Genomic DNA, 57,671 nt, shown 5'->3' with positions numbered 1-57,671 from the left:
TCCAGCAGGATCACGGCGCGGGCCTCGAGCCGCAGCCAGCCGCGCTGCGCGAAGTCGGCCAGCGCCTTGTTCACCGTCTCGCGGGAGGCGCCGACCAGCTGGGCCAGCTCTTCCTGGGTCAGGTCGTGGACGACGTGGATTCCCTCCTCCGACTGCACACCGAAGCGGCGCGACAGATCGAGGAGCGCGCGGGCGACTCGGCCCGGCACGTCGGAGAAGACGAGGTCGGACATCTGGTCGTTGGTCTTGCGCAGCCTGCGGGCCACGGCGCGCAGCAGCGCGGTGGCCACCTCGGGCCGGACGTTCAGCCAGGGCTGGAGATCGCCGTGGCCGAGGCCGAGGAGCTTCACCTCGGTCAGCGCGCTGGCGGTCGCGGTGCGCGGTCCCGGGTCGAACAGCGACAGTTCGCCGATGAGCTCGCCCGGGCCGAGGACGGCGAGCATGTTCTCGCGGCCGTCGGGGGATGTGCGGTGGAGCTTGACCTTCCCCTCGGTGACCACGTAGAGGCGGTCGCCGGGGTCGCCCTCGTGGAAGAGGGCGTCGCTCCGGGCGAGCGTCACCTCACTCATCGAGGCGCGGAGCTCCGCGGCCTGCTCGTCATCGAGCGCCGCGAAGAGCGGGGCGCGCCGCAGAACGTCGTCCACGAGTTCTCTCCTTGTCGACCTGCTCAGGGACCGTGGCCCCCATGATGCCGGACCGCACCGTGCCTACCCGGGGGACACCCGCGTACGACGGCGTCGTCGCGACCGGCCCCTGGCAAGTAAATATTCGTGCGATCAGTCACAACAAGTTTGACGCACTGGAGCGTCTGTTCGTGCGGCAGGGGCCCGATTGGGTCTGATTACCGGGGAGCGGGGCGGATGTCAGTGGTGGCCCGTAGGCTGACCGGGTGTCCAATTCGCCGTGAGAGCGCAGGCCAAGGGGGCTTGAAGAGTGTCCGGAAAGCAAAATTCCGCTGTGGGCGAACAGCCGCCGAGTGGCGCCCGGAAAGCCGCAAAGCCACCCAAACCGGAATCCCGGCTGGCGATGGTCCGCCGTGCGCGCCGGATCAATCGCGAGCTCGCCGACGTCTATCCGTACGCCCATCCGGAGCTGGACTTCCGCAATCCTTTCGAACTGCTGGTCGCCACGGTCCTGTCCGCGCAGACGACGGACCTGAGGGTGAACCAGACGACGCCCGCGCTGTTCGCGAAGTACCCGACCCCCGAGGACGTGGCGGCGGCCGAGCCGGAGACGCTGGAGGAGATCCTCCGGCCCACCGGCTTCTTCCGGGCCAAGACCAAGGCACTGATCGGCCTGTCCGTGGCGCTGAGGGACAACTTCGGGGGAGAGGTCCCGGGCAACCTCAAGGATCTGGTCAGCCTCCCCGGCGTGGGCCGCAAGACCGCGTTCGTGGTCCTCGGCAATGCCTTCGGCGTCCCCGGCCTCACCGTCGACACCCACTTCGGCCGGCTGGCGCGCCGCTGGAAGTGGACCGAGCAGGAGGATCCCGAGAAGGTCGAGGCGGAGATCGCCGAGATCTTCCCGAAGTCCGAGTGGACCATGCTCTCGCACCGGGTGATCTTCCACGGCCGCCGTATCTGCCACTCCCGCAAGCCGGCCTGCGGTGCCTGCCCGATCGCCCATCTGTGCCCGTCGTACGGGGAGGGCGAGACCGACCCGGAGAAGGCGAAGAAGCTCCTGAAGTACGAGATGGGCGGTCAGCCCGGCCAGCGGCTGAGTCCGCCGCCCGACTATCCGGGCAAGCCGGCCCCGCCGCTGGGGGCGAGCGAGTGACGCCACCCCCCGTCCGCTCCGCCGGGCACCCGGCGGAACGATCCGAGCGCCCCGGCGCGTTGTGAGCGAGGGGGTGCCGCGGATGCGCGCAGGAGAAGAGACGTACGACAGAACCCGGGGCCAGGACGTGTACGAGAGCGGTGTGTCCGGCGGCGATGTGACCGTCACCAGCGACGGCCTGCCGGAGTGGCTGGACCCCGTCGTGCGCGCCGCCGAGACCGTCCGGCCCGAGCAGCTCAGCAGGTTCCTGCCGCCCGAGAGCGGCAGCGGGCGGCAGTCCGCCGTCCTCATCCTCTTCGGCGAGGGTCCGGCGGGCCCCGAGCTGTTGCTGATGGAGCGGGCGGGCAGCCTGCGCTCGCACGCGGGACAGCCCTCCTTCCCGGGGGGCGCCCTGGATCCCGCGGACGGCGATCCGGCGACCACCGGCCCCCTGTGGGCGGCCCTGCGCGAAGCCGAGGAGGAGACCGGGCTCGATCCGTCAGGTGTCCAGATCTTCGGCGTGCTGCCGAGGCTCTACATCCCGGTGAGCAGTTTCGTCGTCACACCCGTACTGGGCTGGTGGCGCACCCCGAGCCCCGTCGGCGCGGTCGACCCCGCGGAGACGGCCCGCGTCTTCACCGTGCCCGTGGCGGATCTCACGGATCCGGCGAACCGCGTGACGACGATGCACCCCAGCGGGCACCGAGGTCCGGCATTTCTGGTCGAAGGGGCCCTGGTGTGGGGTTTCACGGCCGGCGTGATCGACCGCATCCTGCACTTCGCCGGCTGGGAACGACCGTGGGACCGCGGCAAGCAGGTCCCTCTGGACTGGCGCTCATGACAGGCTGACCCTGGGACATCAGTGCCGGGACGGACCACCCGGCGACGAAATTGCGAGGCTAATGACGGTGAACGTGCTCGACATCTTGTTGCTGGTCGCCGCCGTATGGTTCGCAATCGTCGGGTATCGCCAGGGCTTCGTCGTCGGCATCCTGTCCGTGATCGGCTTCCTCGGAGGCGGACTCGTGGCGGTGTATCTGCTGCCCGTGCTCTGGGGTGAGCTGACCAACGACTCCGAGGTGTCCACCACCGCCGCGATCGTCGCGATCATCATCGTGATCGTCTGCGCCTCGGTCGGTCAGGCCTTCACCACGCACCTCGGCAACAAACTGCGCCGGTACATCACCTGGTCACCCGCCCGGGCCCTGGACGCCACCGGCGGCGCGCTGGTCAACGTGGTGGCGATGCTGCTGGTCGCCTGGCTGATCGGCTCGGCCCTCGCCGGGACCTCCCTGCCCACACTCGGCAAGGAAGTCCGCAGCTCCAAGGTGCTGCTCGGCGTGTCCCGCGTGATGCCGCCGCAGGCGTCCACCTGGTTCACGGACTTCTCCTCCATCCTCGCGCAGAACGGCTTCCCGCAGGTCTTCAGCCCGTTCGCCAACGAGCCCATCACCGAGGTCCGTCCGCCGGACCCGGCGCTCGCGGGCAGCCCGGTCGCCGCCCGCGCCCAGCAGTCCATCGTCAAGGTCGTCGGTACGGCGCAGAGCTGCGGCAAGGTGCTCGAAGGCACGGGCTTCGTCTTCGGCCAGCGGCGGGTCATGACCAACGCGCACGTCGTCGGCGGCGTGGACGAGCCGACCGTCCAGATAGGCGGCGAGGGCCGGCTCTACGACGCGCGCGTCGTGCTCTACGACTGGGAGCGCGACATCGCGGTCCTGGACGTGCCCGATCTGAAGGCCAGGCCGCTGCAGTTCGCCGACGCGGACGCGCGCAGCGGGGAGAGCGCGATCGTCGCCGGCTTCCCCGAGAACGGTGCGTACGACGTCCGCTCGGCCCGCGTCCGCGGCCGGATCAACGCCAACGGCCCCGACATCTACCGGCGCGGCACAGTGCAACGCGACGTGTACTCGCTGTTCACCACCGTCCGCCAGGGCAACTCGGGCGGACCGCTGCTCACGCCCGAGGGCACGGTGTCCGGCGTCATCTTCGCCAGGTCGCTGGACGACCCGAACACCGGTTACGCCCTGACCGTGGACGAGATCGCCGCGGACATCAGGGCCGGCCTGGCCGCCAACCAGCAGGTCGACAGCCAGAACTGCGCGCTGTAGCGGCGAGCGGTGTGGCCGCGAGCCCCGCGCACCTGGGAAAGCGGCGGGGCGCCGTGGCTGCGAGCCGCAGGCGCCTGTAGCCGCAGACGGTGCAGGCACAGCGGTGTCGGTGGAGCGATGTCGGCAAAGCGGTGTCGGTGGAGCCGGCGTCAGCCGCGGGTATGCCGCAGCCGGGCGGACATCCAGCGTGCGCGGCGCCGGAGGATGCGGGGAATCCCGATCCCTTGTACCGCGTGATCATGGCCCTGCGCTTGCAGGCCACCCCTGTCATGAATGTTCGGCCCATTGGCCGAGCGACGGTTGCGTGCTGCGTCACCGTAGTCGTGCGTCCAGCCCATACCGGGACGTCTGCCCGTGCCCCATGGTCGGTAACCGTGTCAGGAGCGGCCAATTGGCCTATGCGCCAGGCATTTGGCTGTTCGTCAGACAAGTGTTCCGGCCGGCGTTCAGGCAAGCGTTCCGGCGAGCGCGATGCCGGCCGCCGGCAGGGTCTACCGGTCGGGCTCGGGATCCTTCAGCCAGTTGATGAGTTCGGAGGAGAAGGCCACCGGGTCCTCCTCGTGCGGAAAGTGGCCGAGGCCGTCGAACAGCCGCCAGCGGTACGGGGCTTCGACGTACTGACCCGAGCCCGCCGCGCTGCGAGTGCGCATCACCGGGTCCAGGGAGCCGTGCAGATGCAGGGTCGGCACCCGGACCGGCCGCTTCATCCGGCGGTTGAACTGGATCCCGTCGGGCCGCGCGAGCGAGCGCACCATCCACCGGTACGGCTCGACCGCGCAGTGCGCCGTCGAGGGAATGCTCATCGCCCGGCGGTACACGTCGAGCGTGTCCGCGTCGGGAGGCTGCGGGCCGGACCACTCCTGGATCAGCTTGCCCACCAAGGCCGCGTCGTCCGCGACGAGCTGACGCTCCGGCAGCCACGGCCGCTGGAAGCCCCAGACGTAGGACCCGGCCCGGCTCTGCGCGAAGTCGGAGAGCATCGCCGAACGCCACCGGCGCGGATGCGGCATCGAGGAGACGGCCAGCCTGCGCACCAGCTTCGGCCGCATCACCGCGGCGGTCCATGCGAGGTATCCGCCGAGATCGTGCCCGACCAGTGCCGCGTCCGGCTCGCCGAGGGAGCGCACCACCCCGGTGATGTCGAGCGCGAGGTTCGCGGGGTCGTAACCCCGCGGCGTACGGTCGCTGCCTCCCACGCCTCGCAGATCCATGGCCACCGCCCGGTACCCCGCGTCAGCGAGCGCCGTCATCTGGTGCCGCCACGTCCACCAGAACTGCGGAAAACCGTGGAGGAACATCACCAGCGGCCCGTCGCCGACCTCGGCGATGTGGAAGCGCGCACCATTGGCCGCCACGTCGCGATGGGTCCAGGGACCGTCGATGCGTACGGGGCTGCCCGTACCGGTGTCAGGGGCCGTCATGCAGACGAGCGTCCCATACCCGAGTACGGCACGTTCGCCATGCCCTCCCCGGGAGCGGCGCCCACGACGGCCCGCTCCGCCGCGGGACCCGTGCTGAGCGGTCCCGCGGCGGCCCGGGTCAGGCGGAGATCTGGTCCTGAGACACGCGCGGATGCGGCTTGACGCTCTGGAGTACGGCCGCCGTCTGTTTGGCCGAGGCGATCGACTTCTCCGGCGGCTTGACCTTCTTGAACTTGGTGACGGCCAGGAGCGCCAGAATTCCCGCGAGCAGCAGGAACGCTCCGCCCACGATCAGGAAGCACCAGGCAAGGCCGAGCCCCCAGTTGTGGATTCCGTACGCGGCCGCGAAGCTGAAGACCGGAAGCGAGAAGAGCGCGAAGACGCCCGCCACGCTGATGGCCGCGCCGCCGACCGCACCTCGCTTGACGTCCTGCCTCAGTTCCGCCTTGGCCAGGGCGATCTCGTCGTGCACCAGCGCGGACATCTCGGCGGTCGCCGAGGCGACCAGCTGGCCGAGACTGCGCTCGGCACTGCTGCCGGGGTCGCTCATCGCTGCTCCCTCTCTCCTGTGGTCCGACTCAGATCATGCCGGACTGTCGCCGTTACCGCGCGACACCCCCGCCGCTTCGGCGTGACGACGGTGTTCGGCGGCCTTCTTCTCGTAGATCTCGGCCATGCGCAAGTGGTAGGCCGGATTGTCCTGTTCGTAGATGTCGGGGATGCCGTCCTGGTCCTCGTCACGCTCCTCCTCGTCGCACAGCGCCCGGTATCTGCGTACCCGCAGTTTGAGCAGTACTCCTGCCAGGACGGCGGCGATCAGGGAGCCGACCAGGACGGCGGCCTTGACCTCGTCGGCGAGCACCGGGTCCTCGGCGAAGGCGAGTTCACCGATCAGCAGCGAGACGGTGAAGCCGATCCCGGCGAGGGAGGCCACCGCGAAGACGTCCGGCCAGGCGAGGTCGTCGTTGAGTTCGGCCCGGGTGAAGCGGGCCGCGAGCCAGGTGCCGCCGAAGATGCCGACCGCCTTGCCGAACACCAGTCCGAGCACGACGCCGAGGGTCTCGGGCCGGGTGAAGACCTCCGTGAGCGAGCCGCCGGAGACCGACACGCCGGCGGCGAACAGTGCGAACAGCGGTACGGCGAGTCCCGCCGACAGCGGGCGCACGATGTGCTCGATCTTCTCGCCGGGGGAGTGCTCCTCCCCGTCGCGCCGGGTGCAGCGGAGCATCAGGCCCATGGCCACACCGGCGATGGTGGCGTGGACGCCGCTGTTGTACATCAGCCCCCAGATGACCAGGGCCAGCGGCACGTACACGTACCAGCCCCGCACACCGTTCCTCAGCAGCAGCCAGAAGACGGCCAGTCCCACCACCGCACCGCCGAGGGCGACGAAGTCGATATCGCTGGTGAAGAAGATCGCGATGATCATGATGGCGAACAGGTCGTCGACGACGGCCAGCGTGAGGAGGAAGGCGCGCAGCGCGGAGGGCAGAGAGGTGCCGATGACCGCGAGGACGGCGAGCGCGAAAGCGATGTCGGTGGCGGTGGGGACGGCCCAGCCGTCGGTGGATCCGCCGGCGGACGTGTTGACGATCAGATACACGGCGGCCGGGGCGGCCATTCCGCACAGCGCGGCGATGACCGGGAGGGCGGCGGCGCGGGGATCACGCAGTTCGCCGGCGACGAGTTCACGCTTGAGTTCGATGCCGGCGACGAAGAAGAAGATCGCGAGAAGGCCGTCGGCGGCCCAGTGCTGGACGGAGAGATCGAGGCCGAGCGAGGCGGGGCCCAGATGGAAGTCCCGTACGGCTTCGTAGCTGTCGCCGAGAGGTGTGTTGGCCCAGATCAGCGCGGTGACGGCGGCGATCAGGAGCAGCACGCCGCCGACGGTCTCGGCTCGCAGCGTGTCCGCCACGTAGGTGCGCTCGGGCAGGGGGAGCAGACCGAGAAATTTACGGGAGCGGGGCGCGGGCACGAGAGGGACCTCCGGTCGGGCGGGCATGGCTCATCACTTGCCGACCAGACTTCCCGGCGCACCTTGGTCTTTCTTGTCGCGTTGTTGACGCGTCCCTCACCTTACCCATATGGCTCCGGGGCGATATGGGGTGAAGTGCACTTCAGGCGCGGAACGGGCACCCGGCGCGCTGTCGCCGGGTGCCCGTCGTGGTGCGGTCCGCGCCGCTCAGTGGTGTGAGGCGCGGTGGTGTGCGCAGAGGTGGCCGGGGGAGAGGTGCGTGATCAGTCCTCGGACGGCGCGCTCGGCAGCTGGGTCTGGATCAGCTCCATGACCGACGAGTCGGTCAGCGTCGTGACATCGCCGAGCTGGCGGTTCTCGGCGACATCACGCAGCAGGCGGCGCATGATCTTGCCCGAACGGGTCTTCGGCAGCTCCGCCACCGGCAGGATCCGCTTCGGCTTGGCGATCGGGCCGAGCACCGAGGCGACGTGGTTGCGCAGCTCGTTGACCAGGCCCTCGTCCACACTCGCCGTACCGCGCAGGATCACGAACGCCGCGATCGCCTGCCCGGTCGTCTCGTCCTTCGCGCCCACGACCGCCGCCTCGGCGACCTTCGGGTGCGAGACCAGAGCCGACTCCACCTCGGTCGTCGAGATGTTGTGGCCGGACACCAGCATCACGTCGTCCACCCGGCCGAGCAGCCAGATATCGCCGTCGTCGTCCTTCTTGGCACCGTCACCGGCGAAGTACTTGCCCTCGAAACGCGACCAGTACGTGTCGATGAACCGCTGGTCGTCGCCCCAGATGGTGCGCAGCATCGACGGCCACGGCTCGGTGAGGACGAGATAGCCGCCACCGCCGTTCGGCACCTCGTTGGCTTCGTCGTCGACGACGGTCGCGGAGATGCCGGGCAGCGCCCGCTGCGCCGATCCGGGCTTGGTCTCGGTGACGCCCGGCAGCGGCGAGATCATCATCGCGCCGGTCTCCGTCTGCCACCAGGTGTCGACGATGGGCGTCTTGCCTGCGCCGATGTTCTCCCGGTACCAGATCCATGCCTCCGGGTTGATCGGCTCGCCGACCGATCCGAGGACACGCAGGCTGGACAGGTCGAACTTGGCGGGGATGTCCTCGCCCCACTTCATGAAGGTGCGGATCGCGGTCGGCGCCGTGTAGAGGATCGTGACGCCGTACTTCTGCACGATCTCCCAGAACCGGCCCTGGTGCGGGGTGTCGGGCGTGCCCTCGTACATCACCTGGGTGGCGCCGTTGGCGAGCGGCCCGTACACGATGTACGAGTGGCCGGTCACCCAGCCGATGTCCGCGGTGCACCAGTAGACGTCCGACTCCGGCTTGAGGTCGAAGACGGCGTTGTGGGTGTACGCGGCCTGGGTCAGGTAGCCGCCGGAGGTGTGCAGGATGCCCTTCGGCTTACCGGTCGTGCCGGAGGTGTAGAGGATGAAGAGCGGGTGCTCCGCGTCGAACGCCTCCGGGATGTGCTCGGCGGACTGGCGGCCGACGATGTCGTGCCACCACACGTCCCGGCCCTCGGTGAAGTCGGTGTCCTGGCCGGTACGCCGCACCACCAGCACATGCTCGACCTGCGGGCACCGGGCGACGGCGTCGTCGATGGCGGGCTTGAGCGCGCTCGGCTTGCCCCGGCGGTAGCCGCCGTCGGAGGTGATGACCAGCTTCGCGTCCGCGTCCTGGATGCGGGAGGCGACGGCGTCGGCGGAGAAACCGCCGAAGACCACCGAGTGCGCGGCACCGATGCGGGCACAGGCCAGCATGGCCACGACGGCCTCGGGGATCATCGGGAGGTAGACGGCGACGCGGTCGCCCTTCTGCACGCCCAGTTCGGTGAGCGCGTTCGCGGCGCGCGAGACCTCGTCCTTGAGCTCCGCGTAGGTGACGGAACGGCTGTCGCCGGGCTCGCCCTCGAAGTGGAGCGCGACACGGTCGCCGTTGCCGGCTTCGACATGACGGTCCACGCAGTTGTACGCGACGTTGAGTTTGCCGTCCGCGAACCACTTCGCGAAGGGCGGGTTGCTCCAGTCGAGGGTCTCGGTCGGCTCGGTGGCCCAAGTCAGCCTCCGTGCCTGCTCGGCCCAGAAGCCAAGCCTGTCCGCCTCGGCCTGCTCGTACGCCTCCGCCGTCACGTTGGCGTGCGCGGCCAGCTCGGTCGGCGGCGCGAACCGCCGCTCTTCCTTGAGCAGGTTGGCCAGGCTTTCGTTGCTCACGACATCTCCCTTTCCCAGGGCGTCCTATGTGCCTATGTGTCCCAGGCCATAGCTCATCAGCCAGATGGCCGGGTGACAAGGGCCTTCCGGAGATTGGTTTAGACCTATGGGCCTGGGGCGCCTGTTGGGCGGCCCCTCCTTCCCGGGCGGCGGGAAGGAGGGGCCATACGTTCTCACGGACGGGGTGGGGGATTGGTTCAGGCGCGCGTCTCGGTCAGCGACGACGGGGTGGGGGCGACCCGGTCGAAGACCGCCTCGACCTCGTGGTCGTCACTGTTGGCGAGGAGATACGCCTGTGCCTCGCCGACATGGAAGTACATGCCGTGCAGCTCCAGCGAACCTTCGGCGATGCGCCGCGCCACGCCCTCGTGGGCCTTCAGATGCTCCAACTGCTGCACCACATTGGTCAGACAGAGCTGCTCCACCGCATCCGCGGGCAGCCGCCCGGAGATCCTCGCCCAGGTGCGATGCCGGCTGCGCATCCGCTCCAGGCTCGGCTGACCGTGCCGCAGCCACCGCCGCAGCGGGGTGCGTCCTCCGTCGTCCGTCGCGCTCAGCAGGGCCTGCATCGCGCCGCAGCCCGAGTGTCCGCAGACCGTGATGGAGCTGACTTTCAGCACGTCCACGGCGTACTCGATGGCGGCCGCTACGGAGTCGTCCCCGCTCTCCTCCCCGGGCAGCGGCACCAGGTTCCCGACATTGCGCACGGTGAACAGATCACCGGGCCCGCTGGCCGTGATCATGCTGGTGACCAGGCGGGAGTCCGCGCAGGTCAGGAAGAGCTGCGAGGGCTGCTGACCCTCGCGGGCCAGCCGGGCCAGTTCATCGCGCACCAGCGGAGCGGTGTTGCGCTGGAAGGAGCTGAGGCCGTGGGCCAGTTGGTGCATCGAGGCGCGCCGGGTGCGGGTGTCGCAGTGGTGATTGCGCCACGGGGTCCAGGGACGGCAACAGCCGTGGGTCTGGGAGGCGGCTTCGCTGATCCGGCCTCCGGCCCGGCCGGTGAACTCCACCGTGCCGCCCTGCGCGACATGGGAGGCCTGCCAGTCGTGCAGCGCCTCGTACGCGGCATGGTCCATGTACGACCCGTCCAGCTCGACCACACAGGGCTCCCCGTGCGGCACCTGGCCCAGCATCCGGCTCAGCCGGGGGACGGCGAGGAAGGTCAACTGCCCGCGTACCCGCACCCGGTGCGAACGCGCATGCTCCTCGCCCTGCTCCTCGACGGTGATACGCGTCCTGGTCAGCCGGTGCAGAGCGACAGCGACCGCCATGGCGATCCCGATCGCGACACCCTCCAGAACTCCGGTGAGGACGACCGCGATCGACGTGGCCGCGTACACCAGCATCTCGCGGTTCTGCCGCACGCTGCGCAGATGGGTGACCTTGACCATCTGGACGCCCACGACCATCACCAGGGCGGCGAGGGCGGCCAGCGGAATCAGATCGAGTACGGGTACGAGCAGCAGCGCCGCGAGCACGATCCACAGACCGTGCAGCATCGTGGAGTTGCGGCTGACGGCGCCGGCGGACACATTCGCCGAACTGCGTACCGCGACTCCGGTGATCGGCAGGCCGCCGAGCGCCCCGGACAGGACGTTGGCAGCGCCCTGACCGGCCAGCTCCCGGTCGAGGTCGGCGCGCGGGATGCGGACGGTGGGCTGTTTGCGGGCGGCCACCAGCTTGTCCACCGCCACGGCGGAGAGCAGTGACTCCACGCTGCCGACGAGGGTGATGGTCAGGACGGCGGCGATGAGGCCCAGCACGGGGCCGTCCGGCAGCGCGGGCAGGGCATGACTGCTCCACGACGGCAGGTCCACCAGCGGCAGGCGCAGCCCGGCGATCACGGCGAGGGTGGTCGCGGCCGCGACGGCGGCGAGGGCAGCAGGGATCTTCCGGACGATCCGGCCCGCAGGCCCGGGGATCCGCGGCCATGCCAGCAGGATGACGACGGTCAGGACGCTCACGGAGAGCGCGGCCGGATGGAGGTCGGCCAACTGTGCGGGCAGCGCACCGACATTGGCGATGGCGGAGCTCTGCGGGGTGCCGCCGAGCACGATGTGCAGTTGTGCCAGGGCGATCGTGACGCCGATGCCTGCGAGCATGCCGTGCACGATCGCGGGGCTGACGGCGAGCGCCGAACGGGCCACGCGCAGAGCGGCAAGGCCGACTTGGGCGAAGCCGGCGACGACGGTGATGGCGCAGGTGACGCGCCAACCGTACTGATGGATCAGATCGGCGGTGACGACGGTCAGGCCGGCGGCGGGCCCGCTGACCTGGAGCGGGGCCCCGCCCAGCCGTCCCGCCACGAGGCCGCCGACGGCGGCCGCCACGAGCCCCGCCTGGAGGGGTGCGCCGGTGGCGAGTGCGATGCCGAGGGAGAGCGGCAGCGCGATCAGGAACACGGCGACCGACGCGGACAGATCGGCACCCGCGATGCGGAAGCGGCGGCCGCCTTCACCGGGCGGGGGCTGGCTGTGCGGACTGTCGGGTCCGGGGGGCGCGGACCCGCCGTCCTGGGCGGATGCGTGGGGCACGGGCTTCTCCCGCGCGGTGCGGGACTTCCTGTTCTTCCGGTACTTCGGCTTCTTGCGAGAAGGGTCGTCGGTGCGAGTGGGGACGCAGGCAGACATGTTTCCCGTCTCCTCCGGGGCAGCGCGGTCGCGGAATGTGGGGACGCGGCCGTGGGTCACGGCGTGCAGTGGCGGGATTCTCAACTCTCGGTAAATGGATCGTAATGGAGAGTAAAGACTGCGGCATTATTTCCGGGGCAAATAGGGCAATCTTTCACCCGTGCCAGTGATTAATCCTTTGAATGCGGCTCGTCGCACCCTCTCCATCGCCACCCCGATGCGACTTTGTCGGCGCCATCGACGCCGGTCGTAAAAACACAAAGTCATACGAAAGAGGGTGGACGGATGAAGGCCGCCACACAGCGGGTCGCCGTCGGCGCAGCCGTCACGGCGCTGATCGCGGGACTCGCGGGCTGCTCCGGCCCCGACGAGAGCGGGCACCAGGGCACGCCCGGTGCCAAGAAGGCTGCCCCTGGCCCCCAGAGCGCGGTGCGCCTGATCGGCGACGGCTCCACGGCCTTCACCGGCGCCCAGCCCGGTCTGCTCGAGCCGGAGCGGATGAAGCCCGGTGAGAAGCCGCCGCAGTTCGTGGTGTTCTCGTGGGACGGGGCGGGGGAGGACAGCCAGAAGCTGTTCTCCCACTTCCGCCGTGTCGCCGAGAAGTACGACGCCACGATGACCTACTTCCTCAGTGGCGTGTACCTCCTGCCGGAGGAGAAGGCGACGATGTACGACCCGCCGCAGCACGCGGCCGGGCGCTCCGACATCGGCTTCAATGACATCGAAGGCATCAAGGACACCGTGCGCGAACTGCGCGGCGCCTGGCTAGAGGGCAACGAGGTGGGCACCCACTTCAACGGCCACTTCTGCGGCAAGGACGGCGGTGTGGGCAACTGGTCCGTCGCCGAGTGGAAGAGCGAACTCAGCCAGGCCAAGTCGTTCGTGAAGAACTGGAAGACCAACGCGGGCCTGAAGAACGAGCCCCCGCTGCCCTTCGACTACGACAAGGAGCTCATCGGCGCCCGCACCCCCTGCCTGGAAGGCCGGAAGAACTTCGTCCGCGCCGCCAGCGAGTTGGGTATGCGCTACGACACCAGCGGGGTCAACGACCAGATCTGGCCCAAGAAGGAGCTCGGTCTGTGGGACCTCTCACTCCAGATGGTCCCGGTCCCCGGCCGTGCCTTCGAGACGCTGGCCATGGACTACAACTTCATGGTCAACCAGTCGGGGACGACCTCGAAGGGCGACCCCTCCAAGCACGAATACTGGGGAAAGCAGATGCGTGACGGCCTGGTCAAGGCCTTCGACCGCGCCTACGAGGGCAACCGTGCCCCATTGATCATCGGCAACCACTTCGAGTCCTGGAACGGCGGCACCTACATGCGCGCCGTCGAGGACACGATCGCCACGGTCTGTGTGAAGAAGGACGTGAGGTGCGTGTCCTTCCGCCAGCTCGCGGACTGGCTGGACGTCCAGGACCCGAAGGTCCTGGAGAAGATGCGCACCCTCAAGGTCGGCCAGAAGCCGAAGAACGGCTGGGCGGCCTTCCTGGCCACCCAGCCCTCCGCCCAGGCCGCACCCGGCGCCAAGGTCAAGCAGGCAGAGCAGCACTGACGTCGGCGGCGTGCTCATGGAGCACGAAGGAGGGGTCGACCTGCGCCGCCAGGTCGGCCCCTGTCTTCGCGTTCCCCCAGCTCTCCGCGTTCTTGAGATGGAAGTGCACCATCTGGCGCGTGTAGCGCTCCCAATCGCGGTTGTCGTACGTGTCCTCCGCGGCGTTCTGCAGTGCCTGGAGGGACATGCGGTTGTCCGCCTCGAGCAGTTCGAAAGGAGACTGCCGGCCCTTCTCCATCCCGCGCACCCAGTCGGAGTGGCCGACGGTGATCAGCAGGTCGTCGCCCACCTCGTCCCGCAGGAAGTCCACATCGTCCGGGCCCTGCACTTTGTTGCCCACGACCTTCAGCTCGATGCCGAAGTCCCGTGCGTACTCCTTGTACTGGCGATAGACGGACACCCCCTTGCGGGTGGGCTCGGCCACCAGGAATGTCATGTCGAAACGGGTGAACATCCCGGACGCGAAGGAATCCGAGCCGGCCGTCATGTCGACCACCACGTAGTCGTCGCGGCCGTCGACGAGGTGATTCAGACAGAGCTCCACCGCGCCGACCTTGGAGTGGTAGCAGGACACCCCGAGGTCCGACTCCGTGAACGGTCCGGTCGCCATCAGCCGGATGTCCCCGTCGTCGAGATGCACGACGCGCGCACAGGCGTCGTAGACGGGGTTGTCCTCGTTCACGCGCAGCAGACGCGAGCCCTCTCCCGGGGGCGTGGTCTTGATCATCGTCTCCGCGGAGGCGATGCGGGGGTTGGAACCCCTCAGGTAGTCCTTGATCAAGGAGAGGTGCGCGCCCATGGCGGGCAGGGCGGCCGCCTCCGCCTCGTCGAGACCGAGCGCGGCCCCCAGATGCTGGTTGATGTCGGCGTCGACGGCCACCACATGGGCCTCATTGGCGGCCAGGTGGCGAATGAACAGCGACGACAGCGTGGTCTTTCCGCTGCCGCCCTTCCCTACGAAAGCGATCTTCATGTTCACCTACCGTAGTGGCTCTATCGCGCGCTGTGGTCGAAGTGCGTGAAGAAGACCACTCCAAGGTGGGGCGTACGCCGATGGCGCGTAGCCTCGCTACTTATGAGTACGAATGCCTCGTCGGTCGACCCCCTTGCCGCCCTCGGCTCCCTGCCGGGTGTCCCCGACGCCGTTGATTCCGTACGCAAGGCGGTCGACCGGGTCTACGGTCACCGGGTCATGCGGCGGCGCAGCACCGAGGTCACCTCGGAGGCGGCGCTGCGCGGCGCGCGTGCTTCGGCGGCGCTCTCCGGCGCCGACTGGGCGCTCGAAGAGGTCCGCAGGCGCACCGACTTCGGCGTCGAGCCGGAGGCGCGAACGGTCGGCGCCGCACTGCGGCTGACCGCCGAGGCGGGGCAACTCCTTTCTGTGTGGCGGCAGTCACCGATCCGAGTGCTGGCCCGGCTGCATCTGGTCGCGGCGAGTGGTGCCGGTGACGACGAGACCGTGGGGCGGCCCCGGCTGGCCGGCGAGCCGGTGGACGAGCCGCTGATCGAGGCGCCGATGCCGGAGGCGGGCGAGGTGAACGGACGGCTGGACGGACTTGCCGAACTGATCATCTCCGGCAGCTCGGCGCCCGCGCTGGTCACCGCCGCCGTCGTGCACGGGGAACTCCTGGCGCTCCGTCCCTTCGGCACCTTCAACGGCCTGGTGGCTCGCACCGCCGAACGGATCGTGCTGATCGGCAGCGGTCTTGATCCCAAGTCGATCTGCCCTGCGGAGGTCGGGCATGCCGAGCAGGGGCGCGCGGCCTATGTCGCGGCCTTCGACGGCTATCGCTCCGGTACCCCCGAGGGCATGGCGGCCTGGATCGCCCATTGCGGGCGGTCCGTGGAGCTGGGTGTCAGGGAGTCCACCGCGGTGTGCGAGGCGCTTCAGCGAGGCGCGGCTTGAGCGCATGAGCGCGGGGCTTGAGCGATCCAGTGCGTGGCTGGAGTGCTTGAGCGGGGCGGGGCTTGAGCGGGGCGGCCTGGGCGGTCCCGGACGCTGCGGCGTCCGTGGGCGCAGGCTCGAAAGGCCCTGAACAGGGTTGCGGCGGTACCGGTATTGGTACCGCCGCTGGCATGTCCACCGAGTTACCAAGCGTCCTCGAGATAGTGCCCATCAGGTCGGGAACTTCTGCCCGTCACCTGGTGCGGCTGGCCCGTAATCGACGGGTCGACGTCGCGTGGGTGCTCAGTTTTCATGCTCGGTCCGTGGGGCCTTCATGCGTTATTGGGTGATCCTCTCGGATGTCCTAGGTCTCGCGGGCCGTTGACTCCTTTTTACTCCTGCCCGCAAGGAAGCGGAAGCCCAAGCTGCGGTTCTTTACTTTTGGGTTCAAATACGGGCGAAGCGTTCTGAGGCGCGGTCGATGACTCGGTCCATCACACCGGCCGCAGCGGCCTGGGCAGCCGCAGCTGCCGCACTCCGGCGTCGGCTGGCGTACCAGACGAGACCGGCGGTGGCGGCCGCCGCACCCACCGCCGCCGCGGCGACGAGGGCGGGGCGCGGCGGCAGGGAGAAAGCGGGGATCCGCTGCTTCAGCCGCACCGGTCGGTTGAAGACAAGAACAGGCCAGCCGCGGCTGACGGCTTCACGCCGCAGCGCCCGGTCGGGGTTCACCGCGTACGGATGGCCGACGGACGACAGCATCGGTACATCGGTGATCGAATCGCTGTAGGCGTAGCAACGGTCGAGGTCGTACCCCTCGGAGGCGGCGAGCTCCTTGACCGCCTCGGCCTTGGTCGGCCCGTAGGCGTAGTACTCCACATCACCGGTGAAGCAGCCGTCGTCACCGACCACCATGCGGGTCGCCACCACCCGGTCCGCACCGAGCAGCTCGCCGATCGGCTCGACCACCTCCGCGCCCGAAGTGGACACGATCACGACGTCGCGGCCGGCGGTGTGGTGTTCCTCGATGAGGGACGCCGCTTCGTCGTAGATGATCGGATCGATCAGGTCGTGGAGGGTCTCCGCGACGATCTCCTTCACCAGCTGCACGTTCCACCCCTTGCAGAGGGCGGACAGGTACTGCCGCATCCGCTCCATCTGGTCGTGGTCGGCGCCGCCGGCGAGAAAAACGAACTGGGCATAGGCGGTCCGCAGTACGGCCCGTCGGTTGATCAGGCCGCCTTGGTAGAAGGACTTGCTGAAGGTCAGCGTCGACGACTTCGCAATGACCGTCTTGTCCAGATCAAAGAAGGCAGCTGCGCGAGGCAAGGAGTGGTTTTCCACGAGCAGAGCATAGGTGCCCGCCATTCGGCGTACGCTCGGGCGTGTGGGTTTGCCTGAGAAGGCTCTCGGGTACACCATGGAAGTCACGGATCGTTCGCGACCGTGCTAACCCGGTCCGGCTCCTCCCCCCCCGAGTCGGCCGGAGAGACGACCCCCGCTCTCCCCCCCGGCGGGGGTCGTCGCATGTCCGGACGCATTTTCGGCTCTCGGACAGAGCTCATGATGATCCTTCTCCCTTCCTGACGGCTTCGTCGGCGGCGGCTTCACACCACTCTGAACCGTCACTGTGCGTAGCGGAAGGGGTGCTCCCGGGAGTCACCGGTATGAGCGACGGGGATATTCACAAGGGGCTAGTTGTCCACAGTTTTTCAGCGAGATCCACACGTTTTTCCAGCGGGCTCCACTGTGATTCCACCCGCGCTCTTCGTGGGTGGCCGGAATCACAGATCTCGTAAGTGAGCGAGATCGAAGTAAGAAGGAGTGGAGATCGTGGCTGGATCCATCACATCGCAGAGGACACCCGGCGCCGAAGGCCGGCGGGACGGGCCCCTGATCGTCACCGAGGACCTCGAACTGCTCGACGATCTGCTGCGGCTGTGCGCGGCCGCCGGGGCCGAACCGGACGTCCACCACTCGGTGCCGGAGCGCGGGGGTGGCTGGGAAGGGGCCCCGCTGGTCCTCGTCGGCGACGACGCGGCGGCTCGCTGCCGGGGCGCCACCCGGCGGCAGGGCGTGCTGCTCGTCGGGCGTGACCAGGACGACCCTGACGTCTGGCGGCGGGCAGTGGAGATCGGCGCCGACTGCGTGTTGCGGCTGCCGGACGCCGAGAGCTGGCTTCTGGACCGGATCGCGGACGTCGTCGAGGGCGTCGGGGAGCAGGCCCTGACCGTCGGCGTCATGGGAGGCCGGGGAGGCGCGGGGGCATCGACGCTCGCTTGTGCGCTGGCCGTGTCCGCCGCCAGGACGGGCCGGCGGACCATGCTCGTCGACGGGGATCCCCTCGGAGGCGGCGTCGATGTGCTGCTCGGCGGGGAGCAGACAGCCGGGAGAAGGTGGCCTGATTTCGCCGCGTCCAAGGGGCGCGTCGCCGGCGGCGCGCTGGAGGAGTCGCTGCCGGAGCTCCACCAGCTCCGGGTTCTGAGCTGGGATCGCGGCGATTCCGTGGTGGTTCCGCCGGAGGCCATGCGCTCCGTTCTTGCCGCGGCCCGCAGGCGGGGCGGTGTGATGGTCGTGGATCTCCCGCGCCGGGTGGACGAAGCCGTGGCGGAGGCGCTGGCCCAGCTGGATCTCGGGCTGTTGGTGGTGCCGGGCGAGCTGCGGGCGGTCGCCGCGGCGAACCGCGTGGCGTCGGCTGTGGGCATGGTGCTCCAGGACCTGCGGGTCGTGGTGCGCGGGCCGTACGCGTCGGGACTGGACGACCAGTGGGTGGCTGACGCGCTGGGCCTGCCTCTCGCCGGTGAACTGCCGCTGGACGCAGGACTGTTCGCAGCCCAGGACCAGGGCGCGCCGCCCGGAGGCGGGCGTGGTCCGCTCTCGCGGTTCTGCGCGGCCTTCTGGGACCGGGCGCTGGCCGGGGGTGCCTCATGAGCACCGGACTGCTGGATGCCGTACGACAGCGGCTCGCGGAGAGCGGAGCCGAGCCCACCCCGGCCAGGGTCGCGGCTGCGCTGCGTGCGCAGGGACGGCTGCTGGGAGACACCGAAGTGCTCGGCGGCACCGAGACATTGCGCTGCGAGCTGGTGGGCACCGGGCCCTTGGAGCCCTTGCTGGCGGATCCGGCCGTGACGGATGTGCTGGTGTCCGCCCCCGACCGGGTGTGGGTGGACCGGGGATGCGGTCTCGAACTCACCGAGGTGACGTTCGCGGACGCCGCATCGGTCCGCAGGCTGGCCCAGCGGCTCGCGGCGGTGGCGGAGCGGCGGCTGGACGACGCCCGGCCGTGGGTCGACGCCCGGCTCCCCGACGGGACGCGGATGCACGCGGTGATCCCGCCGGTGGCGGTCGGTTCGACCTGTCTGGCGCTGCGGGTGGTGCGTCCGCGGGCGTTCTCGGTGGAAGAGCTGGTCGCCGCGAGGACCGTGCCGCCGGGAGGCGACCGGCTGCTGCGGGCCCTGATCGATGCCCGCCTGTCGTTCCTGATCAGCGGAGGCACGGGCACGGGGAAGACCACGCTGCTGTCCAGCCTTCTCGGGCTGGTGGGGGAGCGTGAGCGGATCGTGCTGGCCGAGGACTCGGCCGAGCTGCGGCCCGACCATCCGCACGTGGTGCGGCTCGAATCCCGTACGGCGAACCAGGAGGGCGCGGGCCGGGTCACCTTGCGGGACCTGGTGCGCCAGGCCCTGCGCATGCGACCGGACCGACTGGTGGTGGGGGAGGTCCGTGGGGCGGAGGTCACCGAGTTGCTGGCGGCCTTGAACACCGGACACGAAGGTGGCTGCGGGACTGTCCACGCCAACGCGGCAGCGGATGTGCCGGCCCGGCTGGAGGCGCTCGGCACGGCGGCGGGGCTCGACCGGGCGGCCCTGCACAGCCAGTTGGCCGCAGCGCTCTCAGTGGTGATCCATCTCGTGCGGGACCGCGGCGGGCTGCGGCGGATCGCCGAGGTGCACGTGCTGGAGCGGGACGCCGCGGGTCTGGTGCGGACGGTGCCCGCGTTGCGGTGGGGCGCCGAGGCGTTCGTGTACGACCGGGGCTGGGAGCGGCTGCGGCCGTTGATCGGGGGTGCGGGGTGATCGCGGGCGAGCCGATGTACGCGGCGGCGGTGTGTGTCGGGGCGGCGGCCTGGCTCACGGCCGGCCGGGAGCGGGGGCTGACACGGGCAAAGATGCTCTTCGCCGGCGGAGGGGCGCCGGAGCCGTCGTGGTGGGCGTGGCAACGACTGCTGCCTGTCCTGCGGTTGCGGCGTGAGTGGCTGTGTCTGCCGGTGGCGACGCTGCTGGCCGTGCTGGGGGAGTCGGTGCTGCCGCTGATCGCGGGCGCGGCGGCCGTGCCGCTGGTGAAGAGGCAACTGGCGACCAGGGAGCGGGTGCGGGCGCGGGAGCTACGGGCCGAAGGGGTGATCACTCTGTGCGGCGCGGTGGCAGGGGAACTGCGGGCCGGTATGCAGCCGGGGCAGGCGTTGTTGTTCGGCACGAGGTCCACGGACGCCTTGGGTGCTTCCGAGGGCGCGGTGGTAGCGGCGGCGCGGTTCGGCGGCGATGTACCGCAAGCCCTGCGGGAAGCGGCGTGTGAGCCCGGAGCGGACGGGCTGGCAGGGGTCGCTGCCTGCTGGCGGGTGGCTGTGGACAGCGGCGCGGGCCTGGCGGCGGGCCTCGACCGACTGGAGGCGGCCCTGCGGGCGGAGCGAGACCAACGGGAGGACGTGCGAACTCAGTTGGCGGGTGCTCGGTCGACCATCGGACTGCTGGCACTGCTTCCCGTCGTGGGCCTGGCCATGGGCTCGGCCCTGGGTGCCGATCCGCTGCGGGTGCTGCTCCACACCCCGGCCGGCCTGATGTGTCTGCTCGTCGGCGGGCTGCTGGAGGCGGCCGGACTCTGGTGGGCCGCGCGAATCGTGCGGAAGGGGAAGGGCGCATGACCGCGGACGTTGTCCACAGGCTGGGGGCGGTGATGTGCGTTCTCTCCGCGGCCGCGTTCCTCGGATTCACGGTGGCCGGCCGGCGCCACGAGCGCAGGATGCGCCGACGGATCGAAGAACTGCTGGCTCTGGAACGCGAAAGTAGGCGCCGGTGGCCGAAGGACATGGAGTGGGCGCGACGTTGGGCGGCTCCCCTGAGTGCGCTGCTCACCGGATACGTCCTCGTCGGCGGGTGGGTCGGCGGTGCCGTCGGGCTGGCAGCCGCCTATGGCGTCCGGCGCATCCAACTGAACCGCACATCGGCCCCTGAAGCCGGGGATCAGTGCGATACGCGGCAACTGCCCCTGGCGGCCGACCTGCTGGCCGCGTGCATCTCGGCCGGAGCGGGGCCACGCGAAGCGGCCGAGGCGGTCGGAGAATCACTCGGCGGACCGGTCGGCGAACGGCTCGTACGCGCGGCGGCCGAGCTGCGGCTCGGTTGTGAACCGGCGCGCGCGTGGGGGTCGTTCGCGCAGATACCGGGCGCGGCGGAGCTGGCCCGATGCCTGGAGCGTGCCGACTCCACCGGCGCTCCCGCGGCAGAGCCGGTGTCCCGTCTGGCCGGACGACTGCGGGCCGACCGGTCACGCAAGGCCGCGGCGGAGGGCCACAAGGCACAGGTCATGATCACGGCCCCCGTGGGGCTGTGCTTCCTGCCCGCCTTCCTCGCCGTCGGGGTGGCGCCGGTCGTGATCGGGCTCGCCGACGGACTGCTCAACAGCAACTGACCGAACTGAACGAGATCTCTGGTGGGTCAATCAATGGGGGTTGGCATGTGGAATCCGATGCGGGCTTGGCTGCGCGGAATGGCGCGCAGGATGCGCAAGGACTCGGGAATGACGACATCCGAGTACGCGATGGGGACGATCGCCGCGTGTGCGTTTGCGGCGGTGCTCTACAAGGTCGTCACGAGCGGGACTGTCTCGGGCGCGCTCGAAGCAGTGATCGGAAAAGCGCTCAATGCGCAGTTCTGAGGCCCGGCACGGGAAGTGTGACGGGGGCGACCGCGGATCGGTGACGGCGGAGGCCGCCGTTGCCGTACCGGCCCTGGTGGTGTTCGCGATGGCCTTGGTCTGGGCGCTGATGGCGGCCTCAGCGCAGATCCAGTGCGTGGACGCCGCACGGGCCGGGGCACGGGCGGCGGCCCGGTCCGAACCGCCAGCGGCAGCGATGGCCGCGGCCCGCTCGGCGGCTCCGGGCGGCGCGCGGGTCACGGTGGGACGGGCCGGCGATCTGTGGCGGGTGCGCGTGGAGGCCGCGGCACCGGGACCGGGAGCGCTCGGGTTGACGCTCAGCGCGGAGGCGACGGCGTTCGCGGAGGACGCGGTGGGTGGTGGTCCCGGCTCTGATCCGGCACCGGGTGAGGCCGCGGAGCCGGCTGCCGGTTCGGGCGCGGGTGGTGACTCGGCCTCCAACCCGGCGGCGGCTGACGCGTCGGACGCGGCTCCGGAGCCGGACTGGGCCGTTCGCGCGGGTCCAGCCGCTGCATCGGGCGGGGGCTTCGCTCCGGCCGCAGCGGTGGTCTTCGGCTCGAACGCCCATGCCCCCGCCCGCGCCGGCTCGGGCGGGCCTGCGGCTCGGGCCCCGGTCCCGGCCCCAGCCCCGCAACAGGTCGCTCGCCAGGCGCCAGCCCCAGCCCCGCAACAGGTCGCTCGTGAGGGCCCGGGCATCAGTTCCGCCCCCGGCGGGCCTCCGGCCCCCGCCGCGGTCGCTCGCGCGGGCCCGGCCTTCGTTTCGGTGGCACCGGTCCCGGCCCCGCTCGGCGTTCCCGAGGAGGACGTCCCATGAGCGCGGCTCGCGGCTGGCGGTCCCGAGGAGGACGTCCCATGAGCGCGGCTCGCGACCGAGGTTCTGCCACCGTCTGGGTCGCCATGGCCGCCACCGTGCTGTGCGTCGTGTTCGCCGCCGTGCTGGCCATGGGGCAGGCCGTCGTGGCCCGGCATCGGGCGGGCTCGGCGGCAGATCTGGCGGCGCTGGCCGCGGCGGACCATGCCCTACAAGGAGCCGGCCCCGCCTGCGACAAGGCCGCCACGGTGGCCCGGGCGCAGGGCGCGGGCGTGGTGCGATGCGCCGTTCAGGGGGAGATCGCGGAGGTGACCGCGCAGGTCCGCTTCGGACCGTACGGCCCGACGGTCAGGGCGAGGGCCGGTCCTCCGGAAGCGGCCACTCCGGTGCAGGTGCCTCAGCCATCTCCCGCGGCACACCCGGGGCAGGCGCCTCGGGCACCTCACGAGGCCCACCCGGTGCGGGCGCTTCAGCTGCCCGACGAGGGGCGGAGGAGCTCCTCTGAGGCACTTGGGGCCGCGAGCCCTGGTCCGGCCCCTCCCCGGGCCGCTGGGCACCCTCCCGGCCCGGCTCCGCGCCCTCCCGGGTCGGCTCCGCAGCCGCACCGTCCCGGCCCGACTCCGGAGCCTCCTGCGCCGCACCATCCGCCGCCGCCCCCTCCGGCGCCCCCCTGAGCAGTTCCGTGAGCAGGCGGACAGCGCCGCGCTTGTGGAGTGGGTCGTTGCCGTTGCCGCACTTGGGGGACTGGATGCAGGACGGGCAGCCCGCCTCGCACTCGCAGGAGGCGATCGCCTCACGCGTGGCGGTGAGCCACTCGCGGGCGGTGTGGAAGGCTCGCTCGGCGAAGCCGGCGCCTCCTGGGTGGCCGTCGTACACGAAGACCGTCGGCAGCAGGGTGTCCGGATGGAGCGGCACGGAGACCCCGCCGATGTCCCAGCGGTCGCAGGTGGCGAACAGCGGCAACATCCCGATCGAGGCGTGCTCCGCGGCGTGCAGGGCCCCACCGAGCTGTTCCGGATTCACCCGCGCCGCGTCCAGTTGGTCCTCGGTGACCGTCCACCACACGGCCCGGGTGCGCAGGGTGCGCGGCGGCAGGTCGAGTTTGGTCTCGCCGAGCACCTCACCGGTGATCAGTTTCCGGCGCAGGAAGGAGACGACCTGATTGGTGACCTCGACGGAGCCGTAGCAGAGGCGGCCGGTGCCCCACGGGATCTCGATGTCGGTCTCCAGCACGGAGACGGAGGTGGTGTCGCGTGCGGTCGTGGAATACGGGGGGTTCGCCTCCTCCACGAGGGCGGCGGAGTCCTCCAGGTCCAGGTGCTTCACCAGGTACGTACGGCCCTGGTGGAGGTGGACGGCTCCGTCGTGGACGGCGGAGTGCGCGGCGGACTCGTCGACCGTGCCCAGCAGCCGTCCGGTGGCCGCCTCGACGATCTGGACCGGGCGGCCGCCCTCGCCCCGGATGTCGGTGAGGTCGGCGGCGCGCTCCCGTCGCGTCCAGTGCCAGCCGGAGGACCTGCGGCGCAGCAGCCGGGCGGATTCCAGCTGGGGCATCAGTTCGCCGGTCGCTGGGCCGAACAGTTCCAGGTCGGCCTCCGTGAGGGGCAGCTCGGCGGCTGCCGCGCACAGGTGGGGGGCGAGGACGTAGGGATTGTCGGGATCGAGGACGGTGGACTCCACGGGCTGGTGGAACAGCGCCTCGGGGTGGTGGACGAGGAACGTGTCCAGCGGGTCGTCGCGTGCGACGAGAACGGCCAGAGCGCCCTGGCCGGACCGCCCGGCCCGGCCGGCCTGCTGCCACAGCGACGCCCGGGTCCCCGGGTAGCCGGCGATGACGACGGCGTCCAGACCGGACACGTCGACACCCAGCTCCAGTGCCGTGGTGGCGGCGAGCCCCAGCAGCTCGCCGGAGTGCAGCGCCCGCTCCAGGGCGCGGCGCTCCTCCGGGAGGTAGCCGCCGCGGTAGGCGGCGACCCGCTGGGGCAGGGAGCGGTCCACCTCGGCCAGGCGTTCCTTGGTGATCACGGAGATCAGCTCGGCGCCGCGCCGGGAGCGTACGAAGGCGACCGTGCGGACGCCCTGCACGGTCAGATCGGTGAGGAGGTCGGCGGTCTCGGCGGTGGCGGTGCGCCGGACGGGTGCGCCTTTCTCTCCGTGGAGCTCGGTGAGCGGAGGCTCCCAGAGGGCGAAGACGAGCTCGCCGCGCGGGGAGGCGTCGTCGGAGACCTCCTGGACCGGCAGGCCGGTGAGCCGGCCGGCGGCCACGGACGGTTCCGCCGCGGTGGCGGAGGCGAGGAGGAAGACCGGATTCGCACCGTAGCGGGCGCACAGCCGGCGAAGGCGGCGCAGTACCTGGGCGACGTGGGAGCCGAAGACTCCCCGGTAGGTGTGGCACTCGTCGATCACGACATAGCGCAGAGAGCGCAGGAAGGAGGCCCAGCGGGGGTGGGAGGGAAGTATCCCGCGATGGAGCATGTCCGGGTTGGTGAGCACGTAGGTGGCGTACTGCCGGACCCACTCGCGTTCCTCGACGGGTGTGTCGCCGTCGTAGACGGCCGGGCGCACCCGATGGCCCAATGGCGCCGCGAGTTCTTTCACGGCCCGGCACTGGTCGGCGGCGAGGGCCTTGGTGGGGGCGAGGTAGAGGGCCGTGGCGCCGCGGCCGTTCGGGGCCTCGGACCCGTCGAGCTGGGCGCTCAGCACCGGCGCGAGGTAAGCCAGCGACTTGCCCGAGGCGGTGCCGGTGGCGATCACCACCGACTCGCCGTCCAGGGCGTACTCGGCGGCGGCTGCCTGGTGGGCCCAGGGATGCTCGATGCCGGACTGCTGAATGGCGTTGATCACTTCCGGCCGGATGCGGTCGGGCCAGACGGCATGGCGGCCGGGCCTTGGGGGCAAGTGCTCCGTATGAGTGATGCGCGCAGCCCGGTTCGCCCCTGCGGTGAGCCGGTCGAGGACCGTACCGGGGGAGGGGCGGGTGTCCCCGCTCTCGGGAGGTCGTCTGGGACGGAGATTCTTGGCCATCGGCACCGAGTGTGTCACCGGCGTGGCGGACAATGGTCTCAAGGCGTCGTGCATGGCTGCTGGTAAGTGATTGAATGCCATCGCGGCTGGCGACCGTCCTCCGGCTCCGCCGGGGAGACCTGCTGGGCGGCCGCTCGATAGCAAGGTGCTGGAGGATCCGTGGACCTGTCCCTGTCGACTCGCAATGTGTCCGGCCCTGGTGGCGACCGTACGGTCGTCGAGGTCGGTGGCGAGATTGATGTGTATACCGCGCCCAAGCTGCGCGAGCAGTTGGTCGAGTTGGTGAACGATGGCAACTACCACCTGGTTGTCGACATGGAGGGCGTGGACTTTCTCGACTCCACCGGGCTCGGAGTGCTGGTGGGCGGCCTGAAGCGCGTGCGCGCGCATGAGGGGTCGCTGCGCCTGGTCTGCAACCAGGAGCGCATTCTCAAGATCTTCCGGATCACAGGCCTGACCAAGGTGTTCCCCATCCACACCACGGTCGAGGAAGCGGTTGCGGCGACCGACTGACGGTCGGCGGACACGCCGGAAGAAGTGAGGGGTACCGGGCATCCAGCCCGGGCCTCTGAGATGCACGCCCGTACGTCCGAGGGGGAGCACATGGCCACCGTCGAGCTTCGATTCAGTGCCCAGCCCGAGCATGTCAGGACCGCCCGGTTGGTGGCTGCTGCCGTGGCGCGCAGGGCGGGGGTCGACGAGGCCGTGCTGGACGAGGTCCGGCTCGCGGTCGGCGAGGCATGCAGTCGTGCTGTCGGACTGCACCGCAGTCATGGCATCACCAAGCCCGTCACCGTGGTGCTCGCCGAGGAGGAGAAGACTTTCTCCATCGAGGTCATCGACGAGGTTCCGAGCGCGGGGGCGAACGGCTCACATGCCGTTCCCGGCGCGCGAGGCGGCTCCGACGAGGATGCCGACGCCGACGACGAGGACGAGATGGGTCTCGCCGTCATCAGCGGCCTCGTGGACGACATGGAGGTCAGTTCCACCGATCAGGGGGGCGTGATCCGGATGAGTTGGCCGTCGGCGCCGGTCTCCGTCCTGCCCTGACGCGGTACGACGATCAGAGGTTCCGGTCCGCCGGTCCCTTGATCGTCAACCGTCATGATCGTGAAAAGAGGTCCTGCTGAGCAGGGCCTCTTTTCTTTTTTCTAGATCATTGATCAAGGGTCAATGGTTTTGCCCCATTACCTCTTTCGGTGGGATTTTCGGAACCGGATCATTTGCTGAGTAGCAACTGAAGGTCAAATCCAGTTGTCGCGCTCTGTTTTGATCAGGTTCCGCTCCCTACAATCCGTCCACATCTTGAGCTCTGAGCGTCAAGGAGGACGAATGGCGGGGCTCGTCAACCCAGAACTGACCAACCACCCCACTTCCCTTGCAGCCGCAGTACTGACAGACGACAACCGGGTGATCGTTATTGTCATCGCCGTCGTGGCGTTGGCAGCACTCGTCGTCGCCCAGCTGCTGGTGCGCCAGGTACTGGCCGCCGGCGAGGGCACCGATTCCATGAAGAAGATCGCGGCAGCGGTCCAGGAAGGCGCGAATGCCTACCTGGCCCGGCAGTTGCGCACCCTCGGCATCTTCGCCGTCGTGGTGTTCTTCCTGCTTTTGCTTCTTCCGGCCGACGACTGGTCACAGCGAGCAGGACGCTCGGTGTTCTTCCTGGTGGGTGCGCTTTTCTCGGCGGCCACCGGATACATCGGCATGCGTCTTGCCGTACGGGCCAATGTGCGCGTGGCGGCGGCCGCGCGTGAAGCGACACCGGCCGAAGGCGAGCCCGAAAAGGATCTGACGGCCGTCTCGCACAAGGCCATGAAGATCGCTTTCCGGACGGGAGGCGTGGTCGGCATGTTCACGGTGGGCCTCGGCCTGCTCGGTGCCTCCTGCGTCGTACTCGTCTACGCAGCCGACGCCCCCAAGGTCCTGGAGGGCTTCGGACTCGGCGCCGCACTGATCGCCATGTTCATGCGTGTCGGCGGCGGCATCTTCACCAAGGCGGCCGACGTCGGCGCCGACCTCGTCGGCAAGGTCGAGCAGGGCATCCCGGAGGATGACCCGCGCAATGCCGCGACCATCGCCGACAACGTGGGCGACAACGTCGGCGACTGCGCCGGCATGGCCGCCGACCTCTTCGAGTCGTACGCGGTCACGCTCGTCGCGGCGCTCATCCTCGGAAAGGCGGCCTTCGGCGACGCCGGACTCGCTTTTCCGCTGATCGTTCCGGCGATCGGCGTGGTCACCGCGATGATCGGTATCTTCGCGGTCGCCCCGCGGCGCGCCGATCGCAGCGGGATGACCGCCATCAACCGCGGATTCTTCATCTCCGCGCTGATCTCGCTCGCTCTCGTGGCCGTCGCGGTCTACGTCTATCTGCCGTCGTCCTACGCCAAGTTGGACGGCGTCACCGAGGCCGCGATCCGTTCGCACGGCGGGGACCCCCGGGTCCTCGCGGTCGTGGCCGTCGCCATCGGCATCGTGCTGGCCGCTCTGATCCAGCAGCTGACCGGGTACTTCACCGAGACCACCCGGCGTCCCGTGAAGGACATCGGCAAGTCCTCGCTGACCGGGCCCGCGACCGTCATCCTGGCCGGCATCTCCATCGGTCTGGAGTCCGCCGTCTACACGGCGCTGCTGATCGGCCTGGGCGTGTACGGGGCGTTCCTGCTCGGCGGCACGTCGATCATGCTCGCCCTCTTCGCGGTCGCGCTTGCCGGTACCGGCCTGCTCACGACCGTCGGCGTCATCGTCGCCATGGACACCTTCGGTCCCGTCTCCGACAACGCCCAGGGCATCGCCGAGATGTCCGGCGACGTCACGGGGGCCGGCGCGCAGGTGCTCACCGACCTGGACGCCGTGGGCAACACCACCAAGGCCATCACCAAGGGCATCGCCATCGCCACCGCCGTACTCGCGGCGGCCGCGCTCTTCGGCTCGTATCGCGACGCCATCGCGACCGCGGCCAGGGACGTCGGCGCGAAACTCGGCGACGGCGCTCCGATGAACCTCGTGATGGACATCTCCCAGCCCAACAACCTGGTGGGACTCGTCCTCGGTGCTGCGGTCGTCTTCCTCTTCTCGGGGCTCGCGATCAACGCGGTCTCCCGGTCGGCGGGAGCGGTGGTCTACGAGGTGCGGCGGCAGTTCCGTGAGCACCCCGGGATCATGGATTACACCGAGAAGCCGGAGTACGGGCGCGTCGTCGACATCTGCACCAAGGACGCGCTGCGTGAGCTGACCACCCCGGGCCTGCTCGCGGTGCTGACCCCCATCGCGGTCGGGTTCTCGCTCGGTGTCGGCGCTCTCGGCTCGTTCCTCGCGGGCGCGATCGGCACCGGCACCCTGATGGCCGTCTTCCTCGCCAACTCCGGTGGTGCGTGGGACAACGCAAAGAAGCTCGTCGAGGACGGTCATCACGGCGGCAAGGGCAGTGAGGCCCATGCCGCGACCGTCATCGGCGACACCGTCGGCGACCCGTTCAAGGACACCGCCGGTCCTGCCATCAACCCGTTGCTGAAGGTCATGAACCTGGTGGCACTGCTCATCGCACCCGCGGTGGTCCAGTTCAGCTACGGGGACGACGCGAGTGCCGGGATCCGGGCGGTGATCGCGGTTCTCGCGATCCTCGTCATCGTCGGCGCCGTCTACATCTCCAAGCGGCGAGGCATCGCCGTCGGGGACGACCCGGGGACGGCGGAGCGGAGTTCGAAGTCACCCGATCCCGCGGTGGTTTCGTAGTACCGGTCACATCGACGGGCGGGCGGCGCGCAGTGGCGTGCTGCCCGCCCGTTCGCCTTCAGCTCGTCCGCCGTGAGCCTTCTCTCTCTGGTGCAAATAGTGGCAAAAGCATACGAACCGGACGCAAGGCTCGCGAATGTCGAGCACGTGCCGTGTATGTTCCGGGGCCGAGAAGCCTTGGAAGGGACCAAACCGGTGAACAAGAAGCTTGCGGCCGCACTGTCCGGCGGTGCGGTGCTCGTACTCGCGCTGTCGGGATGCTCCGGCGAAAGCGACGCGGAGAAATTCTCGGTTGACGACTGGGCCAAGAAGTACTGCGACCAGGCGCAGCCGCAGATCAAGAAGCAGTTCGACGCGGAACAGCTCATCCGCTCGACCGCCTCGGACGGCAAGCCCGCCGACATCCAGGCCGCCGACTCGAAGGCCTTCCAGGACCTCGCGGATGTGAACAAGGCACTGGCGACGGCGTTCAGGGGCGCCGGGACGCCGCCCGTCGAGGCCGGTGAGCAGCTCGTGAAGGACGCCGCCGCCGAACTCGACGCCAACTCCAAGTCCTACCTCGATCTGAAGAAGCAGATCGACGCGCTGAACGCCAAGGACCAGCAGAAGTTCGCGGACGGCCTCCAGCCCGTCGCCGCCGGCCTGGAGAAGATCGAGAAGAACCAGACCGCGCGGAACAAGCTGCGGAAGGCGGAGACCGGCAACGCCATGGCGAAGCAGCCGGGCTGCAAGCCGCTGAAGGCGCCCGCCCCGTCCGGCGGTTCGGCCGCCTGAGCCACAACCCCGTCCCTCCCGGCAGCTCCCGGCTGAGCCGCCGCGCCTCGCCCGTGCGGGCCGGGGGCGGCGGTTGTCGGTGGCGGCCGCCACAATGGACGGGTGAGTACGACCAGCGTTGCCCCAGGCCTGCCCTCGCCCGACCGTGCGCTCCGGCTGCGCGAGGCGCTGCTGGCCCGCGCCTTCACCGTCGACGGGTTGCTCGACCTCCTCGGCGCGTCCGCCTACGCCGCGCTCGCCCGCAGCGAGACCGTCCCCGCGCTCCGAGCCACCCGCGGGGACGGCGATCTGGCCGCGTTGGTGCGGCTGTTCCTGCTGCAACGGCCCGTGGCGTACGAACGGGCCCTCGCCGCCCTGCCACTGGAGGAGTGCCTCGCCGACGGCTGGGTGGTGCGTGAGGGCGACGACGTCCGTGCCACCGTCGACGTGCGGCCCTACGGCGGGCCCGACGGGCAGGACTGGTTCGTCGTCTCCGACCTCGGGTGCGCGGTCGGTGGCGCGGGCGGAGCGGCCGGCCGGGCCGAGGAAGTCGTCCTCGGTGTCGGTGGCGCGTCCACCACGCTGGCCGGCATCACGGTCCGTACGCCGGTGTCCTCCGCCCTGGACCTCGGCACCGGCTCCGGCATCCAGGCGTTGCACGCCGCCCAGCACGCCACCCGCGTCACGGCCACCGACCTGAACCCGCGCGCACTGCACTTCACGCGGCTCACGCTCGCCCTCTCCGCGGCCCCCGAGGCCGATCTGCGGGAGGGATCGCTCTTCGAGCCGGTGGGCGACGACACGTACGACCTGATCGTGTCGAACCCGCCCTTCGTCATCTCTCCCGGCGCGCGGCTGACCTACCGCGACGGCGGGATGGGCGGGGACGATCTGTGCCGCTCGCTCGTCCAGCAGGCGGGGGAGAGGCTGAACGACGGGGGTTACGCCCACTTCCTCGCCAACTGGCAGCACGTGGAGGGTGAGGAGTGGCAGCAGCGGCTGCGCTCCTGGGTGCCGCGCGGGTGTGACGCCTGGATCGTGCAGCGCGAGGTGCAGGACGTCACGCAGTACGCCGAGCTGTGGCTGCGCGACAGCGGTGACCACCGCGGCGCCCCCGAGAAGTACGCCGAGCTGTACGAGGCATGGCTCGACGAGTTCGAGGCGCGGAAGACCCAGGCGATCGGCTTCGGCTGGATCACGCTCCACAAGTCCGGATCCGCCGTCCCCTCGGTCGTCACCGAGGAGTGGCCGCACCCTGTGGAGCAGCCGCTCGGTGCGACGGTGCGGGCGCACTTCGACCGCCAGGACTACCTGCGGACGCACGACGATGCGGCCCTCCTCGCCGACCACTTCACGCTCGCTCGGGAAGTCGTCCAGGAGCAGGTCGGTCTGCCGGGAGCGGAGGACCCCGAGCATGTGGTGCTGCGCCAGCATCGCGGGATGCGGCGGGCCACCAAGGTCGACACCGTGGGAGCCGGGTTCGCCGGGGCCTGCGACGGCACACTGAGCGCCGGACGGATCCTCGACGCGATCGCCCAGCTGATCGAGGAGGACCCGGTGCTGCTGCGGGACCGCACACCGCAGGCGCTGCGGCTGCTGGTGGAGGAGGGCTTCCTGGAACCGGTGCCGCCGGCCGTCTGACGGGAGCCGGTGCCCACACGAGCGTGCGCCGTCCCCCATCTGACGGGAGCCGGTGCCCACACGAGCGCGCGCCGTCCGGTCGCCTGACGCGAACCCGCGCCGCCGGCCGCCCCGCCCGACGGCCGAAAGCGGACTTCCCGGCCGCACCATGAGGTGAAATCGGCCAATGCCACCGGCCGGGTGAACCCACGCCGCGTTCACCCGGAATTCGCCCCACTGACTCCCGGAGGTGCCAGCCTCGGCGTTCGGGAGCGACGCCGCACCGGTTCGGCGTCAGGGAAGGGCAGGGCACGGATATGGAGAATGGGCCGGCGATCTTCGCCGGGGCGGCGTTCGCACTGTTCGGAGCCGGGCTCCTGGTGTGGACGGGAATGCGTGTGACGCACCGCGCACCGGTCGCCCACGGAGTGAGTCCCGCCACGGCAGTCACCCTCGCAACGCTCTTCGGGGCCCTCTTCCTGGCCCTCGGGGCCTGGTGCTTCGGCCGCGTCTGACCGGGAACCCCTGACGACCTCGTGCCGGTCCGGGCGGCAGGAATGGCCGGAGTCGGGTTACCGTTCGAGTGGCCGTTGCGGGCTTTTGCCGTTTGACACGGGGGCGGGTTGTACCGTCACACTCCGCAGCGACAGCAGCGCCACAGCAGTGCGCCGACCGTGCCGTACCACCGTGAGCGCCCATCGAGCGTCGACCGGAGAGAAGAGCGAAGTTGTCCCCGACCAGCGAGACCGCACAGGGCGGCCGCCGACTCGTGATCGTCGAGTCGCCTGCCAAGGCGAAGACGATCAAGGGCTATCTCGGCCCCGGCTATGTCGTCGAGGCGAGTGTCGGGCACATCCGCGACCTCCCGAACGGCGCGGCCGAGGTCCCCGAGAAGTACACCGGTGAGGTCCGTCGCCTCGGAGTCGACGTCGAGCACGACTTCCAGCCGATCTATGTCGTCAACGCCGACAAGAAGGCCCAGGTCAGAAAGCTCAAGGAGCAGCTCGCCGAATCCGACGAGCTCTACCTCGCCACCGATGAGGACCGCGAGGGCGAAGCCATCGCGTGGCACCTGCTGGAAGTCCTGAAGCCCAAGGTCCCCGTTCACCGGATGGTCTTCCACGAGATCACCAAGGACGCGATCCGCGACGCCGTCGCCAACCCGCGCGAGCTCAACCAGCGCATGGTCGACGCCCAGGAGACCCGCCGCATCCTCGACCGCCTCTACGGCTACGAGGTCTCGCCGGTCCTGTGGAAAAAGGTCATGCCCCGGCTGTCCGCCGGCCGTGTGCAGTCCGTCGCCACCCGCCTCGTCGTCGAGCGGGAGCGCGAGCGCATCGCTTTCCGTTCCGCCGAGTACTGGGATCTGACGGGCACGTTCTCCACCGGCCGCGCCGGTGACGCCTCCGATCCCTCGACGCTCACCGCCCGCCTGAACACGGTCGACGGGCAGCGCGTCGCCCAGGGCCGCGACTTCGGTTCGGACGGCCGGCTCAAGTCGTCGCAGGTGCTCCACCTCGACGAGGCGAACGCCCGCTCGCTGGCCGCCGCCCTCGAGAACGCCACGTTCGCGGTCCGCTCGGTCGAGTCCAAGCCGTACCGCCGGTCCCCGTACGCCCCGTTCCGTACGACGACGCTGCAGCAGGAGGCGTCCCGCAAGCTCGGCTTCGGGGCCAAGGCCACCATGCAGGTCGCGCAGAAGCTGTATGAGAACGGCTTCATCACCTATATGCGTACGGACTCCACCACGCTCTCGGACACCGCCGTCTCGGCGGCCCGGGCGCAGGTCACGCAGCTGTACGGCGCCAACTACCTGCCCGACAAGCCGCGGGTCTACGCCGGCAAGGTCAAGAACGCGCAGGAGGCGCACGAGGCGATTCGTCCTTCGGGTGATCGTTTCCGCACCCCGGCCGAGACCGGCCTGACGGGCGACCAGTTCAAGCTCTACGAGCTGATCTGGAAGCGGACCGTCGCCTCCCAGATGAAGGACGCGATCGGTAACTCCGTCACCGTGAAGATCGGCGGAGTCTCCAGTGACGGCCGGGACGCCGAGTTCACCGCGTCCGGCAAGACCATCACCTTCCACGGCTTCATGAAGGCGTACGTGGAAGGCGCCGACGACCCGAACGCCGAGCTCGACGACCGCGAGCGCAGGCTGCCGCAGGTCGCCGAGGGTGACGCGCTCACGTCCGAGGAGATCTCGGTCGACGGTCACGCCACCAAGCCGCCCGCCCGCTACACCGAGGCCTCGCTGGTCAAGGAGCTGGAAGAGCGCGAGATCGGCCGCCCGTCGACGTACGCCTCGATCATCGGCACCATCCTCGACCGCGGCTATGTGTTCAAGAAGGGGACGGCGCTCGTGCCGTCGTTCCTGAGCTTCGCCGTGGTCAACCTGCTGGAGAAGCACTTCGGCCGGCTCGTCGACTACGACTTCACCGCGCGCATGGAGGACGACCTCGACCGCATCGCGCGGGGCGAGGCGCAGGCCGTGCCGTGGCTGCGGCGCTTCTACTTCGGTGAGGGCGACGACAAGGGTGCCGCGTCCGCCGCGGGCAACGGCGACGGCGACCACCTCGGTGGCCTCAAGGAACTGGTGACCGACCTCGGCGCCATCGACGCCCGGGAGATCTCCAGCTTCCCGGTCGGCAGCGCGATCGTGCTGCGTGTCGGCCGCTACGGCCCGTACATCGAGCGTGGCGAGAAGGACTCCGAGGGCCACCAGCGCGCCGACGTCCCCGACGACCTGGCGCCGGACGAGCTCACCGTCGAGTACGCGGAGGAGCTGCTGGCCAAGCCGAGCGGTGACTTCGCGCTCGGCACCGATCCGTCGACGGGCCACGAGATCGTCGCGAAGGACGGGCGCTACGGCCCGTACGTCACCGAGGTCCTTCCCGAGGGCACCCCGAAGACCGGCAAGAACGCGGTCAAGCCGCGCACCGCCTCGCTCTTCAAGTCGATGTCCCTGGACACCGTGACCCTCGAGGACGCGCTGAAGCTGATGTCGCTGCCGCGGATCGTCGGCGCCGACAGCGAGGGCGTGGAGATCACCGCGCAGAACGGCCGGTACGGCCCCTATCTGAAGAAGGGCACGGACTCGCGCTCCCTGGAGACCGAGGACCAGCTCTTCAACATCACGCTGGAAGAGGCTCTCGCGATCTACGCGCAGCCGAAGCAGCGTGGCCGCGCCGCCGCCAAGCCGCCGCTCAAGGAGCTGGGCACCGACCCGGTCAGCGAGCGGCCCGTGGTGGTCAAGGACGGCCGCTTCGGGCCGTACGTCACCGACGGTGAGACGAACGCGACCCTGCGGACAGGCGACAGCGTCGAGGAGATCACGCCGGAGCGCGGTTACGAGCTCCTCGCCGAGAAGCGCGCCAAGGGTCCCGCCAAGAAGACGGCGAAGAAGGCCCCGGCCAAGAAGGCGCCGGCGAAGAAGACGGCCGCGAAGAAGACCGCGGCCAAGAAGACGACCACCGCGAAGAAAACGGCGGCGAAGAAGACGGTCGCCAAGAAGTCGGCGGCGACGGCGAGGACGACCTCCGCGCCGACCGCGTCCTCGGACGAGTAGGCCGACAGCTCAAGTAGATCGAGTAGGACGGGTCGGGCTGCGGTCGCGGACCGTGGCCTGATCCGGTCCGGGTGGGTCCGGTTCGGTTCGTCGTCCTCGGACGAGTGGGTGGTCGGTCGCGGACCGCCGGCCCATCCGGTTCGTTCGGCTTCGTGTGCTTTCCGTACGGATTCGCGGGGGCGCCGTGTGCGGGTGTGCGGAAGGCGGATGCCGACCCCCTGTACAAAGCGCCCGTTTGTTCGGACGGGCCTCCTGGGAGTCGTACGCTCCGGATAGGCTGGGCGGATGACGCGAGCCGAGCAGCCAGCCGAGCAGCAGGCGGTCGTGAGCACCGCCTCAGAGACTGCCTCAGACTCCGACACCCTTGCCGCAGACTCCCGTGAGCGCGCTGTACGCGCTCTCCTGCGCCTCCCTCCCCTGAGGAGACTCTGGAACGCGCAGATCGTCGGCGGCATCGGCGACGCCCTTTCCGTGTTCGCCCTTCTGCTGCTGACCCTTCAGGCGGCGGTGCTGGCGGGCACGTTCGGCGACGGTTACCGCGGCGCGGCGTTCGCCGTCGCCGCCGTCCTCGGCGCCCGCGTCCTCGCCACGCTGCTCTTCGGAGCCGTTCTGCTGGGTCCGCTGACGACCCTCACCTCGCCCAAGGGCCCGCTCGACCGCCGCTGGACCATGATCGGGGCGGACGGACTGCGGGCCGTTCTGCTGATCGTCGCCCCGCTGTGGGTGGACTGGACCCTCGACAACGCGGCGACGATCCTGCTGATCACCGTGTTCGTCACGGGAGTTGCCGAGCGTTTCTGGACCGTCGCCCGTGACGGTGCCGCGCCCGCGCTGCTGCCCGCCCCTCCGCCGGAGGGCGCGGCGGTACGCCCGCTGCCCGACCACCTCGACGCGCTGCGCCGGCTCTGGCTGCGCACCGGTTTCGCCGTCATCCCCCTCGGCGCCGCGGTGCTGCTGGTCGCCACCCTGATCGGCAACCTCCTCGCCACCGGCCTGGAATGGTTCTCGCTGCACCAGGCGGCCCTCGGGTCGTACGTCGCCGCCGGACTCTTCGCCGCCTCCGTGTCGACGCTGTACTTCATCGAGCTGCCGGGCTCCGCGACGCCGAGGCCGCGTTCGCCGCTCGAAGGGCTGCGGCGCCCGTCCACCGGGGGCGTCATCGACAAGGGACGCACCGGAGCCATACCGCTGTTCGTCGTCGCCTGCGCCGCGGTCGCCGCGGCGATCTCGTCGGCCGTCGCCGTCGCCGTCCTGCACGCCGTCGACCTCGGCGGCGGACCGGTCGCCTTCGCCCTGCTGGTTCTCGTGCTGACCGGCGGCACGGGACTGGGCATCCGGGCCGCCGCGTCCGTACTGCCGTCGCTCTCGCGCCGCCGCCTCCTCGTCCTGGCCCTCACGGTCACCGGAGTGGCGCTGCTCGCGATGGGGCTCGTGCCCGACACGGCCACCGTGCTGCTGCTCGCGCTGCTCGCGGGCTTCTCGGCCGGAGTGGCCGCGAACATCGGCCACACACTCATCGACCAGGAGACGGAGGACTTCCGCCGGGCCCGGCTCACCGAGCACCTCCAGGCCGTCGTCCGGGTCGCCATCGCCGTCGGCGCGGTCGCGGCCCCGCTGCTCGCCGCGGCCATCGGGCCGCACCGGCTGGCGAGCGGTGACTTCGTCTTCGCCCACGGCGGCGCCGGCTTCACCCTGATGCTGGTGGGCGCGCTCCTGCTGCCCGTCGCCGCGATCGTCCTCGCGAAAACCGACGACCGCTCCGGCGTGCCGCTGCGCCGCGACCTGCGCGACGCGCTGCGCGGCGGGGCCGACCCGGCGGTGGCACCCGCCGGCACCGGGTTCTTCATCGCGATAGAGGGCGGCGACGGAGCCGGGAAGTCCACCCAGGTCGAGGCCCTCGCCCAGTGGATCCGCGCCAAGGGCCACGAGGTCGTCGTCACCCGCGAGCCGGGCGCGACACCGGTCGGCAAGCGGCTGCGGTCCATCCTGCTCGACGTCTCGTCCGCCGGACTGTCGAACCGCGCCGAGGCACTGCTGTACGCCGCGGACCGCGCCGAACACGTCGGATCGGTCGTCCGGCCCGCCCTGGAACGCGGCGCCATCGTCATCTCCGACCGCTACATCGACTCCTCCGTCGCCTACCAGGGCGCCGGTCGCGACCTGTCGCCGACCGAGATCGCCCGGATCTCGCGCTGGGCCACGGACGGGCTCGTGCCGCATCTGACGGTGCTGCTCGACGTCTCGCCGGAGGCCGCGCGGGAACGCTTCACGGAGGCGCCGGACCGGCTGGAGTCCGAGCCGGCGGAGTTCCACCAGCGGGTGCGGTCGGGCTTCCTGACGCTCGCCGCCGCCGACCCGGGGCGCTATCTGGTGGTGGACGCCGGCCAGGAGCCGGAGGCCGTCACCACCGTCGTACGCCACCGCCTCGACCAGCTGCTGCCCCTGTCCGACGCCGAGATCAAGGCGAAGGAGGAGGCCCGCAGGGCGGCCGAGGAGGAAGCCCGCCGCAAGGCCGAGGAAGAGGCCGCGCGCAAGGCGGAGGAGGAGCGGCTCGAGCGCGAGCGCCAGGAACAGCTGGCCAAGCTCCGTGCCGAGGAGGAGGAGCGCAAGCGCCGCGAGCTGGAGGAGGCGCGGCAGCGCGAGGCCGAACGGCAGGCGGAGGAGGCCCGGCAGCGCGCCGAGGAGGCGCGACGCCGCGCGGAGGAGGAACGCCGACGCCGCGAGGCCGAGGAGAAGACCCGCCGCGAGGAGGAAGAGCGTCGGCGCAAGCAGGCTGAGGAGGAAGCCCGGCTGCGGGCCGAGGCCGACGAGCGTCGTCTGGAGAAGCAGCGCAAGGCCGAGGAGGCCCTGCTGCGGGCGGAGGAAGCGCGCCGGCTGGCGGAGGCGGCGGCAGCGGCCGCCGTGCCGGCCGCCGAGGTGACGGCTCCGACACCCGTGGTGCGGCCGGACGAGGTGACGCAGGAGGTGCCGCAGCCTCCGGCGGCCGCGGCGGACGAGACAGCGGTTCTTCCGCCGGTGCGGGACAACGACGAGACGGCTGTGCTGCGGCCGGTGCGGGACGCGGAGGAGACGGCGGTCATTCGTCCGGTTCCGCCGGTGCGGGATGCGGACGAGACCGCGGTGATTCCGCCGGTGCGGGACGCGGACGAGACGGCCGTGCTCCCGCCGGTGCGGGGCCAGGAGCCGGTGCAGGACCGCGGGCCCGTGCAGGAGAGCGGCTCGGACCGTACACGCGAGCTCCCGCAGGTCGACCCGGCGACGGGCCGCCCGCGACGGCGTTCGGACTGGGCGGAGGAGACCCCGCTGGACGATCTGCCGACACTGGCGGACGAACTGCTGGGTCCGCACGACGAGGACGACAACGGGCGCCGGGGGCGCGGCGGCCGCTGAGGCGTGTTGTCGCCATCTCCGTCCGGGAGCCGGGTTCGCCCCGGCTCCCGGACGGAGACGGCCCTTGCGATGCCGGTCCTGTGCGGCGGTTCTCGTACTCACGCCATCGAGCGCGTGCGCCGAGTGTCGGACCCCTGCCCCACAATGGGAGCCCCAGGACAAAGGCAGGTGACGGCACATGACCGTGTGGGACGAACTGGTCGGACAGGACCGGGTGCAGGCGCAGCTCGGTGCCGCCGCGCAGGACGCCGACACCCTGGTCAGTGCCGAGTCCCGCGGTGAAGCCGCCCCCGACGCCTCAAAGATGACCCACGCCTGGCTGTTCACCGGCCCGCCGGGATCGGGGCGGTCCACCGCGGCGCGTGCGTTCGCCGCCGCGCTCCAGTGCGTCAGCCCCGACCGGGCCCTCGGCGCGGCACCCGGATGCGGCTTCTGCGACGGCTGTCACACCGCCCTCGTGGGCACGCATGCCGATGTCGACGTCGTCCGCACCGACATGCTGTCCATCGGCGTCAAGGAGACCCGCGAGCTGGTTCGCCGCGCCCAGCTCTCCCCTGCCGTCGGCCGCTGGCAGGTGATCATCCTGGAGGACGCCGACCGGCTGACCGAGGGCGCCGGCAATGTCCTGCTGAAGGCCGTGGAGGAGCCCGCACCCCGCACCGTGTGGCTGCTGTGCGCGCCGTCGCTGGAGGACGTGCTGCCGACCATCCGCTCGCGCTGCCGCCACCTCACCCTGCGGACACCGCCGGTCGACGCCGTCGCCGACGTGCTGATCCGGCGGGACGGCATCGAGCCCGGCGTGGCGGCCGCGGCCGCGCGGGCCACGCAGGGCCACATCGGGCGGGCGCGCCGGCTCGCGACCGATGAGAAGGCCCGGGCGCGCAGGGCCACCGTGCTCAAGCTGCCGCTGCGCGTGGATGACGTCGGAGGCTGTCTGAAGGCCGCGCAGGAACTGATCGACGCCGCGGCCGAGGACGCCAAGCAGGTCGCCGACGAGGTCGACACCAAGGAGACCGAGGAACTGAAGGCGGCCCTCGGCGCGGCGCAGGGCGGACGAATGCCCCGCGGCACCGCGGGCGTGATGAAGGACCTGGAGGACCGGCAGAAGCGCCGCAAGACACGTACGCAGCGCGACACCCTGGACCTCGCCCTCAGCGACCTGACCGGCTTCTACCGCGATGTCCTCGCGCTGCAGCTCGGCTCCGGGATCGCGATCGCCAACGGAGACGTACAGGACTCGCTGGACCGGATCGCCGGATCGTCCACCCCCGAGCGCACCCTGCGCCGGATAGAGGCGATCACCGCGTGCCGAGAGGCGCTGGAGGCGAACGTGGCACCTCTGCTGGCGGTCGAGGCGATGACGATGGCGCTGCGGGCGGGCTGACCGGGCGGGACGGCGGCCTCGTCGTCGCGCCGGACGACGGTCCCGGACGGTGGACAGGGCCGTCCGTGGTTGACCGGCTCACTCGTCAGCGCGCGGACGGGCATCTTCCGGTCTCGTCGCCTACGCTCCGGGCATGGACACAAGGCGCTGGTTCCGCAACTCCGCCCTCGCGCTGGCCACCGCCGGCCTGCTGATCTCCGGCTGTACGGACGGTGATTCGTCCACCAGCGCCGCCGGGTCCACACCGGGCGGCGGCCCGGCTCCGAGTGCCGCTCTCCAGCCGTACTACGCGCAGAAGCTGACGTGGCGGGCCTGCGGAGTCGAGGGGTTCGAGTGCTCCACGATGAAGGCCCCCCTCGACTACGCCAAGCCGGACGGCGACTCCGTGAAGCTGGCTGTCGCCCGTAAGAAGGCCACGGGCCCCGGTAAGCGTCTCGGCTCGCTCCAGGTCAACCCGGGCGGGCCCGGCGGCTCGGCGATCGGCTATCTCCAGAGCTACGCGGGCGTCGGCTATCCCGCGCCGGTCCGCGCCCAGTACGACATGGTCGCCATCGACCCCCGCGGGGTCGCCCGCAGCGAACCGGTCGAGTGCCTCACGGGCAAGGAGATGGACGCGTACACGCAGGTCGACCAGACCCCCGACGACGCCGCAGAGGCGACCAAGTTGTCCGCGGCGCTCAAGAACTTCGCGGCGGGCTGCGAGCAGCGTTCCGGCAAGATCCTCCCGCATGTGTCCACGGTGGACGCGGCGCGTGACATGGACATCCTGCGGTCCGCGCTGGGCGACAAGAAGCTCTCGTACGTCGGGGCTTCGTACGGCACCTTCCTCGGCGCCACGTACGCCGAGCTGTTCCCCGACCGCACCGGCCGTCTCGTCCTCGACGGCGCGATGGACCCCTCGCTGCCGTCGCGGCAGATGAACCGCGACCAGACCGCCGGCTTCGAGACGGCGTTCCAGTCCTTCGCCGCCGACTGCGTCGAGCAGCCGGACTGCCCGCTCGGCAACACGTCCGCCGCCGACGCGTCCACCCGCCTCAAGGCCTTCTTCACCCGGCTCGACGCCAAGCCCGTCCCGACCGGCGAGAGCCGCGCGCTGGGCGAGTCGCTGGCGACGACGGGCGTGATCGCCGCGATGTACGACGAGGCGGCCTGGCCGCAGCTCCGTCAGGCCCTCACCGACGCGATGGCGGGCCAGGGCGCGCCGCTCCTGTCCCTGGCGGACAGCTACTACGAGCGCGAGGGCGACGGCTCGTACGCGAACCTGATGTACGCCAACGCCGCCGTGAACTGCGTGGACATGCCCCCGGCCTTCGGCGGCCCGGCGGCGGTCCAGTCCGCCCTCCCGGAGTTCGAGAAGGCGTCCCCGGTCTTCGGCCGCGGCTTCGCCTGGGCCTCGCTGAACTGCGCGTACTGGCCGGTCCCCGCCACGGGCAAGCCGCACCGCATCGAGGCGAAGGGAGCGGCTCCCATCGTCGTGGTCGGCACCACGCGCGACCCGGCGACCCCCTACAAGTGGGCGCAGGGGCTGGCCGGCCAGCTCTCGTCGGGCACGCTGCTGACGTACGAGGGCGACGGACACACGGCGTACGGGCGGGGCAGCGACTGCGTGGACACGGCGATCAACACCTACCTGCTGGAGGGCACCGCCCCGCCGAAGAACAAGACCTGCAGCTGACGCGGGGCGGCGGCTGACCCGGGGGCCTCGGCCGGGGCTCCCGGGAGGTGGTTCGGGGCACCCGAAACAACCCTGTAGACTTGGCGCCGCTGCTGATGCGAACGTGTTCTCGCCAGGACGAGTATCGCTGCAGGCAGCATGCCGCCTTAGCTCAGTTGGCCAGAGCAACGCACTCGTAATGCGTAGGTCTCGGGTTCGAATCCCGAAGGCGGCTCTGTGGAAGCCCCAGGACTCACTCGCCGTGACCTGGGGCTTTTGCTTTTGCCGGATGGGCCGCCGCCGTCGGGGGTGGCCCGCGCGGCGGTCCCCAGTCTCGGTCCCGGTCTCAGCTGCTCAGGTGCAGATGCGGCGGCTCCCGTCGTCCGGGCGACGGTTCCATTCCTTCCAGAGGTGTGCTGGGCCGCTTGCATCGCGTCGGTCGCCGCCTTCGTCACCTTGCGGCGGCCACCGGGTATTCCCCCCTTCCGCCGTACGATTCCCAACTCCTCGACCGTCGCTGGGCGTTCCGCTCCAGGGCCTTGCCCGTCGGCGACGACTCTGCGGCACTCTCGTGAAGAGGGCGGAAGGAGCACCTGTGGACGTCGTTCTGGACCCACCCCGTGGCGTCGGACCCGTGGGCTGGAGATGTTCCTCGACGAAGCGGTCACCGCGATCTCCCCGTGGGCCACACGAGGTCGAGCACGATGGAGAGGAGAACACGATCCACACCTCCTGCGGCGACGTGCGCGTCAACGTCCTGCTGGAGGGGGCGGGCAGGGCAGTGACCGCCGTCGAGCTGTGGTGGCCGGGTGAGGGCCGTGCGGGTCCTCCTCGACGGCGACGTCGTCTTCGTCACCCGCGCCGAGGACCTGTTCCGGCGGGCGGCCCGGCGCGGCTGGGCCGTCGATGCGTCCGAGGCCGAGTACCCCTTCGTCCCCCGTGTCTCCCTCGGCTTCACCCGGCTGACCGATAAGAGGTGCCCCGCACCGCACGAGGGCTTCCGGTCCATGTCACCTCGGTCCTGGTCGCCGGCGAGAGCTCCTACGACTTCCGGTGACGCCGGGCCTGCGTCCGTGGTTCATCCGGTGTGCGGGGGAGGCGAGTTGCGGGACGGGGGACCTGAGTGAAGCGACGCGAGAACCGTCTGGCCCGGGATGCGCGTCTTGCTCTACGGTGCCATCAGCCACGATCACGGGGAGGGGTCCGTGGAGCAGCCCAGGACAGCGTTGGCGGAGCGAATAGCCGAACAGCGGGCGGGGGTTGGTGATCCGCGGGCGCTGGTCGGTGAGATGCGGCGCTCGGTCCTGCTCGTACCGACGGCCGAGGGTGGTCTGTGGAGCGCCCGTTCCGGCGGGGTGCGATGGATCTGCGGATTCACCGACGAGGCCGCCCTGGCCCGGTTCGCCCTCCACCACGGGTCGGGTGACCGGCCCTGGGAGTTCGCGGCGTTGCTGGGGGCGCGGATCGTGGACGAGGTCGTGCCGTCGCTGGACGAGCCTGCCGGGCTGGCGGTCGACATCGCGACCGAGGACGGGTCGATGTTCTTCCCGCCGGTCGCTGGGATCGTGCCGGACGGTGTCGCGCTGGACGTGGACGCGGAAGGGAACGCGCGGTGAGCGGCGGGGGCGGGGAGCTCGCCTTCGACAAGGCGTCCGTCGCCAAGTTCACGAAGGGCGTGGGCGTGACCATCGACCAGCTCGGTGAACTCGGCGGAGCCACCGGTTCGGTGATGGGCAAGGGCTTCTCGGGACTGTCGATGACCGGGATGGAGGCCGGGCACCACGGGCTCTCGGTCGACTTCGAGGACTTCTGCGAGCGGTGGGAGTGGGGCGTGCGCGCCCTGGTGAGCGACGCCAGATCGCGAACCGTCTGGGTCTGGCGGCGGGCACCCAGTGGGAGCACGACCAGTACGTCGAGGGCGCGTTGAAGGTGGGCGTCAACTCCGTGATGGGTGGTAACCCGCACGCCACGGAGGAGGAGATCACCCAGCAGGGCTGGGGCGACGTGTTCACGCCGGACTACCTGAAACCGGACTGGAGCGCGGAGTCGTTCGACAAGGCCGGTCAGGAAATGGGCCAGACCTGGAAGGACACCGGCCGCACGGTGCTCACCGAGGGCCAGGGCGGCCGGCAGTCCGACATGCTCAACGACGCGCTCGGCGTATCCGACGAAGAGTTCGACCGGGCGCTGGACGACACCTTCGGCCCATCGCCGGAGGAGCGTGCCCAGCAGGCGCAGCAGCAGGGTGAGTCCGGGGGGAACTGACCATGGGCATCGGCGACTTCATCAGTGACATCACGCCCGACTCGGTCGAGGACGCGGTCGAGGACGGGGTCGAGTGGGCCGGCAACCGGGTCGAGGACGCCGGGAACTGGACCGCCGACCGGCTGGAGGACGTCGGCTGGGAGTCCGGTGCGGACTGGGTGCGCGAGCAGTCCCGTTCGGTCGCCAACCGGATGGGCGCCGAGGTCGACGAGATGGACCTCGGGCAGACCGAGGACAAGACCAAGCTGATCTACGGCAGCCCGGACAAGGCTCGCGCCACGGCCAAGACCCTCCGCGCCTTCCAGAATTCCTTCGACAGTGCCGGCGAGGGCCTCAAGGGCCTCGACTCCTCACAGCTCAAGGGCGAGGCTGCCGAGGCGCTGCGGGCGGCCGTGCGCACCCAGCCGCCCAAGTGGTTCACCGGTGCCGACGCCTGCGAGAAGGCCGCCTCCGCGCTGGAGGCGTTCGCCGGCACCGTGGTGTGGGCGCAGAACCAGGCGCAGACGGCGATCGACATGTGGAAGGCCGGCGTCAAGGCCTCCACCGACGCGGCCGACGCGCATCGCAAGAAGATCGACGACTACAACGGCGCGGTCGACCGCTACAACGCCCAGCCCGCCGACGAACGCAATCCGTCCACGCTGCCGCCCTGCCCGGCTCCGACGTTCGCCGATCCCGGCAAGAAGCTGATGAAGGACGCGCAGGACATCCTCGCCCAGGCCCGCCGCCAGCGGAACACGGCCGCGGAGACCGCACGCACCGCGGTCCGCGCCGCCCGCGACAAGGCTCCGGAGAAGCCTTCGTACGCCGATCAGTTGGGCGACGGGCTCCAGGAGCTGCAGATCATGGGGGACCACGTCGGCGGCGGCATCATCAAGGGCACCGCGGGCCTGGTGAACTTCGTCCGCGGGATCAACCCACTGGACCCGTACAACATCACGCACCCGGCCGAGTACGCCACCTCGCTCAACAGCCTCGCGGCGGGGCTGGTGGTCGCCGCCAACGACCCGGTCGGCACCGGCAAGCAGATGATCAGCGACTTCATGAAGGACCCCGCCGAGGGCTTCGGACGTCTGCTGCCCGACGCGGCGCTGACCGTGGCCACCGGCGGAGGCGGCGCGGCGGTGAAGGGCGTGCGCCTCGCCGCTGACATGGCCGACGCCGCGAAGGCGCGCAGGCTCATCGACGACGCCCCGAACGGCACCCACAACCGCCCCGACGGGAGTCGCACCGTCGTCGGCACCGACCCGGTGGACCTCGCCTCCGGCCGGATGTTCCTGCCGCAGACCGACTTCGTGCTGCCCGGCACGCTTCCGCTGGTCTTCACCCGCCGAACCGAGTCGGGCTGCACGGCCGGCCGGTTCCTCGGCCCGTCGTGGACCTCCACCGTCGACGAGCGTCTCGAGATCGACGCGGTCGGCGTCGTCCACGTCACCGCCGACGGGCTCCTCATCCCCTACCCGCACCCGGTGCCCGGCGCGCCCACCCTGCCGGAGACCGGCAGGGTGGGCACGCTGCTGGCCCGCGACGCCGACGGCGACTACACGGTCACCGACCCCGACACGGGCCTCGTCCGCCACTTCGCCGCCCCGTCCGGCAGCGAACCGGGCGGCGACGGCATCGCCTGGCTGAAGCGGACAGAAGACCGCCACGGCAACGCGTGGGCCGTGGAGCGCGCCGAGGACGGCATCCCGCTCGCCCTGACCTGTCCGGCGGGCCGGCTGGTCACCATCGCCGTGAGCGGCAGCCTGATCACCGGCCTGTCGTTGGCCGGAGCGGGCGAGGGCGGCGCGGACCTGCCCCTGATGAGCTACGGATACCAGGACGGCGACCTCACCGCCGTCACACGGCCCTCCGGTGCCACCACCGCCTTCGTCTACGACGACCGTCGCCGCGTCATCGCCTGGATCGACTCCAACGGAAGCCGCTACGACTACGTCTACGACGACCGCGACCGTGTCGTCGCGGAAGGTGGCGAGGCAGGACACGTCCAGGTCGCCCTGACGTACACCGAGGCGGACCCGGCGACAGGTCACCGCACCACCACGCTCACCACGGCCGACGGTCACGCCACCCGTCACCTGATCGACAGCCGCTGCCGGGTGGTGGCCACCACCGACCCACTCGGGCACACCAGCCGTTTCAGCTACGACACGCACGGCAATCTGCTCAGCCGTACCGACCCGCTCGGCCGCACCACCGCGTTCGCCTACGACGAGGACGGCCGTCTGCTCTCCGTCACACGGCCCGACGGAAGCGAACTGCGGACCGTCCGCGGTCCGTTCGGGCTGTCCACGGAGTTCCGCGGACTGGACGGCGCCCGCTGGCAACAGGAGTTCGACGCCCGCGGAAACCGCATCGCTGTCACCGACCCGGCCGGCTCCGCCACCCGGTACGCCTACGACGACCGGGGCCGGCTGACCACCGTCACCGATGCCCTCGGTGCCACCACCACGGTGCGCTGCGACGCCGCGGGCCTGCCGGTGGAGGTGACCGACCCGGCCGGCGGCGTCACCCAGCTGGAACGCGACGCCCTGGGCCGGACGGTGCGCACGACCGACCCGGTGGGCGGGGTCACGCGGATGGAATGGACCGCGGACGGCAGTCTCGCCCGCCGTATCGCCCCCGGCGGTGCCACCGAGTCGTGGACCTATGACGGAGAGGGCAACCGCCTCACCCACACCGACCCGATCGGTGGTGTCTCCCGCTTCGAGTACACCCACTTCGACCTGCTCACCGCCCGCACCCAACCCGACGGCGCACGCCATACCTTCGAGCACGACGCCGCCCTGCGGCTCACGAAGGTCACCGATCCCCAGGGCCTCACCTGGAACTACGAGTACGACGCCGCCGGCCGTCTCGTCTCCGAGACCGACTTCGACGGACGTACCCTCACCTACCGCTACGACGACGCGGGCCGGCTCACCGTCCGGACCGACGCCCTCGGCCGGACCGTCTCCTACGTCTACGACCAACTCGGCCGAGCGGTGAGCAAGGACGCCGCCGGTGCGGTGACCACCTACGCGTACGACCGGGCAGGACGCCTGCTCGAGGCGTCCGGCCCGGACAGCGAGGTCGCCTATGTCTACGACCGGCGGGGAAGGATCAAGACCGAACTCGTCGACGGCCGCGCGATGAACTACGCCTACGACAGGCTGGGCCGCCGCGTTCGCCGCACCACACCCACCGGCGCGGTCACCTCGTACGGTTACGACGCCGCCGGCCGTACCGCACGCATGACCGCCGGCGGACGCGAGGTCACCTTCACCCATGACGAGGCCGGACGGGAACTGGAGCGCGTCTTCGGCGGGACACTCGCCCTTTCTTCCGCGTGGGACGAGGCCGGACGGCTCTCCGCCCAGAGCCTGACCGCCGGCGACCGGCCCCTCAACCACCGCGGCTACTCCTACCGCGCCGACGGTCATCTCGCTTCTCTGACCGACGAGTTGTCCGGCCCACGCACCTTCGACCTGGACACGGTCGGCAGGGTCACCGCCGTCCACGCCCAGGACTGGACCGAGCGGTACGTGTACGACGCCGCCGGCAACCAGACGTCGGCCTCCTGGCCCGCCTCCCACCCGGGGCACGAGGCCGTCGGCCCCCGTGCCTACGCGGGCACCGCCGTCACCCGGGCCGGCGACGTCCGCTTCGAGCACGACGCCCTCGGCCGGGTCGTCCTCCGCCAGAAGACCCGTCTCTCCCGCAAGCCCGACACCTGGCGTTACGAGTGGGACGTCGAGAACCGCCTCACGTCCGTCATCACCCCCGACGGAAAACGGTGGAGGTACCGCTACGACCCGCTGGGCCGTCGCACCGCCAAGCAGCGCATCGCCGACGACGGCGAGAGCGTCGCGGAGGAGGTCCGTTTCTCCTGGGACGGCGGGACCCTGTGCGAACAGACGGTCCACACGCCGGACATCCCGCACGTGGTCGCCCTCACCTGGGACCACCGCGGTGTGATCCCGCTCTCCCAGACGGAACGTCTCCTCACCTCGGACGCCCGCCAGGAGGAGATCGACCGGCGCTTCTTCGCCATCGCCACCGACCTCGTGGGCACGCCCACCGAGCTGGTCGACGAATCCGGCGAGATCGCCTGGCATGCGAGAAGCACCCTCTGGGGCACCACCGCCTGGACCCGCTCCACGACCGCGTACACCCCGCTGCGCTTCCCCGGCCAGTACTACGATCCCGAAACCGGCCTCCACTACAACCTGTTCCGTCACTACGACCCGGCGACCGGCCGCTACACCTCCCCGGACCCCCTCGGCCTGGGGCCGTCGCCGAACCCGGTCGCCTACGTCCACAACCCGTTCACCGTCTGCGACCCCCTCGGCCTGTCGCCGTACTCGCAATTCAAGGGGCTGGGCTGGCTGACCGAGAAGCAGCTCGAACGCCCCTCGTTCCGGTACCAGCGGCTCGTCACCGACCAGAGCTACGAGCAGCAGTGGATCCTGCCGGACGGCAGGGAGGTCCATATCGACGGCGGTCCGCGTGACGGCTGGGTCACCGAGGCCAAGTGGACGGGCGGCGACAAGCACGGCGAGTGGGAGTCGTCCCCGTACAACCCCAATTTCGAGTTCTACAACGAGAGCCGGATCACCACGCAGACCGAGAAGCTGCTCGCCCTCAACGAGGATCTCGGGGGCAAGGGGGTTCGCTATATGGTGTCCAATGAATGGGGTGCCGCGCATGTGAACGACGTGCTGTCCAAGGCCTTCCCCGAGGCCTATGCGAGTGGGCAGCTCAAGGCGTATCACGTGCCCGGCAATGGCATGAGTGGGATGAGTTCATGGCTGCAGTGACCGCGATGCTGGAAGATCTCCGGGGCCTCGTCCCGCTGACCCCCGAGGGTGCGGCGGCGAGATTCACGGCCCAGGGGTGGACGCCCGGGGGCAAGCCCCGCGACGGGGTGGAGACGTCCTGGCGCAAGGACGGCATCCGGGGGTGGATCCAGACGTTCCGCAGCGGGGCGGTCCGCGTCTCGTTCGCCGTGTGGATCCGCGACGTCGACGAGTCGGGTTATTTCGACGACCTGGACGCCGTGTACGAGGAGGGCGAGCAGGTGCTGGCGGGGTTCCTCCCCGAGATCGAGGAATCCCCGCTCGCCGAACACCTCGTTCCGGCCGAGCAGACGGCGGCGGACAAGGACGAGTTCATCGCCGTGCGGAAATGGGTCCTGGAGGGCCGGATTCTGACCGCCGGTGTCGTCCAGCAGGACACCGATCTCCCGGTCATGGTCGTGGTGGCGCTGGAGCAGCCCGCGAGCGTCTGAAGCGTCTCCGCGCAGGGCGCCTCGCTGTCGTCCCTCCGCGACGACGCGATGCGCGGTCGGCGACCGTGCATCGCGCCCTCGCCCCCGGTCCACGCCGGGGCTCAGTCCCCCCGTCCCGGCGCCTCCCGCACGCCCTCCGCCCGCTGCCCCGGCACCTGTGCCTGCCACTCGTGCACGTACTGCCGCGACTGGATCAGATACATGCTCCGGAACGCTCCCTCCTCCACCGCCATCAGCTCGTCGAATGAGCCGTGTTCCCTCACGCTGCCCTGGTCCAGGACGTAGATCTCGTCCGCGTGCCGGACGCTGTGCAGGCGGTGGGTGATCAGGATGACCGTCTGGCCCTCCGCCGACAGGGCGCGGATCTGGTCGAAGGCCCGCTGCTCCGCCTCCGCGTCCAGCGCGCTCGTCGGTTCGTCGACCACCAGGACCTGGGCGTCGCGGTGGCGGGCGCGTGCGATGCCGAGGCGTTGCCACTGGCCGCCCGAGATCTGATGGCCGCCCTTGTAGCCGCGGGCGAGCAGGGTGTCCCAGCCGCGGGGGAGCGATGCCACCGTCTCGTCGGCGCCCGCGTACTCGGCCGCCGCGTCCAGCAGCGGTTCGTCGTGCGGGGCCTCGGGGCGGCCGATCGCCACGTTGATCCGAGCGGTGAAGGGCCAGCGGTAGAAGTCCTGGGCGACCACGGCCACACGGTCGAACAGCGCGGTCCGGTCGGCGTCGGTGGTGTCCACGTCGTCCCACAGGATGCGGCCCGAGTCCGGGGCGTACAGGCCGCAGAGCAGTTTGGCCAGGGTTGACTTGCCGCTGCCGTTGTTGCCGACCAGCGCGACGATCCGGCCGGCGGGGATCGTGACGTCCACGTCCGTGAGCGCCGGCTTGTCGCCGGTGGTGCCGGGATAGGTGAAGGAGACGTTCTCGAAGCGGATCGCGTGGACCTTTTCCGGCAGCGGGACTCCGGACGCGGGGATCAGACGGCGGTCGGCCTCCCGGCACAGGCGGTCGAGATCGGCGACGAACAGGCTCTCCTCGTAGAGCAGGTTGAGCTGCACGACCAGTCCTTCGAGGTTGGCGGAGCCGGTGCGGACGGCGATGACCGCGGTGCCGGCGACGGCCAGGTCCATGGCTCCGGTCCACAGCAGAGCGCCGAGGGTGGCGTAGGTCGCCGCGGTGGTGACGCCCGTCCAGCCGGAGGCGACCAGGCCGGTGCGGGCCGCGAGCGAGGCCAGACGGGTCTGTTCCCTCTCGCCCGTCTCGGCCATCGTCCGGAAGTGTCTGAGCAGGAACGGGCCGATGTTGTGGACGCGCACCTCCGCCGCGGCCTGGGCGTCGATGAGCAGGCGGCCGAGGAGCTGGCCGGCGCGGGCGTGCTGGACCCAGGTGTGGAAGGAGATGTAGCGCCGGCGCGCGATCGTCAGTGAACTCCACGCGCTGGGCAGGGTCATGAGGGCGAGGAGGGGGAGCAGGACCGGGTGGAGCACGGTCAGTACGCCGGCCGCGGCGATGAACGAGATGGCCGCCGTGACCACCGACGTGCAGAACTTGATCATCCGGCGGGCCGACTCGGCGCCCCACTGCGCCGAGTCCAGCAGTTTGTGGAACTCCTCGTCCTCGACGGCGGCCAGTTCGACGCGCGCCACCCGCTCCAGGTACTCCTCGGTGGCCACCCGGTAGACCTTGGGCTCCAGCCGGCCCGTGCCGGCGGTGGAGGCGGACCGCAGCAGCGCGCCGATGAGGGCCGTGACCGCGACGGTGAGGAACGCGGGCAGGGCGTCGGTGAGCCGTTCGCTGGTCTCGCCGCCGTTCAGGACGTGCGTGAGGACCTGGCTGACCGCGATGAGCCCGACGGCCTGAGCGATGCCGCCCCCGAGTTCCGCGCCGGCGACCTGCCGCAGTGCGCGCGGGTCGGCGCGGTGGGCGAGCCGGATCGTGGAGGCGATCAGCCGGGGCATGCGCGCCACCATCGTGCGCAGGTCGAGTTCCAGGAAGGAGCCGTGATGCTGGTTCCAGCCCATGTCGTAGCGGAGGGGGCCGCCGAAGAGGAGGCGTTCGGACTCCGACACGTCCTCCGCGTCCGCCGCCGCCGCGCTCGTCGATGTGTCTTCCGATGTGTCCGTCGAAGCGTCCGCCGAGGCGTCCGCCGTGTCGGTGGGGCCCGTCGGGTCGGCCGAGGTGTCCGCCGTGCGGGCCGAGCGGCGCCTCACGCGCGCCACCCCGTTCCCACGAGTGCCTTTCTGTCCCACTCGAACGCCAGGTGAACGCGGATCACAGGGGTAGAGGGATGCATCAACTCTCCTCGGCCGTCGGGTGCTGCGCTGGAGCCTGACCAACGCTGCTGATCAGCGAGGCGTAACGGGGTGCATGTCGAGCAAAAGTTCGATCATGTGGCCGATGGGCCCGCGGGGCCCGGGCGGGGTGGTCGTGATGCGCAGTTCGAATCACCCGGACGGTCACCCGTACCCGATCTGGGGATTGCGCCCGGGGTCCCCCAACGGCAGGTGTCGTCCGGCCATTGACGGCGAACACCCGGCATTGGTTGAGTGGCTCATCCACTGAGCCACTCGATTCGGGGAGGGATCCCGTGGAGGCACTGCCCCGCGAAACCATCGTCGACGTCCTGGAGTCCCGGCTGCGCGAGGACATCCTCGACGGACGACACCCCGCCGGCAGCTATCTGCCGCCCGAGCGGCAGCTCGCCGACGGGTACGGCGTCACCCGCACCACCCTCAAGCACGCCTTCGGACGGCTCGTCCAGGCCGGGTTGCTGGAGACCCGGCACGGGGTCGGCACCCGGGTGCGCGACTACGCACGGCTCGGCGGCGCCGATCTGCTGCCGATGCTGGTGCGGCACAGTCCCGACTGGTTCGGTGAGATCTTCGAAGTCCGGCGCGGTGTCGGCGCGTTGATCGCCGAACGGGCCGCCGGGAGCGCCACCGCGAAGCAGCGCGCCGAACTGCGGGAGCTGCTGGAGGCGGTGCGTACGGCCGAGAGCGGCGACGCGGTCCAGCTCGCCGACATCGACGTGCACCGGGCACTCGCCCGCGCCACCGGCAACCGCGTCTATGTGCTGCTCACCAACACGCTGTTCAACGCCTATGTGCCCGTACGGGCCGCCCTGGTCGGTCCGTTCACCGATCCGCAGGCGGCGTATGGCCGGTTGGCGCCGGTGGTGGAGGCCGTCGCGGCCGGTGACGAGAGCGCCGCGAGACGTGCGGCCGAGGCGTATCTGACGGCCACCGAGCGGATCATGCTGGAGGGGCTCGCATGAGGACACCGCGCAGGAGCACTCACAGCGCCGCCGCCGGCGCATCCCGTACGAGCACGGCACGCCGGCCTGGCACGAGCGCACGCGGCACGTCGTTCGGCGAGACCATGCTCGGCACGGTCCGCCTCGACGGCGAGGACCGCAGCCGCCCGATCCGGCTCGACCTGCGCGTCACGGCCGACCGCGTGCTGCGCCCCCTCGGCACCACCGAGGCGCACGCCTCGGGTCGTGTCCGCATCGCCGGACGTGCCGACGATCCGGCCGCGGCAGGCCAGTTGGAGATATCGCCGCTGGCCAGGCGCCGTATCCGCTACCGGCTCTCCTTCACCGCCGACGGCCGCCGCCTCACCCTCGACGGCTGGAAGTCCGTGAATCCGCGCCGCCCGGTGAAGTCGATGACGGTTTTGCCCTTCACGCTCCACGAGGACGGAGCACCGGTCGGCGAGGGGACACTGCGCTTCCCCGTGGCGACCGGGCTGCTGCCCTTCCTCGCCGGTTTCCGCTTCCCCCGCACGGCGGACGTCGGCGGTCTGATGGCGCCGCGGTGGCGGGGCGAGCCCGGCCGTACCGAGGTCTGGTACACCACGGTGACCGACCCGGCCACCGGCACCGGACTGTGGCTCCACCACGAACTCACCGCGCCCGCCGACGGATCGGAGCCGTACGCCCACGGGTGGGCCGCGGTCTTCCCCAAGGGCGAGCCGGTACGGCACGCCCGCTTCGGACCCGGGAAGTGGGCGGGCGGCGAGCACGGGTTCCGCGCCGACGGCGTCTCGGCCGTGCCCGGACGGCTGACCGGTTCGGCGGGCGCGCTGCGCTGGGACCTGACGGAACAGGCCGCCGACACACCGCTGTTCACCTTTCCCCGCTGGTCCTGGCGGCGGCCGCTGCTGCCCGCCGCACAGATCCTCCCGGCCGCGCGCGCCTCGTACGGCGGCACCGTCTCGTACGGGAGCACGACCCTGCAGCTGGCCGGCGCACCCGGGGCGTCGGCCCGGATCTACGGCCACGGCAACGCGCATCGCTGGGCCTGGCTGCACGCCGACCTCGGCGGCGGAGACGTCCTGGAGATCGTCACCGCCGTCTCCCGGCGCCCCGGTCTGCGGCGGCTCCCGCCGCTCGTCTTTCTGCGGCTGCGCCGCGCCGGCCGGACCTGGCCGCGGCGGGCGGAGCGTTCGGCGGTCGGCTGGTGCGGGCTCGGGCGGTTCCGCTCGCAGATCGGCCTGCCCACCTGGACGGTCACCGGCCGCGCCGGTCTGAGGCGTATCCGGGTCGAGGTCACCCAGCCCGACGAGCGCACCCTCGCGCTCGGCTACACCGACCCGGACGGCGCGCAGGCCGTCTGCCGCAACAGTGAACGCGCCGACGCCCACGTCCTGTTGGAGCGGTGGTGGTGGGGCGGCTGGCGTACGGAGCGGGAGTGGTACCTCGACGGTACGGCGCACGCCGAGGTGGGCACCCGATGAGCCTCGACGGTCTGGTGGCCGCGCTCATCGCCGACGACGGCACCGAGGCGTGGCCCGCGCGGGTGCCCCGGCGGCTGGAGGCCGTACTCGGTTCGATGCCGCTGCCCGCGCGTGCCGGACTGCGGGCCGCGGCCGGTGCCCTCGACGCGTACGCCCTGGCACGGGACGGGCGCAGGCTCGCCGAACTGAGCGCCGGCGAAAGGGAATCGCTGCTGGGCGCGCTCGGTGCCCGGCCCGCGCTGCTGCCGCTGCTCGACATTCTGAAGATGCCGGTCCTGCTCGCGGCGGGCACCGAGCGGATGCTGCACCAGGGCGCCCGTCCCCTCCTCCCGGCTCCCGAGGATCCGCCGCTGGACTGCACACCCGCCGGGGAGTGGCCGGCCCGATCGACGGCCGACGCCGTGGTGATCGGCTCGGGGGCGGGCGGTGCGACCGCCGCGCGGACGCTCGCCCGCGCGGGCCTGGACGTCGTCGTCCTGGAGGAGGGGCACCACCACTCCACGGCGTCCTTCGGCCGCCGTACCCCCCTCGACCGGTTCGCCGAGCTCTACCGCGACGGCGGTGCCACGGTCGCGCTCGGGAACCCTCCCCTGCTGCTGCCGGTGGGCCGCGCCGTCGGCGGTACGACGATCGTCAACTCCGGTACCTGCTACCGCACTCCGGGCCATGTGCTCGATCGCTGGACGAGCGAGTTCGGCTTCTCGCTCGCGGAACGCTTCGGCCCCTGCCTCGACGAGGCCGAACGCACACTGCGGGTCGCCCCGCAGCCCCTCGACGTCCTCGGCAACAACGGCCGGCTCGCACTCGCCGGCGCCGAGGCTCTCGGCTGGGCGGCCTCGCCCCTGCGGCGCAACGCCCCCGGCTGCAAAGGCTCCTGCCAATGCGTGGTGGGCTGCCCCACCGGCGCGAAGCAGAGCGTGCAGCTGTCCGTGCTGCCCGACGCGTGCGCCGCGGGCGCGCGGATCGTCACGGGCGCCCGGGTCCGCCGGATCCTGGTGGACTCCGACCGTCCGGGCGGTTCGCGGGCCGCGGGAGTTGTCGTACGCCGCGAGGACGGTGGCGAGCTGGAGGTTCTCGCCCCTCTGGTGGTCGTCGCGGCGGGCGCCCTGCAGTCACCGCCCCTGCTGCGCCGCTCGGGACTCGGCGGACATCCGCGCCTCGGCAGGAACCTGAGCGTTCACCCCGCCACCAGCGTCGCCGGGCGCTTCGCGGAACCGGTCACCGCGTGGGAAGGGGTCCTCCAGAGCGTCGGCGTCGAGGAACTCCACGACGGCGGCGTCCTGATCGAGGCGACGGCGACCCCGCCGGGAATGGGCTCCTTCGTGCTTCCGGGCCTCGGCCGCGAACTGCGCCGAGAGCTGGAGGCCACCGACCGCCTCGCCACGCTCGGCGCGATGATCGCCGACCGCCCATCGGGCCGGGTCGTCGGCCGCGACCGTACGCTGATCCGCTACGACCTGGACCGGCGGGACGCGGGCCGCCTCATGCGCTCGGTACGGGCGATGGGCCGGCTCCTGTTCGCGGCGGGCGCGGAAGAGGTCCTCACCGGCATCCCGTCCGCACCCCGGGCCCGCAGCCTGGCGGAGCTGGACGCCGTCCTCGCGGGGGTCACGGCCCGGCAGCTGCATCTGTCGGCGTACCACCCGACGGGAACGGTCGCGGCGGGAAGCAGCCCGGAGCGCGCCCCGGCGGACGGGACCGGCATGCTGCGGGGCGTCGCGGGCGTGCTGATCGCCGACGCCTCGGTGCTGCCGGGCTGCCCGGAGGTCAACCCGCAGCTGAGCATCATGGCGGCGGCGCTGGCGGTGACGGGGGCGTATCTGGAGGGGTGAGCCGCGGGCGCAACCCGCGCGGTGTGGCCGCCTCCTGCGCACCCGGTTCATCAGCGCCCCCTCCCGTGATGCGCTGAAAAGAGTACTGAAGGGCGGGTGGGCGAAGGCAGGCGGCGGGCGGACGAAGGAGGTGGTGCAACATTTCGCCGTGGGTGGCGCGTCGATGAGGTGGGGGGCCGAAGCCTTTCGATCGCGGCGGAAAACAGGGGGGACGGGAGCATGAGACAGTCCCGCGAGGACGGGTTCATGGAGTTCGCGGGCGGGCTCACGGGACATCTGTTTCGTTCCGCATGCCTTCTCACCAGTGGTGACACCTACCTCGCCGAGGATCTGGTGCAGGAGACGCTGGGCCGGATGTACCTGAAGTGGGGGCGGATCTCCCAGGTGGACAACCCCGCCGCGTATGCCCAGACCGTTCTGGTGCGGACCTTCCTCACCTACCGGCGCCGGCGTTCCGCGGACGAACGGCCGGTGGCGGATCTGCCCGATGCCCCGGTCATCACCGGAAGCGATCCGCTGCTGCGGCTGGCGCTGCTCCAGGCGCTCGGGCAACTGCCGCCGAAGGACCGGGCCGTGGTGGTGCTCCGCTACTGGGAGGACCGCAGCATCGAGGAGACGGCTGACGCCATGAACGTCAGCTCCGCCGCCGTACGGACCCGGTCGTCACGGGCGCTGGCGCGGCTGCGGGCCCAGCTCGGCGGCAGTCTCGCCGAACTCGTCGCCGCCACCTGATCCTTCGTCGATGAAGCCTCGGCCAGGCAGTCCGTCAGCACCGCAGTCACGATCCCACTGCCGTATCCGTACCAGCCAAGACTTTCCTCAACTCCGGCCCACCGGCGCCGACTGGAGATGGTGAACCGCCATGCCCCTCGAGAACGACACCGAAGACACCCCCGACATCCGCTTTGAGAACGACCTCGGTGAGATCATGCGGCGCACCGGCGGCACGTTCGTCGCCGACGGGCGGGGCCTGCTCCATGCGGGGGCGCTCCGGGGCCGCCGCAAGGTTGCCCGCCGCACGGCCACGGTCGTGACCGGAGGGGTGCTGACGCTGGCCGCGCTGGGGACGGCGGGGGTCTACGTCGTCGGCGGATCCGGCGGCAACAGCGCGTCGGTGGCCGACGCGGCCCCGACCCGGACGCACTCCTCGGCACCGCGGGACGGCGCGTCCCGCAACCCGGTCCCCTCCGACGGAAGCGGCCCGAAGGAGGACCCCACGTCCTTCATGCAGGCCCACGCCGACCAGATGATCAAGCTGCTCGAGATCAGCCTCCCGGTCCTTCCGAAAGGGGAGTTCAGCAAGCAGCGAGGCACCTCCCACATGGGCGGCCCCGGCGTGGCCAACGCCTCGCTCGTCTACGACGACAGCTACGGGGCGTCGCTCGTCTCCATCTCCGCCCGCCGCGTCGACCCCGAGGATCCGAAGGTCAGGCAGTCGCTGAAGTGCCCGAAGGCCACGGCCGGTTCCGTGTGCGAGGTCAACGCCCTCGGTGAGAAGAGAGAGCAGAGCCACGTGGGCGGCGGAACCGCCGGGGTGAAGATCTGGAAGTCCACCCGGATCTCGGCGGACGGCTTTCTGATTCAGGCGGTCGAGTACAACGCGCCCTCCCCGACGGGCGCTCCCACCCGGAACGAACCCCCGCTGACCCCCCTCCAACTGGACGAGCTGGCGGCGAGCGTGGAGGGGGCGTTCACCAAGTACGGCGTCATGAACGCCGAGGCGTTCAGCAGCCCGCGCCCCGTCCAGAACAGCTGGGAGGTCTTCGAGACACTCAGCGGCCTGGTGCCCGCCGGGCACACGGCGGTCGGCCAGGGCGGGGGCGGCGACGAAGGCTATGTGATCGCGCGCGACACGACGACGAACACCAAGACGTTCCTCCGGGTCCGGCTGGGCCACGGCACCCCGGACGGCGGCAAGGTCGTCACCCGGGACGAGGCCGGCAAGCACGCGGGCACGGTGGGGTGGACGGCCGAAACCGTGACCGCGAAGGGCCTGCGCGTGACGGTCACGTCCTACAACGCGGAGTATCCGCACAAGCCGCCTGTGCTCTCCGCGCCTCCGTTCACCAAGGCCCAGCTGTCCGCGATCGCGACCGACGAGGTGTGGCAGACGCTCAAGTAGCCGCTCGGGGTCCTTGGTTCGCCCGGCCGCCG

The 57,671-nt window shown here is 70.8% G+C and carries 40 protein-coding genes, 1 tRNA gene and 2 pseudogenes (1 of these 43 only partly in view); 32 read left to right on the top strand and 11 right to left on the bottom strand.

Annotated elements, in window-relative coordinates:
* Positions 1-644, bottom strand: the 5' portion of a protein-coding gene (locus tag ABTX78_RS29200; protein ID WP_313945018.1) for a Crp/Fnr family transcriptional regulator. The gene continues 31 nt to the left of window position 1, outside the view; only the first 644 of its 675 coding nucleotides appear in the window; its start codon is at positions 642-644; the stop codon falls past the left edge of the window.
* A 313-nt stretch (positions 645-957) separates the two neighbouring features.
* Here ABTX78_RS29200 and nth point away from each other — a divergent pair, with 313 nt between their 5' ends.
* The 3 genes from nth (at position 958) to ABTX78_RS29185 (ending at position 3,863) form a co-directional block, all read left to right on the top strand.
* Complete coding sequence (gene nth, locus ABTX78_RS29195; protein WP_352209762.1) at positions 958-1,776, top strand: endonuclease III; 819 nt, start codon at positions 958-960, stop codon at positions 1,774-1,776.
* A gap of 82 nt (positions 1,777-1,858) precedes the next feature.
* Positions 1,859-2,596 (top strand): NUDIX hydrolase, encoded by a 738-nt coding sequence (locus ABTX78_RS29190; protein ID WP_352209761.1) that lies wholly within the window; start codon positions 1,859-1,861, stop codon positions 2,594-2,596.
* A 67-nt stretch (positions 2,597-2,663) separates the two neighbouring features.
* The gene (locus ABTX78_RS29185) at positions 2,664-3,863 is read left to right on the top strand and encodes a MarP family serine protease (RefSeq protein ID WP_352209760.1); all 1,200 of its coding nucleotides are present in this window, start codon (positions 2,664-2,666) and stop codon (positions 3,861-3,863) included.
* A gap of 149 nt (positions 3,864-4,012) precedes the next feature.
* Here ABTX78_RS29185 and ABTX78_RS29180 read toward each other — a convergent pair whose 3' ends face one another.
* The 6 genes from ABTX78_RS29180 to ABTX78_RS29155 form a co-directional block, all read right to left on the bottom strand.
* Positions 4,013-4,201, bottom strand: coding sequence for a hypothetical protein (locus tag ABTX78_RS29180; RefSeq protein ID WP_313945014.1), 189 nt, complete (start codon positions 4,199-4,201; stop codon positions 4,013-4,015).
* Between the two features lie 153 nt (positions 4,202-4,354).
* Entirely contained in the window at positions 4,355-5,284 is a 930-nt protein-coding gene (locus ABTX78_RS29175; protein WP_352209759.1) for an alpha/beta fold hydrolase, read from the bottom strand.
* 118 nt (positions 5,285-5,402) lie between these two features.
* Positions 5,403-5,834, bottom strand: coding sequence for a phage holin family protein (locus tag ABTX78_RS29170; protein ID WP_352209758.1), 432 nt, complete (start codon positions 5,832-5,834; stop codon positions 5,403-5,405).
* 33 nt (positions 5,835-5,867) lie between these two features.
* Positions 5,868-7,286, bottom strand: a complete 1,419-nt coding sequence (nhaA, locus tag ABTX78_RS29165; RefSeq protein ID WP_352209757.1) for a Na+/H+ antiporter NhaA — start codon at positions 7,284-7,286, stop codon at positions 5,868-5,870.
* Positions 7,287-7,522: 236 nt separating this feature from the next.
* The gene (gene acs / locus ABTX78_RS29160; RefSeq protein WP_352209756.1) at positions 7,523-9,478 is read right to left on the bottom strand and encodes an acetate--CoA ligase; all 1,956 of its coding nucleotides are present in this window, start codon (positions 9,476-9,478) and stop codon (positions 7,523-7,525) included.
* Positions 9,479-9,675: 197 nt separating this feature from the next.
* Positions 9,676-12,108, bottom strand: coding sequence for a SulP family inorganic anion transporter (locus ABTX78_RS29155; protein ID WP_352209755.1), 2,433 nt, complete (start codon positions 12,106-12,108; stop codon positions 9,676-9,678).
* A 285-nt stretch (positions 12,109-12,393) separates the two neighbouring features.
* Between ABTX78_RS29155 and ABTX78_RS29150 the strand changes: the two genes are divergently transcribed.
* A complete protein-coding gene (locus ABTX78_RS29150; RefSeq protein ID WP_352209754.1) occupies positions 12,394-13,662 on the top strand; it encodes a polysaccharide deacetylase family protein in 1,269 nt (422 codons plus the stop codon).
* On the opposite strand, the gene ABTX78_RS29145 is transcribed toward ABTX78_RS29150, so the two are convergent.
* A complete protein-coding gene (locus ABTX78_RS29145; RefSeq protein WP_352209753.1) occupies positions 13,640-14,635 on the bottom strand; it encodes an ATP-binding protein in 996 nt (331 codons plus the stop codon). The genes ABTX78_RS29150 and ABTX78_RS29145 overlap by 23 nt on opposite strands.
* 102 nt (positions 14,636-14,737) lie before the next feature.
* On the opposite strand from ABTX78_RS29145, the gene ABTX78_RS29140 reads away from it, so the two are divergent.
* A complete protein-coding gene (locus ABTX78_RS29140) occupies positions 14,738-15,568 on the top strand; it encodes a Fic family protein (RefSeq protein ID WP_352209752.1) in 831 nt (276 codons plus the stop codon).
* Between the two features lie 426 nt (positions 15,569-15,994).
* Here the strand turns inward: ABTX78_RS29140 and ABTX78_RS29135 are convergent, their stop codons facing one another.
* Positions 15,995-16,915: an HAD family hydrolase gene (locus tag ABTX78_RS29135; protein WP_352209751.1), complete on the bottom strand. Its 921-nt coding sequence runs from the start codon at positions 16,913-16,915 to the stop codon at positions 15,995-15,997.
* Between the two features lie 465 nt (positions 16,916-17,380).
* On the opposite strand from ABTX78_RS29135, the gene ssd reads away from it, so the two are divergent.
* The 7 genes and pseudogenes from ssd to ABTX78_RS29100 form a co-directional block, all read left to right on the top strand.
* Positions 17,381-18,478, top strand: coding sequence for a septum site-determining protein Ssd (ssd, locus tag ABTX78_RS29130; protein WP_352209750.1), 1,098 nt, complete (start codon positions 17,381-17,383; stop codon positions 18,476-18,478).
* Positions 18,475-19,623 (top strand): TadA family conjugal transfer-associated ATPase, encoded by a 1,149-nt coding sequence (locus tag ABTX78_RS29125; RefSeq protein ID WP_352209749.1) that lies wholly within the window; start codon positions 18,475-18,477, stop codon positions 19,621-19,623. Before ssd ends, ABTX78_RS29125 begins: the two co-directional genes overlap by 4 nt.
* A 14-nt stretch (positions 19,624-19,637) precedes the next feature.
* The gene (locus tag ABTX78_RS29120; protein WP_352209769.1) at positions 19,638-20,468 is read left to right on the top strand and encodes a type II secretion system F family protein; all 831 of its coding nucleotides are present in this window, start codon (positions 19,638-19,640) and stop codon (positions 20,466-20,468) included.
* Positions 20,465-21,235 carry a type II secretion system F family protein gene (locus ABTX78_RS29115; RefSeq protein WP_352209748.1) on the top strand — a complete coding sequence of 257 codons (771 nt, stop codon included), beginning with the start codon at positions 20,465-20,467 and terminating at the stop codon, positions 21,233-21,235. Before ABTX78_RS29120 ends, ABTX78_RS29115 begins: the two co-directional genes overlap by 4 nt.
* A gap of 45 nt (positions 21,236-21,280) precedes the next feature.
* Positions 21,281-21,481: a DUF4244 domain-containing protein gene (locus ABTX78_RS29110; protein WP_352209747.1), complete on the top strand. Its 201-nt coding sequence runs from the start codon at positions 21,281-21,283 to the stop codon at positions 21,479-21,481.
* A complete protein-coding gene (locus ABTX78_RS36195; protein WP_502993997.1) occupies positions 21,468-22,295 on the top strand; it encodes a TadE family type IV pilus minor pilin in 828 nt (275 codons plus the stop codon). The genes ABTX78_RS29110 and ABTX78_RS36195 overlap by 14 nt, the downstream gene beginning before the upstream one ends.
* A pseudogene (locus ABTX78_RS29100) lies at positions 22,292-22,600 on the top strand (Rv3654c family TadE-like protein); the annotation flags it as partial. The gene ABTX78_RS36195 and the pseudogene ABTX78_RS29100, both read left to right, overlap by 4 nt.
* A gap of 40 nt (positions 22,601-22,640) precedes the next feature.
* Here ABTX78_RS29100 and ABTX78_RS29095 read toward each other — a convergent pair.
* On the bottom strand, positions 22,641-25,397 hold the full coding sequence (locus ABTX78_RS29095; protein ID WP_352209746.1) for a DEAD/DEAH box helicase: 2,757 nt from the start codon (positions 25,395-25,397) through the stop codon (positions 22,641-22,643).
* 78 nt (positions 25,398-25,475) lie between these two features.
* Between ABTX78_RS29095 and ABTX78_RS29090 the strand changes: the two genes are divergently transcribed.
* The 15 genes and pseudogenes from ABTX78_RS29090 (at position 25,476) to ABTX78_RS29020 (ending at position 48,957) form a co-directional block, all read left to right on the top strand.
* On the top strand, positions 25,476-25,829 hold the full coding sequence (locus ABTX78_RS29090) for an STAS domain-containing protein (RefSeq protein WP_215097290.1): 354 nt from the start codon (positions 25,476-25,478) through the stop codon (positions 25,827-25,829).
* A 90-nt stretch (positions 25,830-25,919) separates the two neighbouring features.
* The gene (locus tag ABTX78_RS29085) at positions 25,920-26,366 is read left to right on the top strand and encodes an ATP-binding protein (protein ID WP_352209745.1); all 447 of its coding nucleotides are present in this window, start codon (positions 25,920-25,922) and stop codon (positions 26,364-26,366) included.
* A gap of 282 nt (positions 26,367-26,648) precedes the next feature.
* Complete coding sequence (locus ABTX78_RS29080; RefSeq protein ID WP_352209744.1) at positions 26,649-29,054, top strand: sodium-translocating pyrophosphatase; 2,406 nt, start codon at positions 26,649-26,651, stop codon at positions 29,052-29,054.
* Between the two features lie 195 nt (positions 29,055-29,249).
* Complete coding sequence (locus ABTX78_RS29075) at positions 29,250-29,828, top strand: small secreted protein (protein ID WP_352209743.1); 579 nt, start codon at positions 29,250-29,252, stop codon at positions 29,826-29,828.
* Positions 29,829-29,930: 102 nt separating this feature from the next.
* Positions 29,931-31,448: a DUF7059 domain-containing protein gene (locus ABTX78_RS29070; protein WP_352209742.1), complete on the top strand. Its 1,518-nt coding sequence runs from the start codon at positions 29,931-29,933 to the stop codon at positions 31,446-31,448.
* Positions 31,449-31,744: 296 nt separating this feature from the next.
* The gene (locus ABTX78_RS29065) at positions 31,745-31,942 is read left to right on the top strand and encodes a hypothetical protein (protein ID WP_352209741.1); all 198 of its coding nucleotides are present in this window, start codon (positions 31,745-31,747) and stop codon (positions 31,940-31,942) included.
* A gap of 212 nt (positions 31,943-32,154) precedes the next feature.
* Positions 32,155-34,992 (top strand): type I DNA topoisomerase, encoded by a 2,838-nt coding sequence (topA, locus tag ABTX78_RS29060; RefSeq protein ID WP_352209740.1) that lies wholly within the window; start codon positions 32,155-32,157, stop codon positions 34,990-34,992.
* A 285-nt stretch (positions 34,993-35,277) separates the two neighbouring features.
* On the top strand, positions 35,278-38,382 hold the full coding sequence (gene tmk, locus ABTX78_RS29055) for a dTMP kinase (protein ID WP_352209739.1): 3,105 nt from the start codon (positions 35,278-35,280) through the stop codon (positions 38,380-38,382).
* 178 nt (positions 38,383-38,560) lie between these two features.
* Positions 38,561-39,766 carry a DNA polymerase III subunit delta' gene (locus tag ABTX78_RS29050; RefSeq protein WP_352209738.1) on the top strand — a complete coding sequence of 402 codons (1,206 nt, stop codon included), beginning with the start codon at positions 38,561-38,563 and terminating at the stop codon, positions 39,764-39,766.
* A 133-nt stretch (positions 39,767-39,899) separates the two neighbouring features.
* Positions 39,900-41,441 (top strand): alpha/beta hydrolase, encoded by a 1,542-nt coding sequence (locus ABTX78_RS29045; protein ID WP_352209737.1) that lies wholly within the window; start codon positions 39,900-39,902, stop codon positions 41,439-41,441.
* Between the two features lie 140 nt (positions 41,442-41,581).
* Positions 41,582-41,655 (top strand) — tRNA-Thr (locus ABTX78_RS29040).
* A 970-nt stretch (positions 41,656-42,625) separates the two neighbouring features.
* Positions 42,626-43,036 (top strand): hypothetical protein, encoded by a 411-nt coding sequence (locus ABTX78_RS29035; RefSeq protein ID WP_352209736.1) that lies wholly within the window; start codon positions 42,626-42,628, stop codon positions 43,034-43,036.
* Positions 43,033-43,685 (top strand): annotated as a pseudogene (locus tag ABTX78_RS29030) (hypothetical protein). The gene ABTX78_RS29035 and the pseudogene ABTX78_RS29030 overlap by 4 nt, the downstream one beginning before the upstream one ends.
* Positions 43,686-43,687: 2 nt before the next feature.
* A complete protein-coding gene (locus ABTX78_RS29025) occupies positions 43,688-48,487 on the top strand; it encodes a putative T7SS-secreted protein (protein ID WP_352209735.1) in 4,800 nt (1,599 codons plus the stop codon).
* Complete coding sequence (locus ABTX78_RS29020) at positions 48,475-48,957, top strand: hypothetical protein (RefSeq protein WP_352209734.1); 483 nt, start codon at positions 48,475-48,477, stop codon at positions 48,955-48,957. Before ABTX78_RS29025 ends, ABTX78_RS29020 begins: the two co-directional genes overlap by 13 nt.
* 101 nt (positions 48,958-49,058) lie before the next feature.
* On the opposite strand, the gene ABTX78_RS29015 is transcribed toward ABTX78_RS29020, so the two are convergent.
* Positions 49,059-50,969: an ABC transporter ATP-binding protein gene (locus ABTX78_RS29015; protein WP_352209768.1), complete on the bottom strand. Its 1,911-nt coding sequence runs from the start codon at positions 50,967-50,969 to the stop codon at positions 49,059-49,061.
* Between the two features lie 566 nt (positions 50,970-51,535).
* On the opposite strand from ABTX78_RS29015, the gene ABTX78_RS29010 reads away from it, so the two are divergent.
* The 5 genes from ABTX78_RS29010 (at position 51,536) to ABTX78_RS28990 (ending at position 57,639) form a co-directional block, all read left to right on the top strand.
* A complete protein-coding gene (locus tag ABTX78_RS29010; protein ID WP_352209733.1) occupies positions 51,536-52,222 on the top strand; it encodes a FadR/GntR family transcriptional regulator in 687 nt (228 codons plus the stop codon).
* Complete coding sequence (locus tag ABTX78_RS29005; RefSeq protein ID WP_352209732.1) at positions 52,219-53,685, top strand: tocopherol cyclase family protein; 1,467 nt, start codon at positions 52,219-52,221, stop codon at positions 53,683-53,685. Before ABTX78_RS29010 ends, ABTX78_RS29005 begins: the two co-directional genes overlap by 4 nt.
* Positions 53,682-55,517, top strand: coding sequence for a GMC family oxidoreductase (locus ABTX78_RS29000; protein ID WP_352209731.1), 1,836 nt, complete (start codon positions 53,682-53,684; stop codon positions 55,515-55,517). The genes ABTX78_RS29005 and ABTX78_RS29000 overlap by 4 nt, the downstream gene beginning before the upstream one ends.
* Before the next feature lie 219 nt (positions 55,518-55,736).
* Positions 55,737-56,249, top strand: coding sequence for a SigE family RNA polymerase sigma factor (locus ABTX78_RS28995; protein WP_352209730.1), 513 nt, complete (start codon positions 55,737-55,739; stop codon positions 56,247-56,249).
* Between the two features lie 130 nt (positions 56,250-56,379).
* Positions 56,380-57,639 carry a hypothetical protein gene (locus ABTX78_RS28990; protein WP_352209729.1) on the top strand — a complete coding sequence of 420 codons (1,260 nt, stop codon included), beginning with the start codon at positions 56,380-56,382 and terminating at the stop codon, positions 57,637-57,639.
* Positions 57,640-57,671: the final 32 nt, after the last annotated feature.

The sequence above is a fragment of the Streptomyces sp. NPDC096193 genome, from assembly GCF_040302905.1.
In the GTDB taxonomy this organism is placed as follows: Bacteria; Actinomycetota; Actinomycetes; order Streptomycetales; family Streptomycetaceae; genus Streptomyces.
Note: the sequence above shows the minus strand (reverse complement) of the source record. Positions and strands in the feature narration are given on the sequence as shown.

Bases quoted from the DNA above. Each gene is read 5' to 3' on its own strand.
- ABTX78_RS36195 (WP_502993997.1), top strand. From the start codon at position 21,468: ATGCGCAGTTCTGAGGCCCGGCACGGGAAGTGTGACGGGGGCGACCGC.
- ABTX78_RS29140 (WP_352209752.1), top strand. From the start codon at position 14,738: ATGAGTACGAATGCCTCGTCGGTCGACCCCCTTGCCGCCCTCGGCTCC.
- ABTX78_RS29150 (WP_352209754.1), top strand. From the start codon at position 12,394: ATGAAGGCCGCCACACAGCGGGTCGCCGTCGGCGCAGCCGTCACGGCG.
- ABTX78_RS29145 (WP_352209753.1), bottom strand. From the start codon at position 14,635: ATGAAGATCGCTTTCGTAGGGAAGGGCGGCAGCGGAAAGACCACGCTG.
- ABTX78_RS29170 (WP_352209758.1), bottom strand. From the start codon at position 5,834: ATGAGCGACCCCGGCAGCAGTGCCGAGCGCAGTCTCGGCCAGCTGGTC.
- tmk (WP_352209739.1), top strand. From the start codon at position 35,278: ATGACGCGAGCCGAGCAGCCAGCCGAGCAGCAGGCGGTCGTGAGCACC.
- ABTX78_RS29110 (WP_352209747.1), top strand. From the start codon at position 21,281: ATGTGGAATCCGATGCGGGCTTGGCTGCGCGGAATGGCGCGCAGGATG.
- ABTX78_RS28995 (WP_352209730.1), top strand. From the start codon at position 55,737: ATGAGACAGTCCCGCGAGGACGGGTTCATGGAGTTCGCGGGCGGGCTC.
- ABTX78_RS29080 (WP_352209744.1), top strand. From the start codon at position 26,649: ATGGCGGGGCTCGTCAACCCAGAACTGACCAACCACCCCACTTCCCTT.
- ABTX78_RS28990 (WP_352209729.1), top strand. From the start codon at position 56,380: ATGCCCCTCGAGAACGACACCGAAGACACCCCCGACATCCGCTTTGAG.
- ABTX78_RS29025 (WP_352209735.1), top strand. From the start codon at position 43,688: ATGGGCATCGGCGACTTCATCAGTGACATCACGCCCGACTCGGTCGAG.
- ABTX78_RS29095 (WP_352209746.1), bottom strand. From the start codon at position 25,397: ATGGCATTCAATCACTTACCAGCAGCCATGCACGACGCCTTGAGACCA.
- ABTX78_RS29015 (WP_352209768.1), bottom strand. From the start codon at position 50,969: ATGGGCTGGAACCAGCATCACGGCTCCTTCCTGGAACTCGACCTGCGC.
- ABTX78_RS29005 (WP_352209732.1), top strand. From the start codon at position 52,219: ATGAGGACACCGCGCAGGAGCACTCACAGCGCCGCCGCCGGCGCATCC.
- ABTX78_RS29050 (WP_352209738.1), top strand. From the start codon at position 38,561: ATGACCGTGTGGGACGAACTGGTCGGACAGGACCGGGTGCAGGCGCAG.
- ABTX78_RS29190 (WP_352209761.1), top strand. From the start codon at position 1,859: ATGCGCGCAGGAGAAGAGACGTACGACAGAACCCGGGGCCAGGACGTG.
- ABTX78_RS29065 (WP_352209741.1), top strand. From the start codon at position 31,745: ATGGAGAATGGGCCGGCGATCTTCGCCGGGGCGGCGTTCGCACTGTTC.
- nhaA (WP_352209757.1), bottom strand. From the start codon at position 7,286: ATGCCCGCCCGACCGGAGGTCCCTCTCGTGCCCGCGCCCCGCTCCCGT.
- ABTX78_RS29045 (WP_352209737.1), top strand. From the start codon at position 39,900: ATGGACACAAGGCGCTGGTTCCGCAACTCCGCCCTCGCGCTGGCCACC.
- ABTX78_RS29155 (WP_352209755.1), bottom strand. From the start codon at position 12,108: ATGTCTGCCTGCGTCCCCACTCGCACCGACGACCCTTCTCGCAAGAAG.
- ABTX78_RS29125 (WP_352209749.1), top strand. From the start codon at position 18,475: ATGAGCACCGGACTGCTGGATGCCGTACGACAGCGGCTCGCGGAGAGC.
- ABTX78_RS29120 (WP_352209769.1), top strand. From the start codon at position 19,638: ATGTACGCGGCGGCGGTGTGTGTCGGGGCGGCGGCCTGGCTCACGGCC.
- ABTX78_RS29180 (WP_313945014.1), bottom strand. From the start codon at position 4,201: ATGGGCTGGACGCACGACTACGGTGACGCAGCACGCAACCGTCGCTCG.
- ABTX78_RS29085 (WP_352209745.1), top strand. From the start codon at position 25,920: ATGGCCACCGTCGAGCTTCGATTCAGTGCCCAGCCCGAGCATGTCAGG.
- ABTX78_RS29115 (WP_352209748.1), top strand. From the start codon at position 20,465: ATGACCGCGGACGTTGTCCACAGGCTGGGGGCGGTGATGTGCGTTCTC.
- ABTX78_RS29175 (WP_352209759.1), bottom strand. From the start codon at position 5,284: ATGACGGCCCCTGACACCGGTACGGGCAGCCCCGTACGCATCGACGGT.
- ABTX78_RS29135 (WP_352209751.1), bottom strand. From the start codon at position 16,915: ATGGCGGGCACCTATGCTCTGCTCGTGGAAAACCACTCCTTGCCTCGC.
- ABTX78_RS29000 (WP_352209731.1), top strand. From the start codon at position 53,682: ATGAGCCTCGACGGTCTGGTGGCCGCGCTCATCGCCGACGACGGCACC.
- ABTX78_RS29020 (WP_352209734.1), top strand. From the start codon at position 48,475: ATGGCTGCAGTGACCGCGATGCTGGAAGATCTCCGGGGCCTCGTCCCG.